56 protein-coding genes and 3 pseudogenes (1 of these 59 running past the window's edge) are annotated in these 55,409 nt (G+C 70.3%); 29 read left to right on the plus strand and 30 right to left on the minus strand.

The genetic code is table 11. The features are described 5' to 3' along the window. The 4 genes from ACZ6R6_RS25320 to ACZ6R6_RS25335 all read left to right on the plus strand — a co-directional run. On the plus strand, positions 1-174 hold a 174-nt coding region (locus tag ACZ6R6_RS25320), incomplete at its 5' end, for a transposase (RefSeq protein WP_470097488.1). Positions 175-351: 177 nt separating this feature from the next. Next, positions 352-780, plus strand: coding sequence for an RICIN domain-containing protein (locus ACZ6R6_RS25325; RefSeq protein ID WP_470097208.1), 429 nt, complete (start codon positions 352-354; stop codon positions 778-780). A 74-nt stretch (positions 781-854) separates the two neighbouring features. Then, positions 855-1,436 carry a helix-turn-helix domain-containing protein gene (locus ACZ6R6_RS25330; protein ID WP_470097210.1) on the plus strand — a complete coding sequence of 194 codons (582 nt, stop codon included), beginning with the start codon at positions 855-857 and terminating at the stop codon, positions 1,434-1,436. Positions 1,437-1,553: 117 nt separating this feature from the next. Then, positions 1,554-1,985, plus strand: coding sequence for a transposase (locus ACZ6R6_RS25335; protein ID WP_470097212.1), 432 nt, complete (start codon positions 1,554-1,556; stop codon positions 1,983-1,985). An 11-nt stretch (positions 1,986-1,996) separates the two neighbouring features. Here the strand turns inward: ACZ6R6_RS25335 and ACZ6R6_RS25340 are convergent, their stop codons facing one another. The 3 genes from ACZ6R6_RS25340 to ACZ6R6_RS25350 all read right to left on the minus strand — a co-directional run bounded on the left by ACZ6R6_RS25340 (position 1,997) and on the right by ACZ6R6_RS25350 (position 5,516). Further along, the gene (locus ACZ6R6_RS25340) at positions 1,997-3,217 is read right to left on the minus strand and encodes an MFS transporter (RefSeq protein ID WP_470097213.1); all 1,221 of its coding nucleotides are present in this window, start codon (positions 3,215-3,217) and stop codon (positions 1,997-1,999) included. An 83-nt stretch (positions 3,218-3,300) separates the two neighbouring features. Then, positions 3,301-5,379 (minus strand): alpha-galactosidase, encoded by a 2,079-nt coding sequence (locus tag ACZ6R6_RS25345; RefSeq protein ID WP_470097215.1) that lies wholly within the window; start codon positions 5,377-5,379, stop codon positions 3,301-3,303. Next, positions 5,376-5,516, minus strand: coding sequence for a hypothetical protein (locus ACZ6R6_RS25350; RefSeq protein WP_470097217.1), 141 nt, complete (start codon positions 5,514-5,516; stop codon positions 5,376-5,378). Before ACZ6R6_RS25350 ends, ACZ6R6_RS25345 begins: the two co-directional genes overlap by 4 nt. A gap of 765 nt (positions 5,517-6,281) precedes the next feature. Between ACZ6R6_RS25350 and ACZ6R6_RS25355 the strand changes: the two are divergent. From ACZ6R6_RS25355 to ACZ6R6_RS25365, 3 genes and pseudogenes are all read left to right on the plus strand, one after another. Then, positions 6,282-6,512, plus strand: a pseudogene (locus tag ACZ6R6_RS25355) (transposase); the annotation flags it as partial. Positions 6,513-7,315: 803 nt separating this feature from the next. Further along, entirely contained in the window at positions 7,316-7,873 is a 558-nt protein-coding gene (locus ACZ6R6_RS25360; RefSeq protein ID WP_470097490.1) for a transposase, read from the plus strand. Positions 7,874-7,896: 23 nt separating this feature from the next. Further along, positions 7,897-8,145 (plus strand): annotated as a pseudogene (locus ACZ6R6_RS25365) (transposase); the annotation flags it as partial. Positions 8,146-8,198: 53 nt separating this feature from the next. On the opposite strand, the pseudogene ACZ6R6_RS25370 reads toward ACZ6R6_RS25365, so the two are convergent. Both ACZ6R6_RS25370 and ACZ6R6_RS25375 read right to left on the minus strand, forming a co-directional pair. Then, positions 8,199-9,138: pseudogene (locus tag ACZ6R6_RS25370) on the minus strand (IS630 family transposase); the annotation flags it as partial. A gap of 100 nt (positions 9,139-9,238) precedes the next feature. Then, positions 9,239-9,910, minus strand: coding sequence for a nitroreductase family protein (locus tag ACZ6R6_RS25375; protein ID WP_470097219.1), 672 nt, complete (start codon positions 9,908-9,910; stop codon positions 9,239-9,241). A gap of 68 nt (positions 9,911-9,978) precedes the next feature. Between ACZ6R6_RS25375 and ACZ6R6_RS25380 the strand changes: the two genes are divergently transcribed. Then, positions 9,979-10,356: a winged helix-turn-helix transcriptional regulator gene (locus ACZ6R6_RS25380; RefSeq protein WP_470097221.1), complete on the plus strand. Its 378-nt coding sequence runs from the start codon at positions 9,979-9,981 to the stop codon at positions 10,354-10,356. Positions 10,357-10,426: 70 nt separating this feature from the next. On the opposite strand, the gene ACZ6R6_RS25385 is transcribed toward ACZ6R6_RS25380, so the two are convergent. Beyond that, positions 10,427-10,795, minus strand: a complete 369-nt coding sequence (locus tag ACZ6R6_RS25385) for a hypothetical protein (RefSeq protein ID WP_470097223.1) — start codon at positions 10,793-10,795, stop codon at positions 10,427-10,429. A 42-nt stretch (positions 10,796-10,837) separates the two neighbouring features. On the opposite strand from ACZ6R6_RS25385, the gene ACZ6R6_RS25390 reads away from it, so the two are divergent. Continuing rightward, the gene (locus ACZ6R6_RS25390; RefSeq protein ID WP_470097225.1) at positions 10,838-11,989 is read left to right on the plus strand and encodes an IS630 family transposase; all 1,152 of its coding nucleotides are present in this window, start codon (positions 10,838-10,840) and stop codon (positions 11,987-11,989) included. On the opposite strand, the gene ACZ6R6_RS25395 is transcribed toward ACZ6R6_RS25390, so the two are convergent. Continuing rightward, positions 11,946-12,500 carry a hypothetical protein gene (locus ACZ6R6_RS25395; RefSeq protein ID WP_470097492.1) on the minus strand — a complete coding sequence of 185 codons (555 nt, stop codon included), beginning with the start codon at positions 12,498-12,500 and terminating at the stop codon, positions 11,946-11,948. The genes ACZ6R6_RS25390 and ACZ6R6_RS25395 overlap by 44 nt on opposite strands. Before the next feature lie 323 nt (positions 12,501-12,823). Here ACZ6R6_RS25395 and ligA point away from each other — a divergent pair, with 323 nt between their 5' ends. The 4 genes from ligA (at position 12,824) to ACZ6R6_RS25415 (ending at position 17,241) form a co-directional block, all read left to right on the plus strand. After that, positions 12,824-14,893 (plus strand): NAD-dependent DNA ligase LigA, encoded by a 2,070-nt coding sequence (ligA, locus tag ACZ6R6_RS25400; RefSeq protein WP_470097227.1) that lies wholly within the window; start codon positions 12,824-12,826, stop codon positions 14,891-14,893. A gap of 48 nt (positions 14,894-14,941) precedes the next feature. Next, positions 14,942-15,850, plus strand: coding sequence for a hypothetical protein (locus ACZ6R6_RS25405; RefSeq protein ID WP_470097228.1), 909 nt, complete (start codon positions 14,942-14,944; stop codon positions 15,848-15,850). 123 nt (positions 15,851-15,973) lie between these two features. Further along, positions 15,974-16,258, plus strand: a complete 285-nt coding sequence (locus ACZ6R6_RS25410) for a hypothetical protein (protein ID WP_470097229.1) — start codon at positions 15,974-15,976, stop codon at positions 16,256-16,258. Then, entirely contained in the window at positions 16,183-17,241 is a 1,059-nt protein-coding gene (locus ACZ6R6_RS25415; protein ID WP_470097230.1) for an IS110 family RNA-guided transposase, read from the plus strand. Before ACZ6R6_RS25410 ends, ACZ6R6_RS25415 begins: the two co-directional genes overlap by 76 nt. A 32-nt stretch (positions 17,242-17,273) precedes the next feature. On the opposite strand, the gene ACZ6R6_RS25420 is transcribed toward ACZ6R6_RS25415, so the two are convergent. Continuing rightward, on the minus strand, positions 17,274-17,495 hold the full coding sequence (locus ACZ6R6_RS25420) for a hypothetical protein (RefSeq protein WP_470097231.1): 222 nt from the start codon (positions 17,493-17,495) through the stop codon (positions 17,274-17,276). Between the two features lie 86 nt (positions 17,496-17,581). On the opposite strand from ACZ6R6_RS25420, the gene ACZ6R6_RS25425 reads away from it, so the two are divergent. Further along, on the plus strand, positions 17,582-17,728 hold the full coding sequence (locus ACZ6R6_RS25425; RefSeq protein WP_470097232.1) for a hypothetical protein: 147 nt from the start codon (positions 17,582-17,584) through the stop codon (positions 17,726-17,728). A 109-nt stretch (positions 17,729-17,837) separates the two neighbouring features. Here the strand turns inward: ACZ6R6_RS25425 and ACZ6R6_RS25430 are convergent, their stop codons facing one another. Further along, positions 17,838-18,512, minus strand: a complete 675-nt coding sequence (locus ACZ6R6_RS25430) for a pyridoxamine 5'-phosphate oxidase family protein (RefSeq protein WP_470097233.1) — start codon at positions 18,510-18,512, stop codon at positions 17,838-17,840. Positions 18,513-19,193: 681 nt separating this feature from the next. On the opposite strand from ACZ6R6_RS25430, the gene ACZ6R6_RS25435 reads away from it, so the two are divergent. Beyond that, a complete protein-coding gene (locus ACZ6R6_RS25435; protein WP_470097234.1) occupies positions 19,194-19,541 on the plus strand; it encodes a helix-turn-helix domain-containing protein in 348 nt (115 codons plus the stop codon). A gap of 15 nt (positions 19,542-19,556) precedes the next feature. Here the strand turns inward: ACZ6R6_RS25435 and ACZ6R6_RS25440 are convergent, their stop codons facing one another. From ACZ6R6_RS25440 to ACZ6R6_RS25460, 5 genes are all read right to left on the minus strand, one after another. Next, complete coding sequence (locus ACZ6R6_RS25440; protein ID WP_470097236.1) at positions 19,557-20,039, minus strand: hypothetical protein; 483 nt, start codon at positions 20,037-20,039, stop codon at positions 19,557-19,559. Between the two features lie 358 nt (positions 20,040-20,397). Further along, positions 20,398-21,771, minus strand: a complete 1,374-nt coding sequence (locus ACZ6R6_RS25445) for an FAD-dependent monooxygenase (protein WP_470097238.1) — start codon at positions 21,769-21,771, stop codon at positions 20,398-20,400. A gap of 379 nt (positions 21,772-22,150) precedes the next feature. Beyond that, positions 22,151-23,662, minus strand: a complete 1,512-nt coding sequence (locus ACZ6R6_RS25450; RefSeq protein ID WP_470097240.1) for an FAD-dependent monooxygenase — start codon at positions 23,660-23,662, stop codon at positions 22,151-22,153. A gap of 171 nt (positions 23,663-23,833) precedes the next feature. Further along, positions 23,834-24,727, minus strand: a complete 894-nt coding sequence (sigJ, locus tag ACZ6R6_RS25455; RefSeq protein ID WP_470097242.1) for an RNA polymerase sigma factor SigJ — start codon at positions 24,725-24,727, stop codon at positions 23,834-23,836. Further along, positions 24,724-25,923 (minus strand): NAD(P)/FAD-dependent oxidoreductase, encoded by a 1,200-nt coding sequence (locus ACZ6R6_RS25460; RefSeq protein WP_470097244.1) that lies wholly within the window; start codon positions 25,921-25,923, stop codon positions 24,724-24,726. The genes sigJ and ACZ6R6_RS25460 overlap by 4 nt, the downstream gene beginning before the upstream one ends. A 230-nt stretch (positions 25,924-26,153) precedes the next feature. Between ACZ6R6_RS25460 and ACZ6R6_RS25465 the strand changes: the two genes are divergently transcribed. Both ACZ6R6_RS25465 and ACZ6R6_RS25470 read left to right on the plus strand, forming a co-directional pair. Beyond that, positions 26,154-27,044 carry a tyrosine-type recombinase/integrase gene (locus tag ACZ6R6_RS25465; protein WP_470097246.1) on the plus strand — a complete coding sequence of 297 codons (891 nt, stop codon included), beginning with the start codon at positions 26,154-26,156 and terminating at the stop codon, positions 27,042-27,044. Positions 27,045-27,248: 204 nt separating this feature from the next. Continuing rightward, complete coding sequence (locus tag ACZ6R6_RS25470) at positions 27,249-28,181, plus strand: GlxA family transcriptional regulator (RefSeq protein ID WP_470097494.1); 933 nt, start codon at positions 27,249-27,251, stop codon at positions 28,179-28,181. Positions 28,182-28,347: 166 nt separating this feature from the next. Here ACZ6R6_RS25470 and ACZ6R6_RS25475 read toward each other — a convergent pair whose 3' ends face one another. Next, the gene (locus tag ACZ6R6_RS25475; protein ID WP_470097248.1) at positions 28,348-29,970 is read right to left on the minus strand and encodes an amidohydrolase; all 1,623 of its coding nucleotides are present in this window, start codon (positions 29,968-29,970) and stop codon (positions 28,348-28,350) included. 35 nt (positions 29,971-30,005) lie between these two features. Continuing rightward, positions 30,006-30,755 carry a TetR/AcrR family transcriptional regulator gene (locus tag ACZ6R6_RS25480; RefSeq protein WP_470097250.1) on the minus strand — a complete coding sequence of 250 codons (750 nt, stop codon included), beginning with the start codon at positions 30,753-30,755 and terminating at the stop codon, positions 30,006-30,008. 69 nt (positions 30,756-30,824) lie between these two features. Here ACZ6R6_RS25480 and ACZ6R6_RS25485 point away from each other — a divergent pair, with 69 nt between their 5' ends. Then, on the plus strand, positions 30,825-32,279 hold the full coding sequence (locus ACZ6R6_RS25485; protein WP_470097252.1) for a purine-cytosine permease family protein: 1,455 nt from the start codon (positions 30,825-30,827) through the stop codon (positions 32,277-32,279). A gap of 28 nt (positions 32,280-32,307) precedes the next feature. On the opposite strand, the gene ACZ6R6_RS25490 is transcribed toward ACZ6R6_RS25485, so the two are convergent. Together ACZ6R6_RS25490 and ACZ6R6_RS25495 are read right to left on the minus strand one after the other, a co-directional pair. Then, on the minus strand, positions 32,308-32,676 hold the full coding sequence (locus tag ACZ6R6_RS25490; RefSeq protein ID WP_470097254.1) for a hypothetical protein: 369 nt from the start codon (positions 32,674-32,676) through the stop codon (positions 32,308-32,310). Beyond that, positions 32,673-33,638 (minus strand): helix-turn-helix domain-containing protein, encoded by a 966-nt coding sequence (locus ACZ6R6_RS25495; RefSeq protein WP_470097256.1) that lies wholly within the window; start codon positions 33,636-33,638, stop codon positions 32,673-32,675. The genes ACZ6R6_RS25490 and ACZ6R6_RS25495 overlap by 4 nt, the downstream gene beginning before the upstream one ends. Before the next feature lie 115 nt (positions 33,639-33,753). Between ACZ6R6_RS25495 and ACZ6R6_RS25500 the strand changes: the two genes are divergently transcribed. Further along, complete coding sequence (locus tag ACZ6R6_RS25500; RefSeq protein ID WP_470097258.1) at positions 33,754-34,110, plus strand: VOC family protein; 357 nt, start codon at positions 33,754-33,756, stop codon at positions 34,108-34,110. Positions 34,111-34,122: 12 nt separating this feature from the next. Then, entirely contained in the window at positions 34,123-34,542 is a 420-nt protein-coding gene (locus ACZ6R6_RS25505) for an SRPBCC family protein (protein ID WP_470097260.1), read from the plus strand. A gap of 102 nt (positions 34,543-34,644) precedes the next feature. Here ACZ6R6_RS25505 and ACZ6R6_RS25510 read toward each other — a convergent pair whose 3' ends face one another. After that, positions 34,645-35,088: a hypothetical protein gene (locus tag ACZ6R6_RS25510; RefSeq protein ID WP_470097262.1), complete on the minus strand. Its 444-nt coding sequence runs from the start codon at positions 35,086-35,088 to the stop codon at positions 34,645-34,647. Between the two features lie 36 nt (positions 35,089-35,124). Between ACZ6R6_RS25510 and ACZ6R6_RS25515 the strand changes: the two genes are divergently transcribed. Further along, the gene (locus tag ACZ6R6_RS25515; RefSeq protein ID WP_470097264.1) at positions 35,125-35,349 is read left to right on the plus strand and encodes a hypothetical protein; all 225 of its coding nucleotides are present in this window, start codon (positions 35,125-35,127) and stop codon (positions 35,347-35,349) included. Here ACZ6R6_RS25515 and ACZ6R6_RS25520 read toward each other — a convergent pair. The 3 genes from ACZ6R6_RS25520 to ACZ6R6_RS25530 all read right to left on the minus strand — a co-directional run bounded on the left by ACZ6R6_RS25520 (position 35,280) and on the right by ACZ6R6_RS25530 (position 37,430). Next, positions 35,280-35,663: a hypothetical protein gene (locus ACZ6R6_RS25520; RefSeq protein ID WP_470097266.1), complete on the minus strand. Its 384-nt coding sequence runs from the start codon at positions 35,661-35,663 to the stop codon at positions 35,280-35,282. The two genes, ACZ6R6_RS25515 and ACZ6R6_RS25520, sit on opposite strands and share 70 nt — an antisense overlap. 256 nt (positions 35,664-35,919) lie before the next feature. After that, positions 35,920-36,480 (minus strand): cysteine hydrolase family protein, encoded by a 561-nt coding sequence (locus ACZ6R6_RS25525; RefSeq protein ID WP_470097268.1) that lies wholly within the window; start codon positions 36,478-36,480, stop codon positions 35,920-35,922. Positions 36,481-36,920: 440 nt separating this feature from the next. Then, on the minus strand, positions 36,921-37,430 hold the full coding sequence (locus ACZ6R6_RS25530) for a TetR/AcrR family transcriptional regulator (protein WP_470097270.1): 510 nt from the start codon (positions 37,428-37,430) through the stop codon (positions 36,921-36,923). A 77-nt stretch (positions 37,431-37,507) separates the two neighbouring features. Here ACZ6R6_RS25530 and ACZ6R6_RS25535 point away from each other — a divergent pair, with 77 nt between their 5' ends. After that, positions 37,508-38,305 (plus strand): NAD(P)H-binding protein, encoded by a 798-nt coding sequence (locus tag ACZ6R6_RS25535; RefSeq protein WP_470097272.1) that lies wholly within the window; start codon positions 37,508-37,510, stop codon positions 38,303-38,305. Here the strand turns inward: ACZ6R6_RS25535 and ACZ6R6_RS25540 are convergent. Continuing rightward, complete coding sequence (locus ACZ6R6_RS25540) at positions 38,205-38,891, minus strand: methyltransferase domain-containing protein (RefSeq protein WP_470097274.1); 687 nt, start codon at positions 38,889-38,891, stop codon at positions 38,205-38,207. The genes ACZ6R6_RS25535 and ACZ6R6_RS25540 overlap by 101 nt on opposite strands. A gap of 42 nt (positions 38,892-38,933) precedes the next feature. Between ACZ6R6_RS25540 and ACZ6R6_RS25545 the strand changes: the two genes are divergently transcribed. Further along, on the plus strand, positions 38,934-39,752 hold the full coding sequence (locus ACZ6R6_RS25545) for a class I SAM-dependent methyltransferase (protein ID WP_470097276.1): 819 nt from the start codon (positions 38,934-38,936) through the stop codon (positions 39,750-39,752). Positions 39,753-39,868: 116 nt separating this feature from the next. Here the strand turns inward: ACZ6R6_RS25545 and ACZ6R6_RS25550 are convergent, their stop codons facing one another. From ACZ6R6_RS25550 to ACZ6R6_RS25565, 4 genes are all read right to left on the minus strand, one after another. Then, positions 39,869-40,030: a hypothetical protein gene (locus tag ACZ6R6_RS25550; RefSeq protein WP_470097278.1), complete on the minus strand. Its 162-nt coding sequence runs from the start codon at positions 40,028-40,030 to the stop codon at positions 39,869-39,871. 198 nt (positions 40,031-40,228) lie between these two features. Further along, the gene (locus tag ACZ6R6_RS25555) at positions 40,229-40,594 is read right to left on the minus strand and encodes a hypothetical protein (protein ID WP_470097280.1); all 366 of its coding nucleotides are present in this window, start codon (positions 40,592-40,594) and stop codon (positions 40,229-40,231) included. A 27-nt stretch (positions 40,595-40,621) separates the two neighbouring features. Further along, the gene (locus ACZ6R6_RS25560) at positions 40,622-41,302 is read right to left on the minus strand and encodes a hypothetical protein (RefSeq protein ID WP_470097281.1); all 681 of its coding nucleotides are present in this window, start codon (positions 41,300-41,302) and stop codon (positions 40,622-40,624) included. A gap of 487 nt (positions 41,303-41,789) precedes the next feature. Continuing rightward, positions 41,790-42,281: a hypothetical protein gene (locus ACZ6R6_RS25565; protein WP_470097283.1), complete on the minus strand. Its 492-nt coding sequence runs from the start codon at positions 42,279-42,281 to the stop codon at positions 41,790-41,792. Between the two features lie 401 nt (positions 42,282-42,682). Here ACZ6R6_RS25565 and ACZ6R6_RS25570 point away from each other — a divergent pair, with 401 nt between their 5' ends. From ACZ6R6_RS25570 to ACZ6R6_RS25595, 6 genes are all read left to right on the plus strand, one after another. Next, positions 42,683-43,837: a hypothetical protein gene (locus ACZ6R6_RS25570; protein ID WP_470097284.1), complete on the plus strand. Its 1,155-nt coding sequence runs from the start codon at positions 42,683-42,685 to the stop codon at positions 43,835-43,837. After that, the gene (locus ACZ6R6_RS25575; protein ID WP_470097286.1) at positions 43,786-46,488 is read left to right on the plus strand and encodes a multicopper oxidase domain-containing protein; all 2,703 of its coding nucleotides are present in this window, start codon (positions 43,786-43,788) and stop codon (positions 46,486-46,488) included. Before ACZ6R6_RS25570 ends, ACZ6R6_RS25575 begins: the two co-directional genes overlap by 52 nt. Beyond that, positions 46,485-46,922 carry a hypothetical protein gene (locus ACZ6R6_RS25580; RefSeq protein WP_470097288.1) on the plus strand — a complete coding sequence of 146 codons (438 nt, stop codon included), beginning with the start codon at positions 46,485-46,487 and terminating at the stop codon, positions 46,920-46,922. The genes ACZ6R6_RS25575 and ACZ6R6_RS25580 overlap by 4 nt, the downstream gene beginning before the upstream one ends. A gap of 131 nt (positions 46,923-47,053) precedes the next feature. Next, positions 47,054-47,410, plus strand: a complete 357-nt coding sequence (locus ACZ6R6_RS25585; RefSeq protein ID WP_470097290.1) for a hypothetical protein — start codon at positions 47,054-47,056, stop codon at positions 47,408-47,410. Positions 47,411-47,442: 32 nt separating this feature from the next. After that, positions 47,443-48,180, plus strand: coding sequence for a VOC family protein (locus tag ACZ6R6_RS25590; RefSeq protein WP_470097292.1), 738 nt, complete (start codon positions 47,443-47,445; stop codon positions 48,178-48,180). A 24-nt stretch (positions 48,181-48,204) separates the two neighbouring features. Beyond that, positions 48,205-48,492, plus strand: coding sequence for a hypothetical protein (locus ACZ6R6_RS25595; protein WP_470097294.1), 288 nt, complete (start codon positions 48,205-48,207; stop codon positions 48,490-48,492). 388 nt (positions 48,493-48,880) lie between these two features. Here the strand turns inward: ACZ6R6_RS25595 and ACZ6R6_RS25600 are convergent, their stop codons facing one another. The 3 genes from ACZ6R6_RS25600 to ACZ6R6_RS25610 form a co-directional block, all read right to left on the minus strand. Next, positions 48,881-52,855, minus strand: a complete 3,975-nt coding sequence (locus tag ACZ6R6_RS25600) for a S8 family serine peptidase (protein ID WP_470097296.1) — start codon at positions 52,853-52,855, stop codon at positions 48,881-48,883. A gap of 61 nt (positions 52,856-52,916) precedes the next feature. After that, a complete protein-coding gene (locus ACZ6R6_RS25605) occupies positions 52,917-53,066 on the minus strand; it encodes a hypothetical protein (protein WP_306869951.1) in 150 nt (49 codons plus the stop codon). 72 nt (positions 53,067-53,138) lie between these two features. Next, a protein-coding gene (locus ACZ6R6_RS25610) for a helix-turn-helix transcriptional regulator (RefSeq protein WP_470097298.1) crosses the window boundary here: on the minus strand, positions 53,139-55,409 show its 3' portion. 603 nt of this gene lie beyond the right edge of the window; 2,271 of the gene's 2,874 nt are visible here — the last part of the coding sequence; the start codon falls outside the window, past its right edge — the gene reads right to left on this strand; the stop codon is at positions 53,139-53,141.

Consider the following 55,409-nt stretch of genomic DNA (forward strand, 5'->3'; position numbering starts at 1 on the left):
CCCCGCCGCTGGGTCGTGGAGCGGACCTTCGGCTGGCTGATGCTCCACCGCCGCCTGACCCGTGACTACGAGGCCCTGCCCACCCGCTCCGAAGCTATGATCCACACCGCCATGATCGACCTCATGACCCGCCGCCTCACCCGCGAATCCACCCCGACATGGCGAAACACCTGAAAGCCAAGAGCGGAGGGCCAACCAGGAAGGGTGGTCGACGGGCTACCGCCGCCTTCCTGCAGCGGGAACCCTGTCCGGAAGCGGTCACGGCCGAAGGGTGATTTCCCGTGCGTAATCGTCTCTTATGGAGACAAGGCGGCGCACCGCCATCTACCGCTCCAGTTCGAGAGGACCCCCATGGACATCCCGGCCCGAGCCACCCTGATCAACAAGAAGTCCGGGCTCGCCCTCGACATCAAGGAATACGACATGTCCGATGGTGGCTGGGTGATCCAGTGGACCCCCCACGGCCGGGCCAACCAGATCTTCCACCTGGAACCCGCCGATGGCGGCTACAAGTTCATCGCCGAACACTCCGGCAAGGCCCTGGACGTCAGCGTGGCGAACCAGAACTCCGACTTCGCGATGCAGTGGGGCATCAATGGCAGCCCCAGCCAGATCTGGTACCTCAAGGAGCACGAGGCGGGCGTCTACCGGCTCATCGCCAAGCACTCAGGCAAGGTGCTGGCAGTCGCAAACGCCTCCACCGACCCGGGCGCGCGCGTGGTGCAGTTCGAACCGGGTCATGACGAGAACGAACTCTGGCTGATCAAGGCCGTTCCCTAGCTAGTGCTGCGTTCCTGAATGGGGGCGGATATCCCTGCTGACCTGGGGCGATGATGGTCTCGGGGGGGATTGTCATGCCGAAACTGCTGCACGCGCGTCCGCCGGCGGACGCCGAGGAGGAGCGGCAGATCCGCAAGCTGGCCGGGGCCCGTCACGCCCCGGCAGACTGGATCATGCGAGCACAGATGATCGTGTTCAGCTGGCAAGGGCTGCGCACCAGCGCCATCGCGGCCAAGCTGGGCTGTCACATGCAGACCGTGCGCGAGCGGATCGACCGGTTCGACACCGAGGGCCTGACCGGGCTCGGCGACCGGCCCGGAGCAGGCCGCAAACCACACATCACCGAGCTCGAACGCGGACAGCTCATCGCGCTGGCCCGCTCGACCCCGCCCGGACGGCTGGTCCGCGACGCGGCCGGGGACCTGGCCGCCACCGACGACAGCGGCCCGGCGCAGTGGACGCTGGACAGCCTGACCGCCGCCGCCCGCGCGCGGGGCATCGTCATCGCGCGCAGCCAGGTCCGCCGGATCCTGCGAGCGGAGAAGGTCCGCTGGCGCCACACCCGATCCTGGACCGAATCGACCGATCCGGACTCCGCCCCAAAAGAGCCGCGATCATCGACCTCTACACCCAGCCGCCGCCCGCCACCACGGTGATCTGCGCCGACGAGCTGGGGCCGGTGACCCCGCGCACCTTCCCACCCGCGCCCGCCTGGTCGCCCGACGGGCACCGGATCAAAGCCCGGCTGGAGTATTTCACGCGGCACCGACAAGATGTGGGTGTACGGCGCGCTGCGCATCGCCGACGGCATCGAGCTCACCTTCTGCGCGCCCTCGCGCAACAGCGACGGCTGGATCCAGTTGCTGGCCCAGATCGCCAGGGCCAACCGGCGTGGTGCGATCGTCGTCATCACCGACAACCTCTCCAGCCATTCCAGCTGGAAGGTCCGCCAATGGCTACTGCGTCACCCGCGGATCCGCCAGGTGTTCCCGGTCAAAGCGTGCTGGCTGAACCTGGCCGAAGGCTGGTGGCGACTGCTCCGCAAGGCCGCGTTCGCCGGGCAGACCTTCGCCGACGCCACCGAGGTCGCCCACGCGGTCACCCTCGCCACCGCGCAACTCAACGCCCACGCCCAGCCCTGGATCTGGGGACGACCACCGCCCCAGCCCCGGATCCTGCGCCGCAGGCTCGTCTACCTGCTATGAGGAACGCAGCACTAGGGCACTGACTTGATCCGCCAGATCAGCACGGCGCCAAGCGTGGAGAGGATCGCCGAAACCAGGTAAAGGCCCGAGTAGCCACCGAAGTCGCTGATGATCACCGATGCGGCCGCAGGGACGATCACGTACGGCATGCTCCCCATCAGCCCCGCGATGGCCAGGTCCCTGCCCTGGTCGTCGGCGGCGGGAAGCACCTGGGTGATCAGGGCGCCGTCGACCCCGATGTAGATGCCGTAGCCCACGCCGAGCACGACGGCGGTCACGATCGTCATGGTCCAGGTGGGCGACAGGGCCAGCATGATCGCGGCCGCCGCCATGATGGCCGAGCCGACGAAGACCAGGATCCTGCGCCGGCCGATCCGGTCGGAGAGCCAGCCGCTGAACACGGACAGCGCGACGACCGAGACGCCGTTGATCGCGACGACGGTCAGCAGGTCGTCGGGATGGTTGACGACATCCTGCAGGAAGTAGGGGATGTAAAGGGTGCCGATGCCGTATCCCAGTCCCATCAGGAAGCGGGTGGCCAGCGCCCAGGCGTAGTCGGGGTGGCGGCCGGGGTCGATCCGATATCCGGCCAGGAAGGTCTTGAGCGAGAACGGCAGGCGCCGCTCCGGGGGAAGCGGCTGGTCAGCGGTGACCGCAACGAACGGGATCACCAAAACCAGGACCGCGGCCAGCATGAGATAGCCCGCGACCGGGCCGGAGGCGAGCGCGAGCAGCAGCCCGCCAGCGATCAACCCGGCTGCCTGCGGCACCGCGGCCCAACCGAGCACCAGGCCACGCTGGGTGACCGGGACCTGGTCGGGGACGATCGTGTTGTACCCGGCGCCCAGCACCGACACGGCGATCGACAGCAGCAGGGCGCCGATCGCGACGCCGACCACGCTCTTCTGGACGGCCAGGAAGACGAAGGCGGCGGCACAGGTGAGCGCGCCGCCGACGATCCACGGGCGGCGGCGGCCGAACCGGCTGCCGGTGCGGTCGGACAGCGCGCCGAACAGCGGCCCGGCGACGATCCCCGCGACCGCGCTCATGATGCTGACCCAGGCGAATCCGCCGACCTTGCCCGCGGGGTCGATGTCGGCGATCTGCTGCGGCATGACGAACGTGCTCGGCGACTGCAGCGCGATCTGCATGCCGAACCCGGCGACGACGTACGTGGAGACCCAGCTGGCTCCCACACGGCGTGTGGGGGTGATGAGGGGCGGGATGGACATGGCGACCTCTGCTCGATGGACGACGACGGAATGGGGCCTTCGCTCGATGCCGAGCCGACCGAGGAGGGCGGGACGGTGGGTTGTCAGTCGACGCGGGTGAGGTGGACGAACTCGCTGGTGCCGTCGAAGGGCATCAGCCCCGCGCCGACACCGTGGGCGAGCAGCACCGCGCCGTGGTGGACGTCCCCTGTGGCCAGGTCCCGATAGCGCGCTGTCGGGTCGAGTCCGGTGAGCCTGAGCGGGATGGGCGTCCGCCCGAGCGCGCTCGGCTGATATGTGAGGACGACGACCTCGCGACCGTCGGCGGAGACGTACTGCGTCGCCTCGGGGCCCAGCCGGTACTGCGCGCCGCCGTGGACCACAGGCCGGGCCCGCTTGTATTGCTCCACGAACGCGGCCGCCCAGGCAAGGTCGTCCTCGCTCCACGTCCGCAGGTCGCCGCCGACGCCGAGGGCGCCCGCCATGGAGACGTGGAAGCGGTAGCGGACCCAGTGGGTGCGGGCCGTCATCGAGTTGGGGCTGTCGGTGGCCCAGGCACCCATCGTGCAGGCCGGGTAGATCTGGCCGTAGCCGTGCTGGATGGCGACCCGCTCGGCGGCGTCGGTGTTGTCGGAGGCCCATATCTGGTCGACGCGGGCCAGCATGCCGAGGTCGACCCGTCCTCCGCCGCCCGCGCAGCCCTCGATGGACAGGCCGGGATGGTCGGCGCGGAGCCGGTCGATGATCGCGTAGACGTTCCTGACGTGGTCGATCCAGAGCCGGTCGGGATCATCGCGACCCGGCCAACCGGCCTCGCTGAACGACCGGTTCATGTCCCACTTCAGGAAGGAGATCTCGTTCTCGCCGACCAGGGCGTCCAGCCAGGCGTGGGTCCACTCGGCCACGTCGGGCCGGGCGAGGTTGAGCACCAACTGGTTGCGGCTCTCCGTACGGCGCCGCCCCGGCGTGTGCAGGACCCAGTCCGGGTGCCGCCGGTAGAGGTCGCTGTCCGGATTGACGGCCTCGGGCTCGACCCAGATCCCGAAGTCCATGCCGAGCCGGCGTACCTTGTCGATCAGCGGCCCGAGCCCCTTCGGGAACCTGTCGGGGTTGGGCCACCAGTCGCCGAGCCCCGCCGCGTCGTGGGTGCGGGTGCCGAACCAGGCGTCGTCCAGGACGAACGTCTCGATCCCGATCCGGGCGGCGCGGGCCGCCAGGTCGAGCTGGAGCGCCTCGTCGTAGTCGAACTCGGTGGCCTCCCAGGCGTTGTAGACGACCGGCCTGACCCGGTCGGGGGCCGGCAGGACATGCTTGCGGATGTGGTCGTGCCAGCCGCGGCTGGTGGCACCGAACCCGTCCGCGCAGTAGAGGCCGGCGAAGGCCGGGGTCTCGAGTACGTCGCCGGGGGCCAGCCGCCAGGTCAGGCCCTCGTGGCCGAACCCGCCCGACCATCCGGCCCGGCCCCTCAGGTCGCGAAAGGCGGTGATCCGCCAGCTACCGCTCCAGGCCAGCGCGGCGCTCCACACCTCGCCGTGCTCCTCGGTGGCCTCCCCCGCGTCGACCATCAGCCAGGGATTGCCCGCGTGCCCGGTGACGCCGGCCCTGCTGGTGAGCGTGGTCTCGCCGCACGCGAGCGCGCCCCGCTGGAGCTGGAATTCCTTGCCCCACTCGCCGACGACGTGGCTCAGCCGGTAGCCGGGCCTGGGCGGGAGGGTCCAGGCCGCCGAGTCCAGGCGGAGGATCTCGATCGACGGGCCCTGTCCGGTGTGGCGCAGTACGACGTGCCGTTCGATCACGTCGGAGTCCTCACGGACCCGGTAGTGAAGGGCGATCTCCAGCGGGTACCGCCGGTCAGTGAAGACGATCTCCAAGTGGCCGTCCTCGATCCGCTGACGCAGGAAACGCCACTCCACGCCGCGGGTGGCGTCGCCGTACCGGACGATCAGGGACGGCACGCCGTACCGCAGGCCGCCCTCGACGGAGAGCTCCTCGCCTCCGGGGTCAGCCTCGGTGTCGGCCAGTGCGGCGCGCAGCTCGGCGAGCCGCTTCGCCTGGTCGAGCGTGAGACGGGGACCCCAGTGGACGTGCCGGGGCGCGTCGTCCTCGTCCAGGCGCAGGACGTAGGAGGTGGCGAGGGTGCGCAGCAGCCACAGCCGGTCGCGGGCGTCGAAGAGGATGCTCATCGGGCGTGCCAGACGGCCGTGTCCGCGGGCAGCAGATCGCCTTCGAGGGAACCGCCGGCGAGCCCGGCCGCGTCGGCCAAGCTGCGCGGATGGATCTGGTAGACGACCGCGTCCCGCCACCACTCCGGGTGTGACATCGAATCAACTCCAATATGAGCACCGCTCAGAACATGAGGTCGACTCAGATTAAAGACATTTGATCGTTCACACCAGACCCGAAAATCACACCGACCGACCAAGGCTGACCACAACTCAGTGCACGTGCGCGATCTCCAAGCGACGAGTGCACCAGACTCCGCGATCACGGCCCTTGCCATAGCAGACGGCCGAGTCACACCGACTCGGCGCACTCTTGGCTCAGGCCCGCGCAACCGAACCCTCGATCATCCTCGTACGGGAGATCCTGGAGCTTCGAGCGCCAGACCTGGTGAACATCGGTCACGTCCAGCGAAGTGGTGTATGAGTTGACCTTCGCGTGATCCTGTTTCTGCAGGTTAAGCGGTAAGTGTCTGCGGAATCGGGTTGTGGATCGGTGTGTCGCCTGAGATGAGACGCATCCTCGCCTTGGCGAGGATGTCCAAGCCCCATCTGTCGGTCCTCACCCGGCAGCATCCACCCCCTGCGAGATCGCCGGGGCCGAATTGCAGTAACAGCCCAGATCAGGCCGCTGGAAGGCCGGTTAACAGATAGCGGGTTGTTGGACCACACCTGACACTGTTGGCCAATTCGCGAGACTGCCTGCGCAGAGAGCGACGGCGATGGGATCATGATCCTTCTGTTGGATCGGGGCTGCTGCCGAGGAGGCTCGGTTGTCCCTGCAACCGATCGAGGATCATGACGTTCCCGAAGAGACCGCCCACATCTGCGCGGCGGCCTTCCCGAAGGGAAGCCTGCCGATCCGGTTGCGGGACGCTCTGGGACAGGTCTTCCAGGATGCCGAGTTCACCGGCATGTTCTCCCGGCGCGGACGGCCTGCGGTGTCGCCGGGCCGATTAGCGCTGGTCAGCGTGCTGCAATTCCTGGAAGGGCTGTCGGGCCGGCAGACCGCTGATGCAGTGCGGGGACGGATCGACTGGAAGTACGCCCTGGGTCTGGAGCTAGCTGATCCAGGGTTCGACTTCTCGGTGCTGAGCGAGTTCCGATCACCTCTGATCGAGGCCGGGCCCGATCGTCTGCTCGATCTGATGCTTTTGCGGCTGCAGGCGGCGGCGCTGGTGAAGGCCGGTGGCCGCCAGCGCACCGATTCCACCCACGTTCTCGCCGCGATCCGTTCGGTCAACCGATTGGAACTTGTCGGCGAGGCGATGCGAGCCGCGCTCACCGCTTTGGCCATCGTCGCTCCGGACTGGCTCGCCCCGCTGACCGAGCAGGGCTGGGCCCAGCGTTACGGTCATCGGGTAGAGGAGTATCAGCTACCCAAAGACGACGCGAAACGCCTGGCCTATGCCGAGACGATCGGCGCCGACGGAGATCGGCTGCTTGGCTGCATCGACACCGATGACGCCCCGGCCTGGCTCCGTGAACTCCCGGCCGTCGGGGTGTTGCGGCGGGTCTGGGACCAGCAGTTCCGCCTCGACGAACAAGGCCGCCGCCGCTGGCGGGAGCCGAAGGATCTTCCTCCTTCGAGCGAGCGGCAAGCCTCGCCCTATGACGACGATGCCCGCTATGGAGTCGAACGCGGCGGCGGCTGGGTCGGCTACAAGACTCACCTGACCGAGACCTGCGAGCCAGACGTCCCGCATGTGGTCGTGAACGTCACCACGACCGCCGCGCAGGTCGCCGACAACGACCTGATCCCCGTCATCCACGCCAAGCTCACCGAACGTGATCTCTTACCGGATATCCATCTGATCGACTCGGGATACACCGGCGGCGAACCCGTCGTGACCAGCCGGAATACCTACGGCATCGACCTGTTGGGGCCCGCCCGGGAAGATTGCAGCTGGCAGGCCAAAGCCGCAGAAGGCTTCGACGGCTCTGGGTTCACCATCGACTGGCACAACCAGACGGTCACCTGCCCACAGGGCAAGACCTCCACCATTGGGCGCCCTGGCGAACCAAGGCCGGCGAGGAGTCCATCCACGTCGACTTCTCCAAGTCCGACCACACCTCCTGCCCTGTCCGCGCCAAACGCACCCGCGCCAAACGCACCCGCGCCAAACGCACCCGCGCCAAACGCGAACCCCGTCAGCTCACCCTCCACGCACGCGAAGTCCACGAGACCCTGCAGCGCAACCGGGCCGCCCAGCACACCGAAGCCTGGAAGCAGCAGTACGCTCTGCGCTCCGGCATCGAAGGCACCATCTCCCAGGCAGTGCGCGGCTTCCAGCTGCGCAGATCCCGCTACCTCGGCTTGGCCAAGACCCATTTGCAGCACATCCTGACAGCAGCCGCGATCAACTTCGTCCGCGTCGACGCCTGGCTCACCGGAGTCCCTCTAGCCACCAGCCGCCGCCACCACCTCGAAAAGCTCCAAACCGCGGTCGCAGCCTGACCATCGGGATTGGCCAACAGTGTCAGGTCTGGTCCAACAATCCGCAGGAGCGGTTGAACAAGGAGATCCGCCGCCGCACCGACGTGGTCGGGATCTTCCCCGATCGCGGCTCCATCGTCCGGCTCGTCGGTGCGGTTTGGGCCGAGCAGACCGACGAGTGGACCGAAGCCCGCCGCTACATGGGCCTGGACATCCTCGCCAAGGCCCGGATGCGGGTCATCACGGGCGACACACCGCAGCACAACCCACTTCCGCAGACACTTACCGCTTAACCTGCAGAAACAGGATCACGCGGAGATCAACTCATACACCACTCCGCTGGACGTGACCACTGCCGCAGCGGGCCGAAGTGGGCCTCGATCGGGTTGGCCCAGGAAGCATTCGTCGGGATGAAGCACAACTCGACCTTGTTCTCCCGGGCCCACTGGCGGATCTTGCTGCCCTTGTGGGCGGAGAGGTTGTCCAGGATCACGTAGATCGGGGCGCCGCCCGGTCACGCGGCCCGGATGGACTTCAGCGCGGCCAGGGACTGGGCGGCGCCCTTGTGGCGGCGCTTGACGCCCCACGAAGTGTCGTCGCCGACCGCATGGCAGCCGTGGAAGCAGGTGACCCCGTGGGTGCGGTGATAGGTGGCCGGCACCCGGTCCGGGCGACCCCGCTCGGCCCAGCAGGACCCGCCGGTCGGGCGGATCCCGAGTGGCCCGAACTCGTCGAACGCGAAGACCCGGTCGGGGAAGCGCGCCAGGACGTGCTCGATCCGGTCGAGCTTGACGTCGCGCTCGGGATCGGTGGATTCCTTCCATGTCTTGGTGCGCTGGAAGATGATCCCGCGGCGGGCCAGCAGACAGCGCAGGGCCTCACGGCTGATCCGGATGACCCGGCCGTGCGCCTTGCGCAGGTAGGCGGCGAGTTTGCGGACCGACCAGCGGGTGAAGGGCTGGTCGAGCTTGCGTGGGCGGGTCGTGGCCGTCTGGACGACGAAGTTCTCGTCTTCAGGGCTGAGCCGGCGGGGGCGGCCTCCCGCCCGCTGAGGGTCCAGGCAGGCCAGCCCGACCTCGTTGAAGCGGTGGATCACATCGTGCACGGTGTCCTCGTCGGTCTGCACGAGCTGGGCGATCACCGGCACACGGTTCCCGCCGGACGACACCAGCAACATCATCGCACGCCAGTAGCGCACCGTACTGGTGCTGCCCCGGCGCACGATCCGTTGCAGTTGCTGCCTCTTGGTCGGTCAGTCTGTGTACTCGGACGGGCTCTGCCACCATGCCTCCCCACACGGTTGGATACGCCGCCCTATCCAACCGGCGCGAGGACCCTCGACGAGATCACCCACTGCATTGATCCACTGCCTTGCCCGGCCGATGCCTACTCAGCACGGGTGACATTCCTGGGCGATCTGTAGGACTCGTGGAAGACGTTGCGTTCCTGGGCCCGACGGCCGGGGTGGCGCCGTTCCTCTGCCGGATAGCCGACGGACATGAGTAGCGCGATTGCCAGGTCGTCGCGATCGCCGATGCCGATCGCCTTCTTCACCTTGGTCTCGTCCCAGCCATTCATCGGCGAGGTGGCAAGTCCCATCTCCGTGGCGGCGAGCATCACGTAACTGGCCGCGATCATCGCGTCCTTGACCGCGTACTCCCGCAGCAGGCCGCGCTCCTCGAGATCTGTCTGGAACGCCTGCGACGCTGCGGAGAACATCGTGACGAACTCCTCGTTCCACGCTCCACTGCGGCGGGCTTGGTCGTAAACGTCGCTGTGGTCGTCGCGCCAGGACAGTGGCTCGGCCACGAAGACCAGCATGAGCGGCGCTTCCTGTGGCTGGGGCTGGCCGCCGGTGGCCCAGGCCAGAGCCTCACGACCTTCGTCGCTGGTGACGGCGACGATGGACCGGTCCTGGAGGTTCCAACTGGTGGGTGCCTCGATGGCGAGAGCGAGGAGTGTGTCGAGGGTGGCCGCGGGGATCGGATCGGGGCGGTAGTGGCGGACGGTGCGGCGGGTGCGGATGGCTTTGGCGACAGACATGGTGTGAGGCGTCATGACACTCACTATTAGAGAGTGACTCTCCATATGGAAGAGGGCACTAATTTGTGCGTTACTCTCCCTTCATGGAGACCTTCGTGGAGTCCTCCGGGCTGCCAGCCGACGCCTTCTCGGCGAAGTGCCCGACCCGCCAGGTGCTTGACCACATCGCAGGCAAGTGGACGGTCCTCGTCGTGGACGCCCTCCTCGAGGGCACTATGCGCTACACCGACCTGAGCCGACGCGTCGAGGGCGTCTCGCAGAAGATGCTCACCCAGACCCTGCGCAGTCTCGAAGCCGACGGGTTCGTCACCCGCACCGTCCACCCCACCATCCCGCCCCGAGTCGATTACGACCTCACTTCCCTTGGTCGCAGCTTGGCCGAGCCCATCACCGCGCTCCGGCAGTGGACGGAAACCCACATCAACGAGATCGAACAAGCCCGGAGCCGACACAGTCCCTGACCTAGCAGCGGGCCGCACCGCGCGCGCCCGTCTCGCCTACCGAACCCGGCGAACCTTTCCGGTCACCGCACTAGTGGTCGCGCCCGTTAATTCGTCGGGGTGGCGGGTCGAGCCAGGCCGTAGTGTCGCCGAGGTAGAGGCCGCAGGCGCAGTCGAGGGCTTCCTGCGGGGTACCGGCCGGGTAGCCGGTGGGCAGGACGGACTTCTCGTAGTCGTCGTGGCTGGCGCGGTAGATGGCGAAGCCCCAGCTGGTGGCGGATCCGGCGTAGCGGAGCCGGCAGAGCGGCAGGGTGGTGCCGTCGGGGAGCCGGCCGGCGACATAGGCGAACTCGCCGTGGTAGCGGACGGTGATGCCGACGAGCTGAGGCCAGCGCTCGCGTGCCCTGGCGGCCAGGCGCTGGCGTAGCGAGGTCATGGTCGACTCAGGTGGCCTTGCCATACAGCCATCGTGCCCTACCCGCCCGGCTGCACCATGGAGCGCATGCCCTCCAGTCCCTATGTCATATGCCTTGGCGACGCTGAGCGCGCTGAGCTGGAGTCCCTGTCCCGGCGCGGCTCAGCGCCGTTTCGCCTGGTGCTGCGATCACAGATCGTGCTGCTCGCCGCGGCGGGCACGGCGAACCGGATGATCGCGGAGCGGCTGGGCATCTGCCAGGACACGGCCCGCAAATGGCGGCGCCGGTACTGTGAACAGGGCATTGAGGGACTGGCCGACGCACCGCGCCCCGGCAGGCCGCGCGTGTTCTCCGCCCGCATCGTGGCCGGGGTCAAGGCCCTCGCGTGCGAGATGCCCACCTCGAGCGGAACTCCCCTGGCCCGATGGACCTGCCCTGAGCTGGCCCGCCATGCGGCAGCCAGCGGCATCGCTCTCGCGCCCTCGGCGTCCACCGTGCGCCGCTGGCTCGCCGACGACGCCCTGAAGCCCTGGCAGCACCGGTCGTGGATCTTTCCCCGTGACCCGCACTTCGCCCTCAAGGCATCCCGTGTCCTGGACCTCTACCAGCGGGAATGGGAAGGGGAGCCGCTCGGCGAGGACGAGTACGTGCTCAGCGCCGACGAGAAGCTCGGCGTCCAGGCCCGCATGCGCATCCACCTCCCGCTCCCGCCGGGGCCGGGGCGGGCGATGCGGATCGAGAGCGAGTACCACCGCCTCGGCATCCTTGCCTACCTGGCCGCCTACGACGTCCACCGCGCCCGGGTCATGGGCCGGTGCGAGCCGACCACTGGCATCAGGCCGTTCACCGCGCTCGTGGACCAGGTGATGCAGAGCGAGCCGTACGCCTCGGCCAGGCGGGTCTTCTGGGTCGTGGACAACGGCTCCTCGCACCGGAACTGGGCGGCGGCAGCCCGGCTCAGCGACGCCTACCCGAACGCCCAGATGGTCCATCTGCCCGTCCGCGCCTCCTGGCTCAACCAGATCGAGGTCTACTTCTCCGTCATCCAGCGCAAGCTCCTCACCCCCGATGACTTCGAGGACCTCGATGAGCTCGCCGCCCAGATCCTCGCCTTCGAGAACCACTACAACGCCGCAGCCAGGCCCTTCGACTGGAAGTTCACCCGCACCGACCTCAACCGCCTCCTGGCACGCATCAGGCAGCACGACCGACACGCACCGCACCCGCTGGCCGGATGAACCCCGACGAATTAACGGGCGCGACCACTAGCCACTCCCGGTCGATCTCGTGACCGGTGACCCGGCCGATCAGAGTCAGCGCGGAGCTGATGCTCTCCTCATTCGAGGTCCCCTGTCGGCCGCTGCCGAGTTCGAAACGCAGTCCTTCCATGTACGGGTCCAGCGCATGGGGGTCGGCTCCGTCACGAAGCGCGGGGTGGGTGATGGTGAGACTCGTGATCATCTGTCCGTCGATCGCGTCGCCACAGGTCGGGCAGACCTGCGGGATCGCGATCGGCTGCTCGTCGCCGGTGCGCAGGTGCACCACCGGCGACTCCACCCGCGGGATCACGTCGCCGGCCTTGTAGACCACCGCGCTGTCGCCGAGCATCAGGCCGCGACGTGTGATGTCGGCGACGTTGTGCAGGGTGGTGTAGGTGATTCCGGCCCCGTCGAGCTCGACCGATGTAGGGTCCCGTTTCTGGTGACGTCCCTCGCGCCCGTAACCTGCGTCGCGATCGGTTGTTCCAATAGGATGTCATCACTCTCAATCCCAGCCTGATGACATCTGCGGTGTCTCGGAACGCGCCCACTTCGATCGAACTCGGTGTGGATTTCGGTGACCTGCCGACACGCTGCTGCGCCGTGTTGGCACCGCCAACCGGAAGAACTTCATTGCGCACATGAGGAGACTTTTTCGGGCTCGGTGTAGGGGGGCGGGGTAGCCTGGCGACCGCCGCGCCGCCATGACCGCCAATCCACGCCGGGCCAGCGCCCGAGACGCCGCAGCCCGGTCGTCGGCCGGGAAGGGCCTTGGGGCTCGGAACTGTCGGTGGCGACCGGCATGGTGGTGCCATGACCGAGACGCCCCCCTTCACCGTCCTCGCCGATGACACGGCCTACGCCGAGGCCGTCCAGCTCGCCGTCGACTCCGCCGCCGCCTACTACGCCGACGGCACCTCCGCACTCGATGACGACGCCTACGACCGGCTGGTGCGGGGCATCCAGGCGTACGAGGAGGCCCACCCCGAAGCGGTGCTGCCGTCCTCGCCAACGGGCAAGGTGGCCGGCGGGGCCGTAGCGGGCGACGTGCCACACACAGTGCCCATGCTGAGCCTCGACAACGTGTTCGGCGCCGACCAGCTTGCCGACTGGGCGGCCGCGCTGGGGCGCCGGCTCGGGCGCCCGGTCACGACGTGGAGCGTGGAGCCCAAGCTTGACGGGCTGGCGATCTCGGCTCGTTACCGGCGGGGCCGACTGGCGCAACTGGTCACGCGCGGCGACGGCAGCGCGGGCGAGGACGTCTCCCACGCGATCGGCACCATCGTCGGCCTGCCCGACCGGCTGGCCGAGCCGGTCACGGTGGAGCTGCGCGGCGAGGTCATGATGACCATCAGCCAGTTCGAGGAAGCCTGCGCCAAGCGGCAGGCCCACGACGGCACCACGTTCGCCAACCCACGCAGCGCCGCCGCGGGCACGTTGCGCGCCCAGGACAGGCCATACGTGTGCGAGCTGACATTCTTCGCTTATGGGGTGGTGCCGCCTTTGGGCGACAACTCCGAACTGGCGATGCGCCTGCGGGAGCTGCCGCACAGCCAGGTCATGAGCTGGGTGGCCGGGCAGGGCGTGCAGACCACTGCCGCGACGGCGGTGGCTGGCATCGTCGCCGAGACACTGGAGCGGGTGGACGAGCGCGTTGGGGAGATCGCGGCGGCGCGAGCCGGGCTGCCGTTCGGCATCGACGGCATCGTGATCCGGTGTGATCTGGCCGCCGACCAGGCCCAGGCCGGGTTCAGCTCGCGGGCGCCGCGCTGGGCGGTGGCCTACAAGCTGCCCGCCACCGAGAAGATCACCAAGCTGCTGGCCGTGGAGTGGAACACCGGCCGCACCGGCGTCATCGCCCCGCGCGCGGTGTTGGAGCCCGTCGTGCTGGACGGCAGCATCGTCACGTACGCCACCTTGCACAACGTCGCCGACATCACCCGCCGCGGCCTGATGCTGGGCGACAGCGTGACCGTCTACAAAGCGGGCGACGTGATCCCGCGGGTCGAGGCTCCCGTGGTCCACCTGCGTACGGGCGACGAGAGGCCGATCCCGATCCCGGAGGTCTGCCCCTCCTGTGGTGATGCGATCGACGCCTCGCAGGAACGCTGGCGGTGCGTGCGCGGGCGCGCCTGCCGCGCGATCGCGTCCATCATCTACGCGGCCGGCCGCGACCAGCTCGACATCGAGGGGCTGGCAGAGAACCGCATCCGGCAGATGCTCGATGCGGGGCTGATCGCTGACTTCGCTGACCTGTTCTTCCTGACCCGCGAGCAGTTGCTCGGCCTGGAGCGCATGGGCGAGACCAGCACCGACAACCTGCTGGCGGCCATCGCCCAGGCCAGGACGCGGCCGCTGAGCAGGGTGTTCGCGGCGCTCGGCGTGCGCGGCACAGGCCGAGCGATGAGCCGGCGCATCGCGCGCCACTTCGCCACGATGGACGCCATCCGCATGGCCAGCGCCGAGGCGATCCAGCAGGTGGAGGGCATCGGCCCGGAGAAGGCGCCGGTCGTGGTGGCGGAGCTGGCCGAGCTGGCGCCGGTGATCGACAAGCTCGTCCATGCTGGGGTCAACATGGTGGAGCCCGGCGCCCTGCCGCCGTCCGGCGAGCAGAAGGCGGAGTCGGCCGTCGAGCTGACGTTGTTGGCGATGTCGGTGGTGGTGACCGGCGCGATGACCGGGCCGTTGGCGGAGCTGACGCGTAACGAGGTCAACGCTCTGATCGAACGCGCGGGCGGCAGGGCCTCCTCCAGCGTGTCGGCCAAGACGTCCCTGCTGGTGGCGGGTGAGAAGGCCGGCTCGAAGCGAGCCAAGGCCGAATCGCTCGGGATCCGCATCGTCACGCCGGAAGAGTTCGCCACCCAGGTCAGCGCCTTCCTGTGAGCGCCCTGCCCGTGGCTGCGTGCGCGGCTGGAGGATGGATCCCCGCGGGTGATGGAAACCCTCCCTGCGGGGCTGCGCCGTCCCAACAGTGACGTGGACTACCGGCATGTGCAGGAGGGAGACGACGTCGTCCTGGCGCGCGTCGATCTCGGCGAAGGCACCTTTGCCGCCCCTGTCGAGCCCGCCCGGGAGCGCGTGCACGCCCTGGTGGGCTTGGCCGGATTCCGCACGGGCCGCACCGAGTGGACACCCCTCGAGGGGCATCCGCACGTCATCGACGGTGTGATCGGCGGCTGGCAGGTGTTTCGCCTTCCCGGCTCGGAACGGCGCCGACCGCTGGCCGACCCCATGGGCCGCATGATGGGTGAACTCATTCCCAAGCTGTGGGACAAGCTGGCCGGCGCCAACAAGGAACTGCGGGAGACCGTTGGGGCGGTGCACTGGTGGCAGACGGCTCAGCGGGCTGCGCGGCATCTGGCGGCTCGCCTCGCTTCGCCTGCGGCGCCGGCTGACTGGGCCGACGAAATCGCCGCCCGCTGGAACGTGGCACGAGCACGGCTGCGCCGTTCCCGCAATGCCATCGCTCACGGCGGGCCGGTTACCAACGACATCACCGCCACCCTCGATCATCTCAGCCGGTATCTGTCGGCCTGGTCGCTGTCGCTGCTTCTGGGCGGTGACAGCGTCGGCGGGCAGCTGGCCGACCCCCACGAGCAGTTCCGGCGGGAGGCAGATGCGTGGCGCGGCGGGCTGCGTACGGGGGGTTCACGAGTGGGTTTCACCTGCGGTGGAGAAGGTGCTTTCTTGATCGCTTCCCAGCCTGGGCTTGATCGTTTCCCGTCCTTTCAGTCCATGTTGTCGCTGGCGCTGACGCCCCCCGGGCGTGAAAATCGGGAGTGGTTGCCCGCCGACGTCGTGTTCCGCCTGGTGCCGGTTCAAGGCCGTTTTTCAGTCTGACGCGGGAGCCGCTCGAGGGGCCCCCAACTGTCGCTTCGAGCACGTGAGCCCGGCTCTCTACTTTCCCCGTCGGCTCCCTGGGCAACCCCCCCATCCACCCCCGGGAGCCAAAGAGGCCAGGTCATGGAGGACACCACCCACGAATCGCTCGAACTCATCGACCGCGTCGCCGCCATCGACATCGCCAAGACCGGCCTGGTGGTGTGCGTGCGCGTCCCGCACGAGGAACGGCCCGACCGGCGCCGCCAGGAGGTCCGCGAGTACTCCACGCTGATGTCCTCACTGCTGGCCCTGGCCGACTGGCTGGCTGCCAAGCCGTCACCCTGGTCGCGATGGAGGCCACCTCCGAGTACTGGAAGCCGGTCTACTACCTGCTGGAAGCCGAGGGCTTCACCTGCTGGCTGCTGAACGCCAAGCACGTCAAGAACGTCCCCGGCCGCCCGAAGACCGACAAGCTGGACGCGGTCTGGCTGGCCAAGGTCGTCGAGCGCGGCATGTGCCGGCCCAGCCTGGTCCACCCCAAGCCGATCCGGCAGCTGCGGGACCTGACCCGCTATCGGCGGACGTTGGTGCGTGAGCGCACCCGCGAGAAGCAGCGCGTGGAAAAGCTCCTGGAGGACGCGCAGATCAAGCTGTCCAGCGTGATCAGTGACGTCTTCGGCGTGTCCGGCCGACAGATGCTCGCCGCGTTGATCAACGGAGAGCGCGATCCTCGAGTGCTGGCACAGATGGCACGCGGGGCCATGCGCGGCAAGATCAGCGTGTTGGAAGAAGCCCTGAAGGGTCACTTCACCGATGAGCACGCCTTCTTGTGCCAGATGATGGTCGAGCGCGTCGACGACCTCACCGCCAAGGTCGAGCAGGTCACCGCCCGGATCGAAGACCGCATCGCCCCGTATGCCGCCGCAATGGCCCAGCTGGATGAGATCACCGGGGTGGGCTCCATCGCCGCCCAAGAGATCATCGCCGAGATCGGGGTGGACATGAGCCGTTTCCCCACCGCGGCCCACCTGGTGTCCTGGGCCAAGTTCGCACCCATCGACAAGAACTCCGCCCGGCGCAAGAAGGGCGGATCCACCGGCAAGGGCAACCCGTGGATCGCCGCCACCGTCGGGGAGGTCGTGGCCACCACCTCCCGCGCGAACACCTTCCTCGGTGAGCGCTACCGGCGCCTCGCCCGACGCCGGGGACGAAAACGCGCCATCGTCGCCATCGGCAATTCCGTGCTGACCGTCATCTGGCACCTGCTGTCAAACCCTGAGGCTCGCTTCACCGATCTGGGCCCCGACTTCTACCAATCCCGACTGGCCACCCAACGCCGTGAACGGGATCTGGTCCGCCAGCTCGAACACCTCACCGGCAAGAAGGTCACCCTGCAACCAGCCGCCTGACCCCGGCACACTCTGCATAACCAGTTCCGAAATCACTGGTCGAGGTTCGCTGCCGCCTGCCCACTGACGGACCGATTTTCGAGCCAGGCGGAGCGGCTTGGTTGAGGCCACGCCTGCTTAATGACGCGGTAGTCGATCACGGTGATGTTCTCTTGGCGGAGAAGGTCGCGGGCGGCTGCCGAGGTGAGAAATTCGTAGTCGGTTTGCCGTACGAGCCAGCCGCTGTCGATCGTGCGGGTTTGGCGGGTGCCCACGCTTGGGTGTACTGCCCATTCGCTGAGTCCTGCTGCACGCCTCCGCCTACGACGTCGGCGCGGCCTTCCACACCCAGGCGCTGGAGATGCCCCACCTGCGGGAGTTCCTGCGGCAGGAACTGCTGTCCGGTGAACACCCCCAGATGATCATGCGTCTGGGCTACACCTCCAGCGCGGGCGGGGGCATCCGGCGGCCGGTCACCGACGTGCTGCAAGAACGCCGACCCAACTGACCGGAAGGGGGTGTCGGTAAGACTCGCGCCACCAGGTACACGCGATTGCGCCGCCGCAGGGTCGGCGCTCGACGGCAGATGATCGTTCGAGTAGCCGTCTCGGCGGAGCTCACGGGCCGTGCCAGATGCGGCGGCCGGTGATCTCGGCAGGAGTGATCTTGACGTAGAGTTCGCGGTCGCCGCTGGCCCAGGGGCGGACATCCAAGGTCATCACAGCCGCCTGTTCCTCGGCGGTGGAGACGTGGTGAACGCCGCCCCGGATGAGCACGCTCCAGCCTTCGCTGTTGGCATCGTCGATCCGATCGATCTCGAAGGCGATTTTGAACTCGACGCCGGTCACGCCGGTGCTCAGGTTCGCGTCGAACGGGCCGCCGAAGGCGGTGCGGAAGATCACGGAGCCTTCGTGGAGGACGTAATTGACCGGCAAGATCATCAGGCCGTCGAGTCCGTTGAAGGCCAGCCGGCCGACCCCGCCGGGGGAGATGAGCCGTAGACACTCCTCCGTGTCTAGCTTTTCCAGCTCAGGATGACGGGCGGCGGCGCCTCGCCCGGGCGGGAGGTCGATGGTCCCTCCGAGCAGCTCCGCGGTGCTGGTATCCAGGGCGTAGGCCAGGCGATTTATGGTCTCGATGGCAGGCGCGGCCGCCCGCTGCTCCACGTAGGCGAGGTAGGCGGGGGCGATTCCGGCACGGTTTGCCAACTGCTCCCGATCGAGGCCGAGGCTTTCACGTCGCCTGGCGATCCGGCGGCCGAGGTCACCAGGAGCATTGAGGCGTTCAGCCATGGGATTCTCCCAACAAAAGGTGGATATCGTCGGCGGAGACCAGGTGCGCAGCAGCGGTCGGCGCTCCTTGCTGTAATAGCGTTCTTGAACCTTTTCTCATACGGTGGTCTGCTCCGGATACGACGTCGAGCCGTCACGGTCGGCCTCTGAAGATGTCCTTTCGTTAAGGACGCTATGGCGAGGGAAAGTGGGGAGAACAGGGCCGAAAGTCCTGTCCATTGCGGCCGGGTGACCTTATCTGTTCAGGTGCTTGACTCGGGTGATGTCCGCGGCCTGTGCGGGAAACCCGGTCAGCCTGCTCGCCGCAATAGCCATACAGCTCTGTCCTGGGGCTTGAGCAGCAATCGAACGGCCAGTGGCGTTAATGAGCCAGATTGAGCGGAGTCGCCGCCATCCAGTGGCTGATGCGCATGAGCATCAGGGCGATCGATACTTTGTAACGGCTCGGTGGCTGTGTGTTGGTTATTGGTGGGGCGGCCCTACGTTAAGCAGCTGACCAGCGGGCAAGGCATGTGGAGTGCCGGTGCGTGGAGACGCGCACGCCGGGTGCGGCGGGCGGGCCGGGGAAACCCACCGTGGGCAATCACGACAAGGGCGCCCCGGTCCGACCCAACACGATGGCCTAACGACCTTGTGCGTGATTAGCCGTGGCCTCTGAGGTCTTGGCTCGTCGGGCCAGACGTGGGGAGAACACTCGCACGCGCGATCATCCTGGAGAACCGGCGGATCACGGGACTGTCGGTCGAAGTGGTCGCGGAGTTGGTGGCCGAGATCGGACCGCTGTGGCAGGCCCGGCACCAGGGCACGCTCGCCAACCGCCCGCGACGGCGCACCATCGGTGCCGGAGCCGGACGCAAGCTGGTGTTCATCGACCGGTTGCCGGCCACGCGGGTGCATCTGGGTCATGGCCTCTCGCACGATGTGCTGGATTACCGGTTCGGCGTCGACCGCTCCACCGTCACCCGCGCCATCCACCAGATCCGCCCCCTCCTGGGGTCGTGGTCATATCTCGACGAGACTTCTCGATAAGCGCTGAGCCACAGGTCAGCGAGGTTCGTCTCGGGTCGTCCACCCGTGTTTGGTGATGAGGTCGGCCAGGGCGTGGTGGAGTTGGTTGATGCGATCGGCCGCGTCGGGTCCGCGGATGCCGATGGTGATGGTGGAGTCGGTGGCATAGTAAATGGTGGAGTCGGTGGCGTAGTAAGTGGTCGCCCGTCCTTCGGCCGCGGTGCGGGCGGCGGCATGGATGCGGCCGCGCAGGGCGATGAGCTTGCGTGGATCGGTGCGGTCGAGACCATCGATGGCGAGGTAGCACAGGAACGGGCCGTACTCGGTGAGCGGGCCTTCGGGTAGCCCGCTTTCGAGGGCTTTGCGGATCTTGGCCCTGGCGTCGCTGGTCATGGGGCGTCGTCCGAGCCGGTCCGGCCAGCCGTCGGGGCGGAGGGACACGTTGTGAGTGCCTTGAGTTTGTTGATTCTGCTCGGTGGGGTTGGCGGGCGCCGCGCCGCCGGAGCTGGTCGCCGCCACGGTCTTCCGCGTGTTCTCGGAAGTTGCTGGCGGGGGTTGTGATCCGGCTGGAGCCGGATTCCCGGAAGTTCGGAGAGGTCAGTCCATCTTGGACGTGACGCGTCGGAGAACGTGCCCGGTCAATGTCGTAGGCGGCTGCCCAGGAGTCAGCGTCCATGGCTTCTTCCGTGCACCGCTCATCAGACTAGCTGCCGACCATCGCGGCTCCTTGCACCAGCCCTGGCTTCCAGTCGACTACCGGGACCCTGCCAGCGGAACTTCTGGAATGCCGCTCAGTCCCGAAGCCGCTGGAAATACCCAGCGAGGAGAGCAAAATCCATGGTGTCGGTACGGTAGCCGACGTATTTGTCTGGTCTGATCAGGAAGAGGCTCGGGCGGCGGGCGCCGTAGCGGTTGTGCGCGTCGCTGCGGGCGTCGGTGAGAAATCCCAGATGACTTCGGGTGACGAGGTGCCACTGTCCGTGGGCGTGCATGATCTCTCGGCCTCAGCCTGCCAGGCTTGCAGCGTGCCTACGTCCGTGGCGTCCACGGCGAAGTACAGGTGCCGCAGCGCCAAAGGTCCCTGGTCCGTCTCCACGTATGCGTCAGGTGCCAGCGCCCCGGCCATGACGCCGTTGTTGCCGTATCCGCTCCATACTGTGGGCGCCGACTCCGCCCACTGCTCGGCCACCATGGGGCTGTCGTGGTAGCTGACCTGGTGCTCAGCGAGGGCGCGGGCGAGCTTGCGCTGCACCCCGGACAGGCCGCCGAAGAGGCTGAGCGCATGGCCACGTGCCCAGCGGGCCATCGGCGGGCGTACGGTGGCGATTCGGTTCGCGGTCGAGGTGGTGTCGATCACAGCCTGAGCGATCGGCCTGCGCTCGGACTCGTAACTGTCCAGCAGGGCCTCGCCGGCGCCGTTCGTGATCGCCAGGGCAAGCTTCCAGCCCAGGTTGTAGGCGTCCTGCATACCGACATTCATCCCTTGGCCGCCGATCGGGCTGTGGCTGTGGGCCGCGTCGCCGGCCAGTAGCACCCGGCCGCGACGGTAGCCATCGGCGAGCCCCTCCCTGGCCGAGAACGATGAACTCCACTGCAGGTCGGACACCTGGGCGGGCAGGGGTGTGCCGTCGGCCACGCGGGAGGCGAAGTGCCCGAGCTCCGGCTTCCTTGGAAGGCGGGCGTCGGGCGTGCTGGCCAGGATGCGCCAGTAGCCGTCCTGCGGCATGGGGAACAGCGCCACCACGCCGTCGACGCCGAAGTAGCCATGGAAGGAGTCCCTGGCTAGGTCCCAGTTCGCGTAAACGTCGCCCAGGATGAAGCCGCGGTCGAGGTCGGTACGCCGCCAGGCGATGCCCGCGGCCTTGCGCACCCGGCTGTGCGCGCCGTCGCAGCCGATCAGCCAGCGCGTGTTCATGCGCTCTCCCGTGCCGAGCTCGATCGTGATCTCCTCGTCTCCGTTCTGGAGGGCTTCCAGGGATGTGTCCCACTCGATGGTGATGCCGAGATCGGTGGCGAGATCCCGGAGCAGGGCCACTGTCTGCCACTGCGGGATGCACAGGTCCATCGGGAACGGCGAGCCGACCGCCGTCAGGTCCATCGTTGTGAGGGTCCGGACGCCCTGGTACAGGTGGATGGCGCGCAGCGGGCGGCCTCGCCTGACGGCCTGCTGGGCCAGGCCGAGGTCGTCGAGGATCTCCAGCGACCTGGCGACGACCGCAACGGCCCGGCTCTCCTTGACGCGCTTCAGCACGGCGCGAAACTGCGGGCTGTCGCCGGCTTGGCCCGGGGTCAGGACGAACGACAGTGGACCAGGGGCCGTACTCCTCAGGCAGATCCCGCCACGGACTGCCGGATACGAAACCGCCACATCACCGCATTGAACTGCTGCCGCAGGTCCGGGATCGGGCCTCGCTCACCCAAGGGCAGATGAGGATCGATCAAGGACCATTCCTCGTCAGTGAGATCTCCACGCGCCATGGCGATGGCCTACCAGGACCACAGACCACCGCGCAGGCGAATCCCGCTGATCTCAACCCCGTACAGGCCCTAGAACATCATGGGCTCGATCTGGTGGCAAGGACATGGGTCGAGGACAGCCCAGATGAGCTGGCTGGGGCGGGATTTGCGCACTAATCCGGGGTTGGCGTGGCCCGCGGGGCGGGCCGGTGGTGTATGTGCGCACCGCGAAGGCCGGCCGGGCCGAGCCACGTCGTGAGGGCGGTCCGGAGCGCGTCGAAGTCTGGCCGCTCGCCGGCGCGGGTGACCCAGGCGACATGTCCGTCGGGACGGATGAGTACGGCGTCCGCGCCCAGATCGGAGCCCTCGGCAGGACAGGCGCGAACGAGATCGACTCGGTCCGCCCAGCCGGTCACGACGGCGTCGAGCGGCGGGAGACCACCAAGATCCAGCAGAACCGCATGGGCGCGGTGCAGGAGTTCGTAGATGCGGCCGCGGTCGAGGTCGAGATCCGGGATCCGGCGGCCGAGAAGGTCGTCGGTCCCCTCCATCGGGTACCGGAGGTCGGTTGCCGTGATCATGCCGGCCAGGCGCAGCCGTACCTCGTCGATGCCGATGAGATCGTCCAGCACCTCGCGCAGGGCGGAGGTCTGATCGTCCACCCGCCAGAGGGCGGTCTGGGCGCGGGTGTTCTGCAGGACGCGGGCGGCGACCGGGTGGCGTTCGCACTGGTAGGTGTCGAGCAGCAGGTCCGGGGCCTGGCCGTGGACGACGGCGGCGAGCTTCCAGCCGAGGTTGACCGCGTCCTGCACGCCGGTGTTCAGGCCCTGACCGCCCGCCGGGAAGTGGATGTGCGCGGCGTCGCCGGCCAGGAGAACCCGGTCCACGCGGTAACGGTCGGCCTGGCGTGCCGCGTCGCCGTGCCGGGAGAGCCAGCGCGGTGAGTGCATCCCGTAATCCGTCCCGGCGATCTTGAGCAAGGACTTGCGGAGGGTCTCCAGGGTCATCGGTTCGTCCCGGTCGGCGACGTGATCGAACTCGTTGGTCAGCACCCGGTACCAGTCCGGGCCGTACGACAGCACCGAGAATCTGCCGTGCTCGCGCCGCTCCTGGAAGATGTCGGCCGCGGGCGGCTCGGCGAGCTCGACGTCGCCGAGCATCGCGGTCATCGTGGCCGACGTGCCGGGGAACCCGATGCCGGCGAGCCCGCGCACGGTGCTGCGGCCCCCGTCGCAGCCGACGAGGTAATCCGCCCGGACACGCGACCCGTCCGCGAGCTCCACCGTGACACCCGTTTCGTCCTGGGTGAACCCCGTCACCTCGGCGTCGCGGCGCAGCCGTATCCCCAACTGCGCCGCACGCTCTTCCAGCAGCCGTTCCACCTCGGCCTGCAAGATGAGCAGAGCGTGCGGATATCGCGTCGTCATATCGGATAGGTCGAGACCGAGTCCGGAGAAATGCACGTCCTGCCGCGGCCGTCCGCGCTCGAGGAACCCGTCGAGCAGACCCCGCTGATCGAGCATCTCCATCGTGCGGATGTGCAGGCCTCCGGCCCGCGATTCCACCGTTCGAGGCTCCGAGAGCCGCTCGAGGACGAGCACATCGATCCCGGCGAGTCCCAGCTCGCACGCGAGCATCAGCCCGGTCGGCCCCGCCCCGGCGATCACTACCTGTGTATCGGTCATGGTCAACTCCTTGGTCATCCTTCAGTCGAATTGGTCGACACACGCAAAGGGCGGAGACGCGTTCGTCGATCGCCACAGGACGTGTCACATGCCGCGCCGCATCTGCAGCGGCAACTCCGCTTGCGCCAGACATGCGCGATCGCGACCTACTGCGCTGCGGCTTGCCGACTCCTACCGGCAGATCTGACGCGGAACCGTCAGTGCGAGGAGTTTGTCCGGGTTGCGGATGACGTAGAAGTTAGTGATCTTCCCGTCGCCGACCTCGAACAGGCAGACGCCTGCCAGGTGATCGCCGGCGTAGGCGGCCATCGCGGGCGCGTTGTTGCAGTTGACCATCTCGATCCGCGAGTCCGGCAACCGCCCCACGCGGAACAGTTCCATGACAAGCACGGCCACCTTCTCCGCGCCCACCACCGGCTGGCGCGCCGCGGTGACCTTGCCGCCGCTGTCGGCGGTCCACGTGGCGTCCGGCGCGAGCAGCGAGAGCAGCCCCTCCATGTCACCGGTCGCCGCCGCGGACATGAACTGCTCGGTGATCCGCGTGGTCGTCCCAGCGTCGACGGGGTCGAAACGTTTACGCCGCGCCTGTACGTGCCTGCGGGCGCGGTGCGCCATCTGGCGCACCGTCACCACGGACTTGCCCACCGCTGCGGCGATCTCGTCGTAGTCGAACCCGAACACCTCGCGCAGCACGAACACCGCGCGCTCATCGGGGGTGAGCGTTTCGAGCAGCACAAGCATCGCCATCGACACCGACTCGGCGAGCACCACATCGGCCGACGCGTCGTTCTCCTCCAGCAGCAGCGGCTCGGGCAGCCAGGAGCCGATGTACTCCTCGCGACGGCGCGTGCTCGCCCGCAAGGCGTTGAGCGCCTGACGGGTCACCAGCCGCGCCAGATACGACTTGGTGTCCCGCACCGCCGCGAGATCCACCTTGGCCCACCGCAGATAGCTGTCCTGCAGCACGTCGTCGGATTCGGTCGCCGAGCCAAGTATCTCGTACACGATTGTGAACAGCAGCGGCCGCAACACGGTGAATCGCTCGGCATGCTCGTCGGCGCTCACAGGGAGGTGACCGCCCGCGCAGCGGAGGCCGGCTGTTCGGGGCGCGGGCCCCCCTTGGGCCAGCCCATGGAACCGGGCTTGCCTGCCTCCAGACGGATCCTCTTCGACACCACGAACTTGCAGGTCACTTCCTTGATTATTGCGCCCATGCGGCCGGGGATGTAGATGTTCACCGCGGTGTCGTCCTTACCGGCGATCTGTCTGATGCCGGCGTGCCGGCCGAGGCTGACGCACGCGCCCGTGAAGGCCAGGTTGATCACCGCCGGTTCGGTCCCCGCGATGCGGCTCAGCACGGTGTCTGCGGCCTGCGCCCCGAGCGGCCCTGCGGCGTAGCCGCTCATCCGCAGCGGCTGGCCCGACGGTGCGGCGGCGTCGCCGGCCACGACGATGCGGTCGTCGTCGATGCTGGTCAGCGTTTCGTCGGTGAGCAGCCGGCCGAGCGTGTCGGTGCGCAGCCCGCTCGCCGCCGCCAGCTCCGGCAGGCCGAAACCGGCCGTCCAGATAGTCAGTGCGCTTGGACGCGGCACACTGTCGGCAGAACCGTCGGTCAGGACGACCGAGTCCGGCCGGACCTCGGTCACTGCGCCGCCCTCGAGCACGGCGACACCATGGCGGGTCAGCCATTTGGCGACGTATCGGCGCCCCCCTGCGCTCAGGTAGGGCGCCAGGGTCCGGCCACACACCAACGTGACCTTGCGCCCTTGTTCGGCCAGTTCAGCGGCCGTCTCGACGCCGGTCAATCCGCCGCCGACCACGGTGACCGGAGCCTCGAGGGGCAACTCCTCCAGCCTGGCGCGCAGCCGCTGCGCGGACTCCAATTCCGCGATGGACCAAGCGAATTCGGCCGCGCCTGGCACCGAGGGGACCGCGCCGGTGCTGCCGACGGCGTAGATGATGTAGTCGTAGTCCAGCGCGCGGCCCGACGCCAGCCGCACGGTGCGGGCGGCGGTGTCAATGCGCGTTGCGCTGTCGACGACCAGTTGGATGCCCTCGCCGAGCAGCGTGCCGTAGTCAATCGTGGCGTCGCCGGTACGGGCCACGAACTGGTGCAGCCGGATGCGTTCGACGAACTCCGGGCGCGGATTGACCAGAGTGATGTCGACGTCGTCGCGCATCCGCAGACGGTTGGCCGCCAGCGTTCCGGCGTAACCGCCACCGATGACCACGACCTTGTGAGATGTGTTGTGTTCGGTCATGCCCTCAGGACACCGGGGATCGCAGAGACGTGACAGGACGGGACGTGATGTGCGTCACTCCACTCAAGAGCGCGGAACACGTGCTCGCGGCAGAGCCTTCGGCCCATCTCAGCCTGTGACACAGAACTTGGATCATCCGTCACACTGACCTTCGCCGGGTCGCGTCCATCCATCCCCGCGAGGGCGACTCGGCAACGTTATGTGTCACATTGCCGGTCAGGAGGACGCCCGTGTCCGTCGTGGCCTTGCCCGGCCAACCCGAGTCGGTCAGCGGCGCGACGACCGCAGCCGCGGTCGAGTGCTTCCTCGACTCCACCACCGCGGCCACCACCCGCGCCGGCTACGCCGTGACCGGCCCGCCACATCCCGTCGCCGCCCTGACCCCCGATCACTACGCCGCAGTGATGGACCGCTGGAAGATCGCGGCCGCCGCCACCTGGAACCGGCAGTTGTCCGCCCTGTGCTCTTTCACCACCTGGGCCCAGCGCCAGGAACTGCTGGACACCAACCCGGCCCGCCGCCTGGAGCGCCGCAGACCCGCCCGCCGCGGCGACCGCGCCATCCCGCGTACCCGGCTGGAGACGCTCTTCACCGACCCCTCGCACTCCTTGCGCGAACGGCTGCTGTGGAGGCTCCTCTACGACACGGCCGCCCGCGCCGAGGAAATCCTCACCCTCAACGTCGAGGACCTCGACCTGGAATTCCGGCGCGCCCGCGTCGTCTCCAAAGGCGGCGCCATCGAATACGTGCACTGGGCCGCCCCCACGGCACGGCTGCTGCCCCGTCTGCTGACCGGCCGCACCTGCGGGCCGGTGTTCCCGGCCGACAGGCGCGCTCCCACCTCCGGCCGCCGCGTACGGGCGTCCGGCGACGTCTGCCCCGTCAGCGGCCACTTCCATTGCCGCATCGCGGCCGGGACCGGCATAGGCCACGAGGAAGGACGTGCTCACCCGGCCGCCCCGACCACGAACCCAGGTCGGGTGTCGCCGAACTCCACCAACCCGGCGCCACGCAGGGTGTCACGGACCCGCTCGGCGTCGCGGTCCCGCTCGCTCCAAGCGGCCTCCTGCCCTGGCCGTACCCGAACGCCGGCCTCTCGTCGCTCATGGTCCGCACCGTAAGCGAACAGCGACCTCCCATCTCGGGGAACGAGATCAGTGCAGGTCAGCGAAATCCGACCGAAATTTCTCCGGGACTACAGGGAGGCCGACCTTCGCGGGGTGCGTCGGTCGTGCGCGGGGTGCGTCGGTCATGGAAAGCAGTCTGACGGCGGCGCGTCCCTGGAAACAGTGGCCGGAAATCCTATTATCGTGGGTTTCGTGCCAATGTTTCGATCGGTCGCCGCCTATGCCCCGCAGGGAGTCACCGCGCTGGGGCTGGGCATCGTGAACGAGATCTTCTGTCGTCCCGGCTTCGACTTCGCCCTCTGCGCCGAGCGGCCCGGCACGCTCCGCACCGACCTGGGCCTGCCCCTGCCGGTCGAGCACGGCCTGGACCGGCTCGCCGACGCCGATCTGATCCTGGCCCTGCCCGGGGTGGAGTTCCGCGCCGACCCGTCACAGGCCGTCCTGGCCGCCCTGCGCGCCGCGTACGACCGGGGCGCGATGATCGCCGCGCACTGCGTCGGCGTGTTCCTGCCGGCCGCCGCCGGACTGCTCGACGGTCTGGAGGCGACCACCCACTGGCGCTTCGCCGCCGACCTGGCCGCCCGCCATCCGACCGTGCGGGTCCGTCCCGAGTCCCTCTACGTCGACCAGGACCGGCTCGTCACCGGTGCCGGTGCGCTGGCGGGCGTCGACCTCTGCCTCTACCTGATCCGCCGCGAGTACGGCGCCGCGCACGCCAACGCGATCGCCCGCGACCTGGTGACCACGCCCTACCGCAGTGGGGGGCAGTTGCAGTACCTGCCCGCGCCCGTGCCGGCCGGTGCGGACGACGTGCGGCTGTCGGAGGTGATCGCCTGGGCCAGGGCCAACCTGGGCCGCCGGCTCTCCGTCGACGACCTCGCCGCCCATGCCCTGATGAGCCGCCGCTCCTTCGCCCGCCGTTTCAAGGCCGCCACCGGCGCCACCCCGCACGCCTGGCTGCTGGCCCAGCGCCTGAACCTCGCCGAAGAGCTCCTGGAGACCACCGACCTGCCCGTCGAGAGCATCGCCCACCAGGTCGGCTACGCCAGTGCCGCCGTGTTCCGGGAGCAGTTCGCACTCCGCCGCGGCGTGCCGCCCCGCGACTACCGCAGGGCCTTCAGGCAGCGCTGACCTGAGCTGACGCAATCGCTTGTGCCCGAGCCGGGCCGGGGCCGACGCCCGATCCTGACACGCTCCGCCTTACCGGTGGGCGCCGGCTGCCCGCCCTCGCGCGCGCTCCTTCCCGGAACCGTGGCGCGTCCGCGGCGTCGCCGGTCGACCGGGCCGGCATGGCGCCTCACAGGCTCGCGGCCCGGTGGGTGGGGCGGCCGTCGAGGACCGTGAGCAGCACGGGCAGGTCCGGCAGGTCGGTGGCGGCGGTGGTGAGCGGGTTGTCGGCCAGGACCGTGAGGTCGGCGCGGTGGCCGACGGCGAGCCGGCCGGCCTCGCGCTCCTCGCCCGCCGCGCGGGCGGTGTTGACGGTCATGCCCTGCAGAGCCTCCAGGGCGGTGAGCGCCTGCTCGGGGCCGTGTGGGGGCCGGCTGAGATCGCGGCTCGGCCGGCGGTGACGGGCGCCCGCCATGACGCCCAGCGGCGGGTGGGGGGCGATGGGCCAGTCGGAGCCGAGGACGACGGTGGCGCCGGAGTCCCACAGGTCGCGGCAGCGCCAGGCGCGCGAGGCGCGCTCCTCGCCGAGCCGGCGCGACCAGTTGTCGGTGTGGTCGGCCCGGGTGAAGTCGCAGCAGTGGGTGGGCTGCATGGACGCGACGACGCCGAGCGCGGCGAAGCGGCGCAGGGTGTCGTCGGGCACGGTCTCGATGTGCTCGACCCGGTGCCGCACCCCGCGGTCCCCGGTGGCCAGGGCCTTCTCGACGGAGTCGAGGACATGCCGTACGGCCGCGTCGCCGATGGCGTGGGTGGCGGTGGGCACTCCGGCCCGGTGGAGCTCGCCGACGATACGGGTGTAGGCCTCGGGGTCGGGCCAGAAGGCGTGGGTGGACTCGCCGTGGCAGTCGGGACGTTCCAGCCAGGCGGTGCCGTTGTCGACGGTGCCGTCCATGAAGAGCTTGACACCCTCGGTCCGCCACAGCGTGCCGCCGGTGCCCTGCTGCTCGATGAGCGCGCGCAGCGCGTCGGCGCCGGTGCCGGGCTGGCACCAGGGTGCGACCCGGAGCCGCACCGGCAGCTCTCCGGCCGCGTCGAGCTCGGCGTAGAGCGCGAGGCTGTCGCCGTTGGCGTCCATGACGTGACCGCCGGTGAGCCCCGCGGCGGCCATGCCGCGCAGGGCGGCGGCGAGCCGGGCGCGGCGCTCCGCGTGCGTGGGCCGCGGAGCGGCACGCTCGACGAGTTCGCAGGCGGCGTCCTCCAGGAGCAGCCCGGTGGGCCGGCCCGCGTCGTCGCAGACGACCTCGGCCGACTGGGCGAAGCTCCGCGGCCCGTCGACGCCGGCGAGTTCGAGCGCGCGCGGGCTGGCCAGCATGGAGTGGGCGTCGAAGAGCTGCAGGAGGGCCGGTACGCCGTCGAGCACGGGGGCGAGGGCGGAGGCCTCGACGGGCCGATCCTCGAAGACGTTCGGGTCGAGGCCCCAGCCGTGCAGCCACGCGCCGGGCGCGAGGCTGCGGACCTCGCGGGCCAGCGCCTCGCGCACCGCGTCCAGGTCGGCGCAGTGTGACAGGTCCAGTCCGTGGGTCAGCTCGGCGCCCGAGACGGGGTGGAGGTGCCCGTCGACCAGGCCGGGGATCACCACGGCCCCCTTGAGGTCGATCACCGTCGTCGAGGAGTCCGCGAGCGCGCGTATCCGGCGGTCGTCGCCCAGAGCGCAGATCCGTCCTCCGGACACGGCCAGGGCGGTCTCCGGCAGGAACTCTCCGGTGACCGGGTCGAGCAGGCCGGCGGAGAGCAGGACGAGACGGGTGCGCACAGGGGCTCCTCGAAGGAAGAACGGGTGGGGGAGGGTCAGTTGGGGGTGGAGGAGGCGGCGGCCGGGTCCGCACCGTGGGCGCCGGCGGCCGGGCCCGTGTTCCGGTCGGCGGCCAGGTCCGTGCCGGAGGCGGGGCAGGGGCCGGTGGACGCGCCGACAGGGCGGGTGAGAGCACCGCTGGGCAGGCCGAGTTCGCGCTCCGCCGTGGCGACAGCCATCCGCGTCACCGCCTCGGGGCGATTGCTGGTGTCGGTATTTGCGTGGGCGCCAAGGCCGTCGAGCACGACCAAGATCTGAATGGTCGTCACATACGGGTCGTCCGTCCGGAATTCCTCCCGCTCGACGCCCTGCCGGATGAGGTCTTCCAGCCGCCCGCGCCAGGCGGCCTCCTGCTCGGCGACCCGGTCGCGCAGGACGGGCCGGTAGCGGCTGAGGTGCCGGGCGTTGATCCAGAGCCGGCTGATGTCGTCGTACGCCTCTCCGGTCGTGTGCGCGAAGAACCGCGCCAGATGCTGCGTGGGGGTCCCGTCGGGCCTCTTGGCTGGCAGGAGGGTGTCGAGCTCGGCGTTCGCGGCGCTGCCGAACGCCTCCGCCACGAGATCCTCCGCCGAGGGGAAGTAGTGGCTGATCAGTCCCGGCCGGACGCCGAGTTCTTCGCCGATCCGCCGCAGAGTGACGCACTCCAGTCCCTCGGCCAGGGCGACGGTGGCGGCCGCGACGACGATTTCCGCATGTCGGGCGGCCGGAGTTTTCCGAATTCGCTTGCGCTGGACGCTTGACGGCATGCCCGCGATGCTATTGAGTGTGCGACCAATAAGCAAGCAGGTGGGTACGACCAGCACCCGGAGGGCTCCATGGCGTCCACGATCCCCGACCCGCGCCCAGGCGTGCACGGCGTGCACGAGACGCCGCCGCCCTCGGGGCGGGCGGGCCGTGTCGAGGTTCACGGCATCGACCACATTCCCGAGCGGGAACGTCACGGCCGTGCCCGGGAGCTGTTCGCCGTCTGGGCGGCGGCGAACGTCAACTACCTGAGCCTGGTGGTCGGCGGCGCCCTGATACTCATGGGCCTGAGCCTGTGGCAGGCTCTCGCGGTGATCGTGGTGGGCAACCTGTTCTGGGTGCCGGTCGGCCTGCTCGCCGTCTCGGGTCCGGCCTCGGGCACGCCGAGCGAAGTGATCATGCGGGCGATGTTCGGCGTCCGCGGCAACCGGGTGAACATCGCGGTCACCGGCTGGGCGATCTGCATCTGCTACCTCGCCCTCAATCTGGCCGCCGCCGCGCTGGCCGCCTTCTCCCTCGTCGAGAAGGCCGGCATCGCGCCGGACACCGGCGTCAAGATCGCCGTCGTGGTGGTCATCGCCACGCTCACCCTGGCCATCAGCGTCTACGGACACGCCACGATCGTGAAGCTCTACCTCCCGATCACCGTGGCCCTCACCGCCGCGTTCGCCGTCGTGGCCTTCAGCGTGCTCGGGCACGCCGACTTCGGCTACGAGCCCGCCGAGCCGCTGACCGGTGGCGCCCTGTGGGCGGCCCTCGCCGGCGGCGTCACCCTCATCGCCTCGGGTCCGCTCTCGTACACCAACAGCGCCGACTTCTCCCGCTACCTGCCCGGCACGACCTCCCCGAAGGCGATCATGGGCTGGACCGCGCTCGGCGGCTTCCTGCCCAGCGTCGCCGTCACCTCCCTGGGCGCCTTCGCCGCGACCGCGGTCGACATGACCCACCCGCAGACCGCGCTGGAGACGATCCTGCCCCGCTGGTTCACCCCGGTCTTCCTCCTCGCCCTGGTGCTCGGCACGATCTCCATCAACGCCATGACCGCCTACAGCTCCGGCCTCGCCCTCCAGGCCGTAGGCGTCCGCATCCGCCGCTCCCTCAGCGTGATCGTCGACGGGGTCCTCGGCGTCGCCCTCACCCTGTACGCGCTGCTGGTGTCCGACTTCCTCGACACCGTCAGCAACGTCCTCCAGCTGACCGTCGTCCTGCTCGGCCCCAGCATGGCCGTCTACGCCACCGACATCCTGCTGCGCCGCGGCCGCTACGACGGTCTCGCCCTCACGGACGAGACCCGCGCCAGCCCCTTCTGGTTCACCGCGGGCGTCAACCGGGCGGGTGCCCTGGCGCTCACGGCGGGCGCCGCCGCGGCCGCCCTCTGTGTGAACACCCTGTACACGGGCCCGCTCGCCCGCGCTCTGGGCGGTGTGGACCTCGCTCTGCCCGTCGGTGTCGTCGTCGCGTCGGCCGGTTACGCGATCCTGACGCGGCGCTCCCGCGACGGCCTCGGCGCGGCGGTGCACGGGTGAGCCGCCGCGCGGCCCTCCGGGCCGAGAGTCAGGGGGCGGTGGTGTCCACCACCGTGTATTCCGCCCACGCCGAGCGCTGTTCGCGATGGCCGGTGACGGTGTGGCGCAGCCGCAGCACACCGTCCTCGGTGGCGTGCCGCAGCTCCTGCACCGGCACCCGGAAGCACAGGTGCCCCTCGATCTGGGCGGCGCCCAGGATCAGCGAGCCGACGCTCAGGACCACCGCGTCGCGGTATCGGCCCGCGGCGCCCACGGTCAGGGTCACGGTGTCGCCGCCCTCGACCGGGTATCCGCAGTCGGTCAGGACCTGGACGACCTCGGGCAGTCCGGCCAGGTCCAGCCGGCCGCCGCCGGCCTCGGCGATGACGGGGGCGGGCAGCGCGGACACAGCGGTCATGGACGTCCCTCCTCGACGGCACGGGCGTGCCCGCGCGGGACCGACGCGTCACCACGGGGGAGCACCGGTCGAGTATCCCGCACCGCCGGGACCGGGGTGTCCGGGCCGGTCCTCACGCATCGATCCTGGACACCGCCTTCTGGTGCCGCCGCCGATCCAGCACATCGTGATCGCTGGGGATCACTCGCCCGGCTGCGGTCGAGCAGCCGGCGTAGCGCGGTCGGTGTGTGCCCCAGGTGCTCGCCGACGGTGCGGGTGAGGTGCGCCTGATCGGCGAAGCCGAGCTCGGCGGCCAGGTCGGCGAGGCCGACCCCGCCCTCCGCGAGCCGGTCCATGACCTGGCCGACGCGGACGCGGTTGCGGTAGCGGGTCAGTGACACGCGCATCTGCTGTGAGAAAACCCGGCTCAGCCGGTATGGCGAGACCTTCAGGAGCCCGGCCAGCGAGCACAGCCGCGCCGCCTCCGGGGCCTCCTCGAGGATCGCCTCACGGGCCGCCGCGGCCAGCGCCCGGTCGGCGGGCCTCGGCCGCTCGACGGGCTGCCCGGCGGCCGTCGCGACGAGACCGAGCAACTCCTCGGTGAGGGCGTAGTCGATGTCGCCGCCGGCGGCGGCGGCGAGCAGGCGGCGGTGAGCCAGGTCGACGCGCGCGTCCACATACACCGTCATCGCGTCCACGGGCCCTTCCCAGAGCCAGGGGGCGAACCTCACCGAGGTGCAGATGTCGCCGCCGGCGGGGTGTGCGAACCGTTCCTCCTGACCCGGGGCGCCCAGATAGGCCACCGTCGGATCCAGATCGGCGTCGGAGCCGTCGGTCCACCGCCGGAACCTGCCGCGCCGTACGAGCACCATCCGGTGGTCGTCGCGTGCCTCCGGCTGCGACCACCGGGTGTGATCGGAGCGGCAGGCCACCGTGGTCACGGTGAACTCCGGTCGGGTGGCGAGGGTCACGGCTGACAGCACGTCGCAGACACTACGCCGGGGGTGCGACAGAACGGCCCGCAAGGATCTTCAAGACCCTTCGGCACGCGAGGGCGGATGCTGGGCGGGCAGGCAACGACACCGAGGAGTCATCCATATGGCCGCTCACGCGGAGCTCACCGCGATCACCATCGACTGCGCCACCCCGAAGGCGCTCGCCGAGTTCTACCGGAACCTCACGGGCTGGGAGGTCACCCACAGCGACGACGATTCCGTCTACCTGGGCGACGGCCCGATCCAGCTCGCCTTCCAGCGGGTCGCCGGCTACCGGGGGCCCGGCTGGCCCGACGCGGCCAAGCACGCCCACCTCGACTTCAAGGTCACCGATCTGGAAGCCACGGCCAGGGACCTGCTCGCACTCGGCGCGACCAGGCCCGGCTTCCAGCCCGGCGAGGGCCGGTGGACCGTCCTCGCCGACCCCGAAGGACACCTGTTCTGCATCGCCGCGGCCTGACCGGGAGTATCAATGGCCTCCATCCACAGAGAGTTCGTCGTCGACGCCACGCCCGACGAGGTCTGGGACGTGCTCAGCGACTACGGCGCGGTGCACGAACGCCTCGCCCCCGGCTTCGTCACCGACACGCATCTGAGCTCGGACACCCGTACTGTCACGTTCGCCGACGGCACCATCGTCCACGAACGGCTCGTCGACCTCGATCACGACAACAGGCGCGTCGCCTACACCGTCGTCGGCGGGAGCCTCCACCCCTCCCACCACCATGCCTCGATGCAGGCCCTCGCCGAAGCGGGCGGCCGGACCAGGCTCGTCTGGCACACCGACGTCCTGCCCGACAGCCTCGCCGCTCCGATGACCGAGGCCGTCGAACGCGGCTCGGCGGTCATGCGCCAGGCCCTGGAGGCGGCGGCCCCCGGACCGGGCCGGTGAGCGCCTCTCGCTGACCCGCCGACGCCCCGAGGCGGCTCCAGGCCGGCGGCCCTCCCGGATCCTCCGGGAGGACCGCCCGCCCGGGGCGCTGACGGCGATCGGCTACTCGCAGGTCCTCCCTGCCGGGGCGCAGAGCTTGACCTCGGGGTAGCGGGGCGACGGTCTGTCCAGCAGGGTGAGCTCCGACTCCTTCGGAGTCATGTATCGGGCGCGCTGCCCCTCACGGGCCCGCGTCGGACACCACAGGGTGATCATGAGCTCCCTGGTTCTCGCCTCGGGCGCCCACGGGTCGGGGCGGGAGGTGTCCTTCAGATGCGGGGCGGCGGCGTCCTCCGGGGTCAGCGGCACATGGTGGTCGGGTGCCACGCCGACCCGGTCGATCACCTCGCGGTGGGGGACCAGGTGGTGCTTCGAGGGGAACCTCAGGATGGTGTCGTTGCCGAGGAGGTAGGGCTGCGCCGGGCCCGAGACGATTCCCGCGGGCCGCGTTCCGACCAGCCGGCCCAGGTCGCTGCCGCCGGGACTGAGGACGACACCCCCGACCACGCGGAGGAGGCAGGACTCGCCCTGCCGGCCGAACCGATGGTCTTCGCCAAGTTTCGGAACTGCCTGATCGGCGCCGCCGACGAGGTCGTGCCACCCGCCGAGAGCGAGCGGGTCGACTACGAGGCCGAGACCGTCGAGCGCATTCAGAACCCGGGCGGATCACATATTCGGGCCGAGAGGGCGCGCGCCGGTCACTCGGACCCGGACGTGAGCCCGGCCACGATGGCGAGCCCGACCGGCAGAGCGAACAGCGCCAGGTAGGGGCCTACGACGATGGCCCTGCCTCCGGCGTCGTAGCCGGAGGGCAGCCAGGCGAGCGCCTCCCCGGCGACCAGGGCGAGGAGCCAGCCGTTGGCCACCGTCAGACAGGGACGGGACAGCCCCGCGAGGCGACCGGCGAGCGCGCCGAGCGGCAACGCCAGCAGGAGGTAGACCGGCATCAAGGGGAGCGTGAGCCAGTTCAGCGTGGGGATGGTGGCGGACAGCATGAGGAGGGCGAAGACTCCCGCCGTCGCGGCCAGCCCGGTGATCGCCGCCCGAACAACTCTAGACCTGTTGATCAAACGACATGTCATGATCAGTGCCATAAGATCACGATACGCGCAGAGATCGACCTCGCCCAGGGCGGGATCCCCATTCAGCTCATCGTGCCGGCTGCCGTCCTGCCGCACATGGGCAGGGCGCCGCCGTGGGGAGGACGCGATCCGACCTCCGGTCCGGGAGGAAGCTGTCCTGTGACATCGAACCTTGAGCTGTGACAGCGAAGTTTGCGCGACTGAGTGTGCAGTCGGGTTACGGACAGAGCCCTCGGTCCTCACTCCTGCCGGCTGGTCACAGGCGGGAGGTGCACTCCTCGCTCGTGAGGACGTCAGCGCCTCTGGCCGGAAAAATGCGGCTGACCAGGAAGTCGTGCACGTCTGGCTCACCGTCGGCGCAGGCGTCGCTGAGCACGGTCAGGCGGTAGTCGCGGTCGGCGGCGTCGTAGAGCGTGGCGGCGACCATCGCCCCGGTCGCAACACCGGTCAGCACGATCGAGTCGATGGACTGGGCACGCAGAAGAAGATCGAGATCAGTGGCGGTGAACGCGCTGGCGCGGCGCTTGAGGACGACGGCCTCGCCCGGCAACGGCTCGATGCGCGGGTGCACGAGCGTCTCGGAGGATTCTTCGTCGAACAGCGAGCCCGCCCTTTGCAGGGCGGTGACCAGCGGGTTTCCCGCTGCCACATCCAGGCCCGAGGTCCGCAGGCCGGTCCGTACGAAGATCACGAGGATTCCGGCAGCCCTGGCCGCGGACAGAACTGTCTCCGTGACGGGCAGCAGGTCGGCGACGAAGGGGTGGTTGTCAACGATGCCGGCCTGCAGATCGCCGATGATGAGCGCGGTGGTGGTCATGGTTTCCTGTCCGGACGGCACGCTGTCCGCCGTCCTCCACGATCGTGTCCTTTGGCGTTGTGTCGTCGATCCGGTATGACGGTAGCGGGACGGATCCGGGTGTCGTCCAGAGCCTTACGGCCGGGCGCCGTGCCCGGCACACTGGCTTCTCGGTCGGATTCCGGGTGTAGGTGTGGGGTCCGCCATCGGGATGAGCGACCACGGTTGACGATCGGACCGGCTCCGGCGGCGCATCGGCCGGAGAAGCTTGGACGGCAGGCCGTTGGTTGTGGCCCTCCACTCGGGCCGGCGTCACCGGGGGTAAAGGAGTTGTGAGCGCTCGGCCCCCACCGTCGGCCCGAGCACGCGGCCACGATCTACCGCCACCTTGACCCCGGCAAGCCGGTCTCGGCGTAGGAGGAGCACGGTGCTGGCCTCGATCACCTGCCAAGGCGGTGAGGCTAACGCCGGTCGAGGCCGTCGAGCATGAGGGGGAGGAAGCGCTCCGGGATGACGCCCGGGTGGCAGGCGAACACGTTGAGCAGCTCCATGAGGTCGCCGGTGCCGGCATCTGGACGCATCGCACCGTCCGCCTGCGCCTGCCGTACCAGCTCGTCGAGCCGCTGCACCAGCGCCTGCCTCGCCTGTGGCGCGGAAGTCCCGGCCAGCGCGGCCGCGATGGCGCCGCGGCCCTTCTCCACGCTGTAGACGACGAAGGCGCGGACGGCCGCCCACGCGTCAGGCTCGGCCGCCACGGCGCGGTCGAGGGCGCCCAGGAGTTCGTGAACGTACTGCTCCGCCAGGGCGGCGAGCAGCACACTGCGATCGGGAAAGCGGCGGTAGAGCGTGCCGACGCCGACGCCTGCTCGGCGGGCGATCAGCTCCATCGGCGCGTCCGCGCCCCGCTCGGCCACCGCGTCGCGTGCCGCCTCCAGGATCCTGTCCCGATTGCGGCGGGCATCGGCGCGCATTGAACTCCCCTTGAACTGGACGACAGGCTTCCGCTTAGTATAGAAGAGGAAGCCGGCATTCCGCTTAGGAGGTTGCGATGGTCGTGGTGACGGGTGCGACGGGCACGATCGGGCGCGCACTGATCGAGGAACTCGGCGGTGCGGCGCGCGCCCTGGTACGGCGCGCGGAACAGGGCGAGGAGCTGGGATGCGACTACGTGGTCGGCGACCTGGAGCGGCCTGAGAGCATCCCGCTCGAGCCGGGTGACAGGCTCTTTCTCAACAGCGCGCTGTGGCCGGGTTTCGTGCGAGCGCACAAGGCGGTCATCGATCATGCGGCGGCCGTGGGCGTGGCGCAGGTGGTGACGGTGTCCGTGCGCGGCGTTACGTCGAGCAGCCTGCTCGGGTTCGGCATGCACGGGCAGGTCGACGAGCATCTGAAGGCGTCGGGAGTGCCGTGGTCGATCCTGGCGCCCGTCGGCTTCATGCAGAATCTTGCGGGCGACGTCGACGAGGAGGGGCGGATCTTCGGCTCGTACGGGAGGGGCGGGGTCGGCTACATCGACGCGCGTGACATCGCGGCGGTCGCGGCCGTGTTGCTCACGCGTCCCGTCGGCGCCGACGCCACGTACGAGCTCACCGGGCCGGTGGCGCCTACGCATGACGAGGTCGCCGCCGAGCTCACCCGAGCGCTCGGCCGGGCCGTACGTTACGTGGACCAGTCGGCAGAGGAAGCCGCCGTTCACCTGGAGAAGCGCGGCATGCCCGCCCAGGTGGCCCGTGACCTGGCCGAACTCATGTCGCAGATCGGGGATGGGCGCTGGGCGAGCACGACCACGACCGTGGCCGACATCCTGGGGCGCGGACCGCGTTCGCTGCGGGAGTTCCTCGGATAGACGTGCGCGACGGCAGCCGAGGGACAGGAGCCCGGCCGCCGCTCCTGTTCGGAACGCCGGGATCAGCCCCGTGCCCCTGATCATGCTCTGGCCTCGCTTGCCCGCGCCGAGCATGGAGCGCGGCTGGAACCGGATGACGGAGCGGTCCTCGTGGTGGGCAGGTCTCCGGAATGACGACCCGGCCTCCGGGTTTGAGCGCGCGGTACTGCTCTTCGAGCACGCGCTCGACATTCTCCACGTTCCGCAGGAGATAGCCGTGCGTGACGGCGTCGAAGGACCCGTCGCCGAAGGGCAGGTCGTCCGCGTCCGCGTGCTGCCACGTGATGGCGCAGGCCCCCGGTTTGCTCGCCGCCTCCGCCGGCATCCGCTCCGAGAAATCGACGGCGTGGACGGTCGAGTCCGGATATTTCTCCCGTGCGGCAAGAGCGATGACGCCGGTTCCGGTGGCGATGAGTGACAGCCAACCCTGAGTTTGAGCGGTCAGCGCGTCATCTGGTTGTGGACGTAGCGCCTGATCGTGCCGTGTGGATTGTCTCCTGGCGGTGGTGTCGGCGTGCGATGTGTCCGGACATCGGGAAAACGGCATGAAACGTCTGCAAACACGACTGAAGATCGTTAGGCTGCGACGATGGAACGCGTAACCGACGTGCCCGAGAATCCCGCACCATCGAGGCCCGCCTGGGTTTCGACCGCAACGCAGGCTGCAGATCCGACGGCCCAGGTGAATGACTACGACAGCTTCGCTGAGGCGTACTCGGCGGAGACCGAGAACAGCTTCATCAACGCGTACTACGCACGGCCCGCGATCATGGCCCTCGCCGGAGACGTGGCCGGCCGCCGGGTCCTGGACGCCGGCTGCGGCTCAGGCCCCCTGTCGGCCGTACTGCGCGAGCGCGGTGCCGTCGTCACCGGCATCGACGCCAGCGCCGGGATGCTGGCGCTGGCCCGGCGGCGGCTCGGTGACGACGCGGACTTACGCGTGGCCGACGTGCGTGATCCTCTGCCGTTCGCCGACGGCGCGTTCGACGACGTGGTCGCGTCGCTGGTGCTGCACTACCTGGAGGACTGGGGGCCGACGCTGGCCGAGATGCGGCGCGTGCTGCGGCCCGGCGGCCGACTGATCGCGTCGGTGAACCACCCGTTCACGGACTACGCGTTCCAGGATCCTCGGCCCGACTATTCCGCGACCACCAGCTATACCGACGAGTGGACGTTCGACGGGCAGTCCTTCCCGATGGTCTTCTGGCGCAGGCCGTTGCATGCGATGACCGATGCCTTCACCGCCGCCGGCTTCCACCTTGCCGTCATCAGCGAGCCGCAGCCCGACCCGGCCGCCCGTGAGCTGTTCCCCGACGATTTCCATGCCTTCTCGACCAAAATCAGCTTTCTGTTCTTCGTCGCCGAGGTACCGCCGTTGCCTGCGGGCTCGGACGGCCAAACCCCTTGAGGGACTCGACCGGGTGCTCGACCCCGGTCCACGCGGCGGGAGGCCGGTGGGCTCAAGGTGGGAGACCACGTTGACGATGGAGCCGGCCGAGCTCGACTCGAAGGCCGCCGGGAGTGTCACGCAAGAGCCGGCTCGCGTGGTTGCGCAGGCCGTGGCGGCCGCCATCCGCCGGTGTCGAGCTTGGCCGGCTCCGCCTCGACATCGACGGTGATGACGCCGAAGAAGTTGATGTTGTCGCTGTGTCCGGGCGAGATGTGCGACAGGATCTCGTCCGGCACCTGCCGGCCCTGGGAGCGCAGCTCCCAGGGCTGCTCCAGAATAGTATTCTGTCGTCCAGGCGACCACGGAGAGGCGCTCGCCTGGCCCTACTTCGGCGTTGATCAAGGTCGTGCCGTGGGAATCGGTCGCGTGCTCATCGATGCGCAGACACAAGATCACACATAGTTCCCAGTGGTGCCGAAACGCCGCGTCCTCCCCTAAGCGGCGGGCCCGCTGCAGATAGTCGGCATACCGGGCGGCACGAAACCCGTCGGCGCCCCGCCAGGGACCTTGCGGCCACCGGTGCGGTTCAGCTCCTTCAACACGGCCACGGCAGCCATCAGCTCGCCCGTGCCCGGCCCGCCCTGAAAGTCGACCGCCGCCAGCACGGTCGGAGTGAACTGCCGCAAGTAGGTGTAGGAGGAGTCCAGCTCCGACAGCCGGCCGTGGTCCTTGGGCAGCGGCTTCCACGCACCAGCGGTGATCTCCCGCAGCCGCTGCATGCCGATCCGGCCCCGCAGCAGATGCTGGTCAACGGCACCGTGACGCAGGCATGTAAGGCGCGCCGGCTGCGTTGAAGGCACGCTGCGGGCAGCCGCCGACGACGCGGATCAGGGGGTCGCGGTGAGGGGGAGGCCGGCCAGCAGGCGGTCGCGCAGGGCGTCGCCGCGGATGCCGAGCTCGGGGAGGTCGTCGGGGCCGGGGGCGCCGGTGACCAGCAGTTCGGGTACGAGGAGGTGGCTGAGCGGGGCCTCGGGTGCCGGGTCGACCAGAGCGCCGATGGAGGCGGCGGACAGGTCGAGGTAGGCCGGCGCGAGGATCCTGCCGTGGAGGGTGCCGGCGACCAGGTCAGGGCAGAACTCGTTCCAGAAGAGCGAGACGGTGGTGCGCAGGTCCCCATGGATCATCACCAGCTTGTCGGTCATGTCGCCGACGAAGGTCTCGGCCGTCACGTGGCCGCCTACGACCAGCTTCGCGTCACCGGCCAGGTAGATGTTCCGCGCCCGCAGGTTCCCGAGGACGATCAGCGCGGCGGCCCCGCCGTCCACATCGGTGATGTTCCCGTCGACGACCAGGTCGCCGTCCACGATGTACCCGGTCGCCGCCTCGGGCGTGCCCTCCCGCCACGGCGTCCGCTCGTGCTCGTCGAGGGGGAGTTCGCCGGTTACCGCGGCCGGCCCCGGCACCAGGATGTACTCCTCCTCGTACAGGTTCTCGTACGTCTCCTTCGGCAGCCCGCGCCGCTCGAACAGGTCCACCGCGTCGTCCCAGGCGAGGTAATTCGATCGCATGCGCGCGACCATAGCAATGAAACGCAGCCGTACCGGCTCGAAACCGACGTTGGATGTGGCGCGCACATTGCTGCGGCCCCCAATGACGGGGTGGCGCCGGAATACGGCGGAAACGGGCCGCATCCCTGAGACGGATCGCCGTCGACGGAGGTTAGTGAGTGTTCGATCCCTTTCTGTGGCATGCAGGAAGGTTCGCCCGATCGACAGGCTGCCGTGTTCGCGGTGGTATCGCCGGAGACCCTTGTCGCCGTTGCCGCCGACTCGGCGTCAGAGCGCCGTGTCTGCCCAGGAAGATCCTGTCTCATCCCAAGGCGCGACACTCCGTCGTTCTTTCTCGTGCTGTTCTCCCCGGGCAGGGAGGAGCGCGCACCCAGAACACCGCCTGGGCAGAGGAACCAGCCGGCCACGGCTACGTCGTCGCAGCTCTTGATCACCCTTACGACTCGGCCGCTGTCACTGCCGCCGACGGCGGTTCACGCAGGAGTGGTCACTGCCCAGAGGCGAGGATCGTGCCGACGGCGGCGAGCGCGGCTCCGGCGCCCATCAGCACCGCGCCCAGGCCCACAGCCAGGGAGGTGACCTGCCATGCCTGGTAGGCGCTCATGAGGGAGGCGCGCAGGGTCTCGCCCATGAAGGCCGTCTGGCGCAGCGCGACGAGCTCCTCGTCGGCGCCGGCGGCCTGCAGGTCGGCGCTGACTTCGGAGTAGCTGCGCCCTCCGGTGGCCTTGCGCACGTTGCCGCCGATCATCTCGGAGAAGACGCGCGCGTGCGTGCCGCTCTCCACCCGGCGCCCGGCGTAGCGGCCGTGTTCGGCGGGTAGCCCCTTGCCCGGGAAGGTGATCTTCTGGCGGATGAGCTCGTCACGGATCTCCTCCCTGCCCCGCAGACCGCGCACCGTCATCACCGCGCCGGCCGTCAGCATGGCCACTCCGGTTCCGCCCAGCAACAGCATCAACGCCAGCTTCCGCACATCGTCCACAGGTTCACTCCTTGCCGATCCGTAACAAGATCCGTCGAAGTCATGGCGGCCCGCAACCGGTCCACGCAAGGCCAGGTCCGCTGCCGGACCTGGCCGCAGGCCCTTTTTCCGGAAAAGCCGCACGGAAAGAATGCGGCCGCCACACCGGTGCCGGGCAGGGCCACCAGTCCTCGGTATCCCGGCCGAAGGTCCCGCCGGCCCCGGCCAGGCGGCCCCGGCCAGGCGGCGTCGGTGAAACGCGCGGACACGAAGCTGCGGCCGCAGGCAGGCCGGCGGCGGTGAAGAAAGGACTTTGGTCCCTGCCGCGGCGGCCTTTGAGCCCGGTCCCCGCCCGATCGGTGCGCACTAGCGTGGGCGATGCCCGCTCCCCACGTGACGATCAGCGGAGAGAGAACCCGGTCGTGGCCATAGAACCGACGACGGCACGCCCGCCCGGGCACCGCCCGCCCCCACAGGACGGCCCGGCCGCCGCGGGTGGCTCCCGCCCGGCCGTCGCGCGCCTGCCCCTGCTGGGCGGTGCCGCCGCCGCGCTGCTGGCCGGCCTGTACGGAGGGCTGGCGCTGCTGGTCCCCGAAACCCCCGTGCCGGTGGCCTTCACCGAGCAGCACGGGCCGTTGATGGCACTGGGTTTCCTGGGCACGCTGATCTGCCTGGAGCGGGCGGTCGCGCTGCGGAGCCGGTGGGGGTACGCGGCTCCGGTGCTGTCGGCGCTGGGCGCCGTGGCGTTGGCGGCCGGGGCCGAGCAGGTGGGCCGGCTGGCGCTGACCGCCGGCGGCGGCTGGCTGGCCGGGATCTACCTGGCTCTGCTGGGCCGGTGCCTCAGCCGCGAGACGCTGATGCAGCTGGCCGGGGCACTGGCCTGGTACGCGGCCGGGCTGCTGTGGCTGGCCGGGCGGCCGGTGCATGAGCTGGTGGTGTGGTTCGCCGCGTTCCACGTGTTGACCATCGCCGGGGAGCGGCTGGAGCTGGCCCACGTGGCGTTCCTGCGGCGCGGGGCATCGGACGGGCTGCTCATGGCCTGCGCTCTGCTCGGCGCCGGGGCGCTCTGCTCGGTGTGGCAGCCGGGCTGGGGGGCGCGCGTCGCCGGGGCGGGGATGGTGGCGGTGGCCGCCTGGCTGGCCTGGCATGACGTCGCCCGCCGCACCGTGCGCGGGCGAGGGCTGCCGCGGTATGCGGCCGTGTGCCTGCTGGCCGGGTACGGCTGGCTCGCGGTGGCCGGGGCCGTGTGGGCGGCCAGTGGTCTGGCGGCCGGATCGTTGCTGTACGACGCGGCGCTGCACGCGTTGTTCCTGGGTTTCGTGATGTCGATGGTGTTCGGGCACGCGCCGGTGATCCTGCCCGCCGTGCTGCGGGTGCGCCTGCCGTACCGGCCGGTGCTGTATGCGCCGCTGGCGGTGCTGCACGGGGCGGTGGCGGTCCGCGTCGCCGGTGATCTGGCCGGTGCGGGTGCGGCCCGTACGGCGGGCGGTCTGCTCGCCGGGATTGCTCTGCTCATGTTCGCCGGGTGCGCGGTCGCGGTGGCGCGCTCACGCACCCGGTCGCCGATAGGGAGGTGACCGGGGTGACCTCGGTCGGGATACGTATCGAGCAGGGGCCGCCGCTCGCCGCGCCGGGTCCCCGCGCATCGTGGCACCTGCGGGCCAACGCGATCGTGGTGGGCTGGCTGGCCCTGACGGTGGCGGTGGCGCTGGCCGGTGAGGTGCTGCCGGCGCCGCGCTGGCTGCTGATCCATGTTTTCCTGCTGGGCGCGGTCAGCACCGCGATCCTGATCTGGAGCGAGCACTTCACCGTTGCGCTGCTACGGACCCGGACGCCGGCGCCGCGCTGGAGTCTGACCCGGCTGGTGCTGATCAACGCCGCGACGGTGGCGGTGCTGCACGGGGTGGCCGCCGGGCCGTGGTGGGTGGCGGCGGCCGGGGCGGGCGTGGTGGTCGCGGTCGTGCTGTGGCATGCGGCGGTGCTGGTGCGGCTGGTACGGCGGGCGTTGCCGGGCCGCTTCGGCCACGTCATCGCCTGGTATGTGTGTGCGGCCGGGGCGCTGGCCGTCGGCGGGACACTGGGCGGGCTGCTGGCCGCGCACCTCGGCCACGGCCAGATGCACGAGCGGCTGCACGCCGCGCACGCCCAGGTGAACCTGCTGGGCTGGGTCGGTCTGACCGTGCTCGGCACCCTGTTCACGCTCTGGCCGACCGTGCTGCGCACCCGCATGTCGGAAAAGACGCGGAAGGCGTCCCTGATCGGGCTGCGGCTGGCCGCACCCGGCCTGGCGCTGCTGGTCGGCGGCCTGCTGGCGGATCTGCGCGTGCTCGCCGCCGCGGGCCTGGCGGCGTATGCGGCCGGGGCCGGTGCGGCGCTGGCGGCGCTGGTCGAGGCGATGCGCGCCCGCCGCCCGCACACCGGATCCTCCTGGATGCTGGCCGCCGCCGTCGTCTGGTTCGAGATCGCACTCCTGGCCGACCTGGTGATCGTCACCACCCGGCCGACGGAAGAGGTCGCCGCCGCGCTGGAGCCGTTGCTGCCGCCGGTGCTGGTCGGGTTCGTCGCGCAGGTGCTGCTGGGCTCGTTGCTGCATCTGCTGCCGGCGGTGCTGGGTGGCGGCCCGGCCCGGTTCAAGGAGAACGCGGCGCTGCTGGAGCGCGGCTGGAGGGTCCGGCTGGCCGCGCTCAACGCCGGGGTGGTGGTGCTGGCCCTTCCGCTGTTGCGGCCGCTGGTGCTGCTGGGCTGGACGCTGGTACTGGCCCCTGTGGCGGTGTTCGTGGTGCTGGCGGTGGCCGCGCTGGTCCGCTCCCGGGCACTCGCCGTCCCGCAGGCCGGGGCGGCGGAGGCCGCAGGCGGCGGGCCGGGCCGTACGGTGGCCTCACCCGCGCTGGCGGGGGTGGTCGTCGGCTGTCTGCTGACGGCCGCCGCGGTCGTCGTGGCGGCCGGCGGCGGATCCGGTCCGGCGACGAGGGTGACGGCCACCGGCTCCCGCACGGTCGAGGTGACACTGTCGGGAATGAGCATCCGTCCGGCAGCGATCGAGGCCGCGCCGGGCACGGTGCTGACGCTGCGGGTGACCAACACCGATGCCCAGCGGCACGACCTGCGCCTGGCAACGGGGGAGCGCACCCCGCTGCTGGCCACCGGACAAGGCGCCACGCTGAAACTGGCGCCGCTCGGCGGGGCGGTCGACGGCTGGTGCACCGTGGCCGGGCATCGGGCCGCGGGCATGACGATGCGCATCGTGCCCACCGGCGCGCTCGCCCGGGCCGGCACCGGGCATGGTGCGCACGGGACAGCCGGCGGGGACACGCAGGCCGGGACCTCCGTACCGGGCACCGGTACATCGGCCCGTCTGGATCTGGCCACCCCTTTCTCACCCGGGTGGAACCCGTACGACGCGGCGCTGAAGCCCGCGCCCGGCGGCACGGAGCACGAGGTGGGGATCCGGGTGGACGACACCGTGGTCCGGGAGGTCGCGCCCGGGGTGCGGCAGCGGGTGTGGACGTTCAACGGGACCGTGCCCGGGCCGGTGCTGCGCGGGAAGGTGGGGGACGTGTTCACGGTGACGTTCGTCAACGGCGGCACGACGGGCCACGGCATCGACTTCCACGCCGGGTCCAATGCCCCCGACAGGGTGATGCGCACGATCCAGCCGGGCGAGCGGCTGACCTACCGGTTCCGGACCGAGCACGCCGGGGCGTGGCTGTATCACTGCTCGACCATGCCGATGACTCAGCACATCGCCAACGGCATGTACGGGGCGGTGGTGATCGACCCGCCGGATCTGGCGCGGGTGGACCGGGAGTTCCTGCTGGTCCAGGGCGAGCTGCATCTGGGTGAGCCGGGCGGCGACGCGCAGGTCGCCAAGATCCGTGAGGGCCGCCCGGACGGGTGGATGTTCAACGGCGCCGCCGCCGGGTACGATCACGCGCCGCTGAAGGCGAGGACGGGTGAGCGGGTGCGGATCTGGGCGGTGGACGCGGGGCCGAGCTCGGGCACCGCGCTGCACGTGGTGGGGGCGCCGTTCGACACCGTTTACAAGGAGGGCGCCTATCTGCTGCGCGAGGGTGATGCGGGTGGCGCGCAGGTGCTGGATCTGGCCCCGGCGCAGGGCGGGTTCGCCGAGCTGGTCTTTCCCGAGCCGGGCTCTTATCCGGTGGTGGATCATACGATGCGCCAGGCCGAGGCCGGGGCGCACGGGGTGTTCGAGGTGGAGGCTCGGTGACCTGGTGGTCGGGGGTGCGGTTCGCGCACGTGCTGTCGGCGGCGCTGTGGGTCGGCGGGCAGCTGACGGTCTCGCTGGTGGTGCTGCCGCTGGCGCGGCGGCTGCTGGACGAGCAGCGGCGCGCGCAGGTGATGCGCGCAGTCGGGCGGCGGTTCGGGCTGTTCACCGGGGCGGTCTTCCTGCCGGTGCAGCTGGGCACCGGCGTGGCCCTGGCCTGGCGCAAGGGCGTCACATGGGAGTCGCTGGCCGAGCCCGGGTACGGACGGATCCTGGCGGCGAAACTGGCGCTGTTCTGCGCGGTCATGGCCGCGGCCGGCCTGCACGGGTGGGCCATGGGAGCGAGGCGTCCCGGATTCGCACGGGCGATGGCGATGACGGCACTGGTCGGGTCGGTCGGCGTGGTCCTGCTGGCCACCGCGCTGCCGGCCACCTAAGCCGACAAGCCCGCCGGCCTGTGACCCTCTGGGGTCTTTGGGGTCCAGCCCGGGGGACTGGTCTTGGGGTCCAGCCCGGGGGACCGAAGACCCTGAGATCGGGATATGGCCCCCGGACCCGGAAAGGATGAGTGACGCCGCACCGCAGCCGGCATCCTCGCGGCACCGCGATCACCCTCGCTGGAGCAGCCGATGAGTTCCCATCGACCCACCGGGTCGCCAACCCCAACGCTCACCGCGCCTACGCCTCAGCGATCGATCGGACCATGGCCGAGGTCGGCGGCGGCGATCGTCTGCTGGCCGACGTCGCCGACACCGAGATCGGCGACGCGCTCACCTCGCGGTGGGGTGGATGCGCGCCGGCGACCTGGAACCGAAAGCGCGCCGCCGTCGCCGGGCGCAGATCAACGTGGAGCGCCCGGAGCGAAGCGCCGACGGTCTGCGTCCGCGGGACAGGGGTGGCGTATGACCCACTGGCCGGTTCATAACGCCCTATTTACCTGGGCATATGATCGGCGGCATGGCGCTGCAACTTATTCAGGTGAATTTCAAGGCTCGGGATGACTCGGCGCTCGGCCGGTTCTGGGCGGAGGCGCTCGGCTGGGGTGTTTCCAGCGAGGGACCCGGCGTGACCAACCTCGAACCCGAGGGCTTCGCCTGGCCGGACCCCGACGCCTTCTACGTCGATCTCGTCACCGTCCCGGACCCCGAAACGGTGAAGTACCGCGTGCACCTCGAACTCGCCACCACCTCTGCCGCCCATCAGGCGGAGTTGGTCGCGCGCCTGAAGGAGCTCGGTGCAACGCCCGCAGATGTGGGCCAGGGCGACGTCCCGTGGACAGTCCTGGCAGACCCGGAGGGCAACGTGTTCTGCGTGCTGGAGCCTCGGGAGATCTATCGGGACACCGGGCCGATCGCCGCGGTAGTGGTCGACTGCGCCGATCCGCGGGCCATGGCCCGGTTCTGGGACGAGGCGCTGGACTGGACCCTGCACGAGGTCACCGACGATCATGCGCTGCTGCGCTCGGCCAAGGGTGTCGGTCCGTATCTGAAGTTCCTTGGCACGCCCGGCGTGAAGACCGTGTGGAACCGTGTCCATCTCGACCTGCTGCCGTACCCCATTGAGGATCAAGAGGCGGAGGTAGCCCGGCTACGGGCTCTGGGCGCCACCGCCGCCGACGTCGGCCAGGGCGATGTTCCGTGGAAGGTCCTGGCCGATCCGGAGGGCAACGAGTTCTGCGTCCTCGGACGGGGCTGAGGCAGGCTTCTTCACCTGCGGCTCGTGCGACGGCTCCTCGGCGGTGGCGTCGGCATCTTCTCGTACAGCGAGGCCACCGCCGCCCGCCGTGCCGGCACCGACCTGGAGCGCATCGGCCGTCACGGCGGCTGGGCCGGCAGCTCCACCGCCTACCGACCCACGTCGACCTCGAAGACGCCGTCAGCCACCTGCCCGCCGACCAATAGGGCGCCGCTGAGCTGGACGAACTCGTACTGGCCGACCAGCCTGGGTGAGCAGGTGCCGCTGCGGCCTCTGGTCCGCCTGGCCCCGAAAGCCCCAGCGCCGGCCTGACCTTCCACCAGGTCCTGGCCGCGCTCCAGACCTCATCGGCGCGTGGGGCGGCGCGGTCGGCGATGCAGGTGGCCTGGAGGGCTTCGCGGTGTGCCCGGGGTCAGGGACTGAAGGGCGTCGTGCAGGACGACGGACGACAGCATGCGGTCGATGTCGTCCGCCTCGCTGAGGATGTCTCGGCCGACCAGGCGCTTGAGCTTGGCCCGCATGCCCTCGACATGGCGCGGCGGACCCGGACGTCCGGTCACCCTCAAGGCCGAGGCATGGGACAAGGCCGGTGACACCGTCAAGCAGATCACCATCCGCGCCTTCGACCTCCGCAAGTAACCCAGAACCCCGACGAGCCCGGCCCGCCCTCCGGATGGAGGGCGGGCCGGTCGGTGAACTGCTAGCGCAGCGGGAAGACCCGGGTGCTGGTCTGCTTGACCCGGTTGCCCGCCTCGTCCCACGCCTCGGCCCTCAGGCTGACCGCGCCGGTGGTGGCGCGCAAGGCGGGATACTTGACACTGGCCGTGTACAGGCCGCCGGAGCCGCGCTTGAGCGTGACGGGCTGCCAGGTGGCGCCGTCGTCGGTGCTCGCCCACAGCTTCAGCCCGGCGATCTTCGGCATCCTCGCCGTCGACCGCGAATGGTAGGCCTCGACCTGGAAGGTGTGCTTGCGCCCCGCCGCCACGGCGTTGCCGGGGTCGCCGCCCAGGGCGTAGCTGACGAACACCGCCGGCGTGGGCCTGCAGTGCTCGCCGTACCCCTCGACGAACCACGAGTTGCAGGCGGCGCCGGGCTGGACCGCGTCCTTCGCGGGCGGCCCGGTGAAGGTCCACTCGACGTCGTTCGTGGCGCTCTTGGCCGTCAGCCGGTAGACGCCCGCGGAGGCCGGCAGGGTGAACCGCGGCGCGTTGCCCGCCAGCGGCTCGACCCCCTGGCGCGGGATCTCCTTGCCGTCGTGGTACAGGCGCGTCTCGTACACCGGGGTGAACATCTGCTCGGTCGACCAGTAGTCGTCGCTGTCGACGCGGGAGTCGGCGACGCCGGAGACCTCGGAGAAGTCGGCCCACAGCTTGTCGCCCTGCACGCAGATCGCGCAGTTGATTCCCAGCCCCTGTTCCTTGAGCACCCCGGCCTCCGGGTCGGGCAGCGCGGCTGCCGCGTCGGACACCGTCCCGGCGCCAGGCGTGCCGGGCGCGAACCACACCTGCCCGGTACGGCCCGGCCGCTTGTAGACCTCCGTCAGGTAACGGCTGTGCACGCCGTTGGTGCCCTTGGGGTCGGGCGCCATGCCGCGGATGTGCACGACGGAGGGGTCGGTGGGCCAGACGTACTCCGTGCGGACCTGCGGCGCGATGCCGGCGACGTCGGAGTCGGAGGGCGAGACGCTCCAGCGCTGGGCGTCGTCCTGCTTGTAGGCGAGGGTCCACTCCCAGTAGCCGCCGGTCTTGGGCGCGCGGATGTCCAGATCGACGCGGGCGACGTCCCGCTCGCGCACCGTGTAGTGCATCGACGAGGGGATGCGCCCCTCCTCGTACGGCGAGAGCGCGTAGGTGTAGGGGGAGTGCGGCGTGCCCGTCACCCGGATGGTGAGCGGGCCGCGCCTGGCCTGCTCACGCAGCGCGAGACCCTCCTTGGTGGACAGGTACGCGTTGGCGATGCCGAGCGGCTTGGGGTCGCCCGTGAACGGCTTCTGCCAGATCGGCAGCGGGATGGGGCAGCCGGAGTCCTGCGTGGGGTAGATCACCAGGCCGGCGGCGCCGGCGTCCCTGACGGCGCCGATGCGCTCGATCTGCACGCCGCAGGTCGGGTTGCCGAGGAAGTCGACCGTGCCCTCGGCCGCCATCAGGACGAGCCTGCCGCGCAGGTCACGCCCGGCGAGCTCCTCGGGGGTGCCCTGGCCGACGTCGGTCAGGAGCAGGTCCTTGGTCCCGGTGAACGGCGTCCAGCCGGGGTGGTGGTTGACCTCTCCCTGCCAGTGGAGGTTCGCCGCCGGGTTCAGCTCCATCTCGCCCCGGCCGCGCACGCTCATGGCGATCTCGGACTGCCCGAGCGTCCACTGCGTGGCGAAGCGGAAGGCGCCCTTGGTGACCTTCTCGGTCGGCAGCACCCACAGCTTGCCCCAGGAGCCGATCGGCACCGTCTGCAGCACCGACCCGGCGAAGACCTCGCCCTTGGCGTTCGTGCGCTGGTAGAAGCTGGTGAACGCGTTGTTCAGCGGCTCGGCCGGCCGGGGCGTGCTGAAGCGGACCTGGCTGGCCTTCCTGGCGTCCATCGTGATCTCGGTGTCGCCCGTGATGGTGAGCTCGGGGTCGAACAGCCAGACCCGGTTGCTCCTGCTGTCGGCGTCGGTCCACTCCATCACCTGCAGGACGCTGACCGTCCCGGCCGGGACACGGGTGACCACGACGCCCTCGTCGACGATCAGGTGCGGGCTCAGGTGGCCCTTGCGTCCTTCGAGGTCCACGACGTCCTGGGCGAAGGGGGTGCGCGGCTTGCCGTCGCGGCCCAGGGTACGGATGGTCAGCTGGTAGGTCGGGGCCTCCCGCACCGCGCCCGCCGGGGTGGTCAGGCGCACGCCGTCGGCCTGCGCGGTGACCGCGCCGCTGTAGGTGCCGAGTTCCAGGCCCTGGGTGACGAGCGTGACGGTGGTGGCGGCCGTGCCCTTGGCCGGGACGGTGAGCGTGGCGTCGGCCGTGCTCAGCCGGTTCTCGCCCATGGCCGCCGTGAGCGTGAGGGTGACCGGCCGATCGCCGAGGTTGGTGTAGGCCAGCTCGCGGGTCAGCGGCTTGCCGGAATCGTCCAGCAGGCCGAAGTCGAGGTTCGGCGTGGCGGCGAAGACGGTCTGCGAGACCGCGCGGGCGACGTCGAGCCGGCCGGCGCCGCGCTGGTAGACGGTCCCGCCGACGTCCTTGACCGTCGACATCAGCGCGGCCTTGAGCTGCTGCGGCGTCCAGTCCGGGTGCGCCTGCGCGACGATCGCCGCGGCGCCCGCCACGTGCGGCGTGGCCATCGAGGTGCCGGACGCCTTGGTGTAGCGGTCGTCGACCGGGCTGCCCATCGTGGTGCCGGCGGCACGCGCGGCGGCGATGTCGACGCCGGGCGCGGTGATGTCCGGCTTCAGCGCGGCGTCGCCGACGCGCGGCCCCTGGCTGGAGAACCAGGCCTGCTGGTCGGCCTTGTCGACGGCGGCCACGGTCAGCGCCGCGTCGGCGGTGCCGGGCGTGGAGACGCTCTCGGGCGTGCCGTTGTTGCCCGCGGCGATGACGAACAGCGCGCCGGTGGCGGCGGTCAGGCCGTTGACCGCCTGGCTCATCGGGTCGGTGCCGTCGGTCGCGTTCGCGCCCAGGCTCAGGCTGACCACCTTGGCGCCGCTCGCGGTGGCCCACTCCATGGCGTCGATGATCCCCGACTCCGAGCCGCGGCCGGAGCTGTCCAGGACCTTGCCGACCAGGAGCCGCGCGCCCGGCGCGACGCCTCTGTTCGCGCCGCCCGAGGCGGCGCCGCTGCCCGCGACGGTGGAGGCGACGTGGGTGCCGTGACCGTGGCCGTCCTGCGCGCTCTCGTCCGGTACGAACGAGCGCGCCTCGGCGATCTTCCCGGCCAGGTCGGGATGGGCGGCGTCGACGCCGGTGTCCAGGACGGCGACGGTCACGCCCGTGCCGTCGTGCCCGCCCTTCCACGCCTCCGGCGCCCCGATCTGCGGGACGCTCTCCGACAGGTCGGCCTCGACCTTGCGGTCCAGCCAGACCTTGCCGACGCCGCCGCGCAGCCCGGCCCTGCCCCTGGCGTCCGGCTCGGCGTGCAGCGCGGCCCAGAAGGCGCCCGCCTCGCCCTTGGCGACGTCGAGTGCGGCACCGTTGACGCTCTCCAGCGTCGCGGTGGGCACGCTGGCCGGGATGGCGTCGGCCGAGCTCTTGGCGGCGGCGAAACCCTTCGGGTACTGCACGATGACGGGCAGCCGCTCGGTCTCGGCGTCGGTGTAGCCGTTCTCGGCCAGGTACTTGACGTTGAACAGCTCGCGGTCCAGGGTGCCCGACTGGATCGCGGGGAAGGCGTCGTCGGGCAGGACGTAGACGCCGTCCCGGCCCGACCGTACGAACAGCGACGGGAAACGGCCGTCCGACCTGGGCCCGCCACCCTGCCCGATCGCGTAGCGACCGCCGCCGGTGTCGGTCAGCGTGACCTTGTCGCCGGTGATCAGCGTGACGGTGTGCGGTCCCTTGCCCACGCCCTTGAGGGTGAGCGGCTGGTACGGCTGCGCCTGGGGAGCCGGCTTCAGCGCCTGCGCCGTCGCGGGAGGCTGGACCGCCAGCGTGGCGGTGACCAGCGCGAGAGCCGAGGTGAGCGCGAGCGAGCCGCGCCGGAGCCGGCTCACGCCGCTCCTCTCGGTGGGGTGTTCATGCTCATGAGGGGTGTTTCGCCTTTCAGGGGGTGGGTCAGAGCGGCTCGAAGCCGTCCGGTGGCTGGATCTCCTCCGTGCCGGGGTCCTCGGACACCTGCTGCGCGCTCGCGGGCTCGTCCGGCTGGAGCTCGGGCCGCGGTGGATCGGGCACGCGATCGGTGCGTGCGGGCGTGTCTTCGGGCATGGGGAAAGAGTCGCGCGCACCCCGTGAATGGGGATATGGGGCGAGCATGGGGTGAACACCCCAATTTCAGGATCAGGAACCTGGGGTGCCTCCCAAGTGACGCCCCAGTTCGGTGCGCGAGCGCGCGCCCAGCTTGCGCATGGCCACGCCCAGGTGCTTGTCGACCGTCTTCGGCGACAGGAACATCTGCCGGGCGATCTCCTGGTTGGTCAGCCCCTTCGCGGCGAGCCTGGCGACCTGCGACTGCCGGGCGGACAGGCCCTCCGCCCCGCCGTCGTGGCCCGGCCGTATCCGGCTGGTGGGGCGCAGGCCCCAGCGGCGGCCGAGCTGGGTGGCCCGGTCGAGGTCCCAGCGGGCCTCCAGCCGGGTGTACGCCTCGATGGCCCGCGTCAGCGCGGGTCCGGCCCCCGGGTCGCCGAGCGCGGACAGGCAGGCGGCCTGCTGCTCGACGGCCTGGGCCGCGTCGTAGCGCGCGGGCAGCTCCGCGTAGGCCGCAGCCGCCTCCCCGTACCGCTCGGCGGCCCGCGCCCACCGTCCGGCGTGCGCGTCCAGATGCCCGTACGCCTGCGCCAGAGCCGGTACGGCCAGCGGCGCGTCCATGCCACGTAACCGGATCTCATAGCGGCAGACCAGCTCGGCGGCCTCCCGCTGCCGGCCGACGGACAGCAGTGCCTCCGTCACCGCGGCCACGGCCCGCACCCCTATCGGCCACAGGTCCCTGGCCTCCCACCCGGCGACCACGTCGGCCGTCTCCGCGAGCGCCGCCCCGGCTCCGTCGCCGGCGGAGGCGAGCCGCAACAGCGTGGTCACCGGAGCGGCCGCCATGTCGAGGTCGCCCCGCACCCGCAGGTCGCGGATCAGCCCGGCGAGCATGGACCGCGCGGCGTCGAGCCGGCTGGGCGCCGGAGCCAGGCAGGCCGCGATGAGGTCGACGTGAAGGCGTTCATGCGGGCGGTTGCCGCACTGCTCGCGCAGCTCGGCGAGCTCCTCGCGCAGCCCGTCCCACGCGCCGCCGTAGTAGCGCGCCAGTGCCAGGCTGGCGCGTAGCGAGAGATCGTCCCGGGCGGAACCGCTCGCCCCGCGACCGGCGTCGAGGGCCGCCTCCAGCAGCCGCGTCGCCACCCGGTGGTGTCCCGCGTCGACGGCGGTGCCGCCGATGGACCTGTAGGCGCCGACCTCCCGGCGGCCGACCGGACGGCCGCCGGTCTCCTCCAGGATCCGCTCGGTCAGCGCCCACCAGCGAGGGTCGCCTGAACTCACGAAGATCATCGCGACCTTGCCGAGCACGAACACCCTCGGCCCCGGCTCGCCGTCGGCGGGCACGGTCTCCAGGGCGCGTTCCAGCCAGGGCAGGCGCTCGGCGAACGGCACGTCCGTCGTGGTCGGCACGCCCATGCCGACCATGGCCCAGGCGGCCAGCTCCGGCAGCTCCACCAGGTCGGGTACCGCGTCCGCGAACGCCTGCCGTACTCGCAGATCGTCGACCCTGATGGTGTCGAGATACAGGGCGAGCAGGATGCGCAGTTCCCCACGCAGGCTCTGGGGCAGGTCGTGGCTCAGCGCCTCCTCGAGCATCTCGCCGATGGCGGGGATGCGCAGCGTGTAGGTGGCGGCCCAGCCGAGGCGGATGGTCAGCTCGGCCCGCCGTACCGGATCGAGACCGGCGTGCCGGAGCACCTCCTCCAGCAGACGCGCGGCCTCGGCGTCGTTGCCCAGCCCCGTCGCGTGCTCGGCCGCCGCGACCGCCGCCGCCACCCACTCGTCCGGACGGCCCGCGTGACGCAGGTGGTGGGCGACCTGCCCGAGCGGGGTCGGCCGCAGGGTGCGGATCGCCACGGCCGCAGCGGCGTGCAGCGCCTGGCGGCGTCCGAGCGTGACGCCCTCGTAGACGGCTTCGGCGGCCAGCACGTGGCGGAAGGCCACGAGGCCGCCCTGCTCGGTGAGCAGTCCGGAGTCGAGCGCCTCGTCCAGCGCCTCGGTGCCGCTCACCCCTGCCACCTCGACGAGCATCGCGGCGGGCACGGCCAGCCGCAGTACGGCGGCCGCCTCCGTGACCGCCCGCGCGCCGGCCGGCATCCTGCCCACACGTTCCTGCACCGGGGCGCGCACGCCCGCCGGCACGTCCAACTCGTCGAGGGCGCGGCGGGCCCAGCCGCCCTTCCACCGGATCAGCTTGCCCTGCGTGCGCAGCATCGCCAGCAGTTCCTGGACCGCGAGCGGCAGCCCGGAGGAGCGGGCGCACAGGTGCTCGGCGAACTCGGCCGACACCTCCTGGGTCTGCAGGATGGCCGCCGCGAGCGCGCGGGTGCCGGCCATGTCCAGCGGACGTAACGCGAGGTGCTC

The sequence above is a fragment of the Streptosporangium sp. NPDC048886 genome, assembly GCF_055586905.1.

Coding starts and splice junctions, on each gene's coding strand:
- ACZ6R6_RS25485 (WP_470097252.1), top strand. CDS start 30,825: ATGGCGTCCACGATCCCCGACCCGCGCCCAGGCGTGCACGGCGTGCAC.
- ACZ6R6_RS25390 (WP_470097225.1), top strand. CDS start 10,838: ATGCCCTCCAGTCCCTATGTCATATGCCTTGGCGACGCTGAGCGCGCT.
- ACZ6R6_RS25470 (WP_470097494.1), top strand. CDS start 27,249: ATGTTTCGATCGGTCGCCGCCTATGCCCCGCAGGGAGTCACCGCGCTG.
- ACZ6R6_RS25500 (WP_470097258.1), top strand. CDS start 33,754: ATGGCCGCTCACGCGGAGCTCACCGCGATCACCATCGACTGCGCCACC.
- ACZ6R6_RS25590 (WP_470097292.1), top strand. CDS start 47,443: ATGGCGCTGCAACTTATTCAGGTGAATTTCAAGGCTCGGGATGACTCG.
- ACZ6R6_RS25330 (WP_470097210.1), top strand. CDS start 855: ATGCCGAAACTGCTGCACGCGCGTCCGCCGGCGGACGCCGAGGAGGAG.
- ACZ6R6_RS25340 (WP_470097213.1), bottom strand. CDS start 3,217: ATGTCCATCCCGCCCCTCATCACCCCCACACGCCGTGTGGGAGCCAGC.
- ACZ6R6_RS25480 (WP_470097250.1), bottom strand. CDS start 30,755: ATGCCGTCAAGCGTCCAGCGCAAGCGAATTCGGAAAACTCCGGCCGCC.
- ACZ6R6_RS25560 (WP_470097281.1), bottom strand. CDS start 41,302: ATGCGATCGAATTACCTCGCCTGGGACGACGCGGTGGACCTGTTCGAG.
- ACZ6R6_RS25380 (WP_470097221.1), top strand. CDS start 9,979: ATGGAGACCTTCGTGGAGTCCTCCGGGCTGCCAGCCGACGCCTTCTCG.
- ACZ6R6_RS25325 (WP_470097208.1), top strand. CDS start 352: ATGGACATCCCGGCCCGAGCCACCCTGATCAACAAGAAGTCCGGGCTC.
- ACZ6R6_RS25515 (WP_470097264.1), top strand. CDS start 35,125: ATGGTCTTCGCCAAGTTTCGGAACTGCCTGATCGGCGCCGCCGACGAG.
- ACZ6R6_RS25520 (WP_470097266.1), bottom strand. CDS start 35,663: ATGACATGTCGTTTGATCAACAGGTCTAGAGTTGTTCGGGCGGCGATC.
- ACZ6R6_RS25605 (WP_306869951.1), bottom strand. CDS start 53,066: ATGCCCGAAGACACGCCCGCACGCACCGATCGCGTGCCCGATCCACCG.
- ACZ6R6_RS25425 (WP_470097232.1), top strand. CDS start 17,582: ATGCCCCACCTGCGGGAGTTCCTGCGGCAGGAACTGCTGTCCGGTGAA.
- ACZ6R6_RS25350 (WP_470097217.1), bottom strand. CDS start 5,516: ATGTCACACCCGGAGTGGTGGCGGGACGCGGTCGTCTACCAGATCCAT.
- ACZ6R6_RS25530 (WP_470097270.1), bottom strand. CDS start 37,430: ATGCGCGCCGATGCCCGCCGCAATCGGGACAGGATCCTGGAGGCGGCA.
- ACZ6R6_RS25415 (WP_470097230.1), top strand. CDS start 16,183: ATGGAGGCCACCTCCGAGTACTGGAAGCCGGTCTACTACCTGCTGGAA.
- ACZ6R6_RS25545 (WP_470097276.1), top strand. CDS start 38,934: ATGGAACGCGTAACCGACGTGCCCGAGAATCCCGCACCATCGAGGCCC.
- ACZ6R6_RS25375 (WP_470097219.1), bottom strand. CDS start 9,910: ATGACGCCTCACACCATGTCTGTCGCCAAAGCCATCCGCACCCGCCGC.
- ligA (WP_470097227.1), top strand. CDS start 12,824: ATGACCGAGACGCCCCCCTTCACCGTCCTCGCCGATGACACGGCCTAC.
- ACZ6R6_RS25490 (WP_470097254.1), bottom strand. CDS start 32,676: ATGACCGCTGTGTCCGCGCTGCCCGCCCCCGTCATCGCCGAGGCCGGC.
- ACZ6R6_RS25430 (WP_470097233.1), bottom strand. CDS start 18,512: ATGGCTGAACGCCTCAATGCTCCTGGTGACCTCGGCCGCCGGATCGCC.
- ACZ6R6_RS25535 (WP_470097272.1), top strand. CDS start 37,508: ATGGTCGTGGTGACGGGTGCGACGGGCACGATCGGGCGCGCACTGATC.
- ACZ6R6_RS25335 (WP_470097212.1), top strand. CDS start 1,554: ATGTGGGTGTACGGCGCGCTGCGCATCGCCGACGGCATCGAGCTCACC.
- ACZ6R6_RS25540 (WP_470097274.1), bottom strand. CDS start 38,891: ATGCCGTTTTCCCGATGTCCGGACACATCGCACGCCGACACCACCGCC.
- ACZ6R6_RS25460 (WP_470097244.1), bottom strand. CDS start 25,923: ATGACCGAACACAACACATCTCACAAGGTCGTGGTCATCGGTGGCGGT.
- ACZ6R6_RS25525 (WP_470097268.1), bottom strand. CDS start 36,480: ATGACCACCACCGCGCTCATCATCGGCGATCTGCAGGCCGGCATCGTT.
- ACZ6R6_RS25345 (WP_470097215.1), bottom strand. CDS start 5,379: ATGAGCATCCTCTTCGACGCCCGCGACCGGCTGTGGCTGCTGCGCACC.
- ACZ6R6_RS25450 (WP_470097240.1), bottom strand. CDS start 23,662: ATGACCGATACACAGGTAGTGATCGCCGGGGCGGGGCCGACCGGGCTG.
- ACZ6R6_RS25505 (WP_470097260.1), top strand. CDS start 34,123: ATGGCCTCCATCCACAGAGAGTTCGTCGTCGACGCCACGCCCGACGAG.
- ACZ6R6_RS25410 (WP_470097229.1), top strand. CDS start 15,974: ATGGAGGACACCACCCACGAATCGCTCGAACTCATCGACCGCGTCGCC.
- ACZ6R6_RS25385 (WP_470097223.1), bottom strand. CDS start 10,795: ATGGCAAGGCCACCTGAGTCGACCATGACCTCGCTACGCCAGCGCCTG.